The organism is Dysgonomonas sp. (assembly GCF_035323175.1).
Lineage (GTDB): Bacteria > Bacteroidota > Bacteroidia > Bacteroidales > Dysgonomonadaceae > Dysgonomonas.
In genome coordinates this window covers 57672-115342 of sequence record NZ_DAOKYH010000011.1, presented here as the reverse complement: position 1 = coordinate 115342, position 57671 = coordinate 57672, and the positions used below count along the sequence as shown (strand labels likewise).

General features: G+C 35.1%; 42 protein-coding genes and 3 tRNA genes (2 of these 45 cut by a window edge). 20 read left to right on the top strand and 25 right to left on the bottom strand.

Translation table 11 applies throughout. From position 1 onward, the window contains the following. From PKC55_RS13280 to PKC55_RS13245, 8 genes are all read left to right on the top strand, one after another. A protein-coding gene (locus PKC55_RS13280) for a SusC/RagA family TonB-linked outer membrane protein (protein ID WP_291126667.1) crosses the window boundary here: on the top strand, positions 1–1378 show its end. The gene continues 1802 nt to the left of window position 1, outside the view; 1378 of the gene's 3180 nt are visible here — the last part of the coding sequence; its start codon lies beyond the left edge, outside the window; it ends in the stop codon at positions 1376–1378. A 21-nt stretch (positions 1379–1399) separates the two neighbouring features. Beyond that, positions 1400–3178: a RagB/SusD family nutrient uptake outer membrane protein gene (locus tag PKC55_RS13275; protein ID WP_283687096.1), complete on the top strand. Its 1779-nt coding sequence runs from the start codon at positions 1400–1402 to the stop codon at positions 3176–3178. 38 nt (positions 3179–3216) lie between these two features. Next, the gene (locus PKC55_RS13270; protein WP_283687057.1) at positions 3217–6318 is read left to right on the top strand and encodes a SusC/RagA family TonB-linked outer membrane protein; all 3102 of its coding nucleotides are present in this window, start codon (positions 3217–3219) and stop codon (positions 6316–6318) included. A gap of 186 nt (positions 6319–6504) precedes the next feature. Then, positions 6505–8787: a GH92 family glycosyl hydrolase gene (locus tag PKC55_RS13265; RefSeq protein ID WP_291126664.1), complete on the top strand. Its 2283-nt coding sequence runs from the start codon at positions 6505–6507 to the stop codon at positions 8785–8787. Between the two features lie 19 nt (positions 8788–8806). After that, entirely contained in the window at positions 8807–11746 is a 2940-nt protein-coding gene (locus PKC55_RS13260) for a discoidin domain-containing protein (protein WP_291126662.1), read from the top strand. Positions 11747–11751: 5 nt separating this feature from the next. Next, positions 11752–13905: a GH92 family glycosyl hydrolase gene (locus PKC55_RS13255; RefSeq protein ID WP_291126660.1), complete on the top strand. Its 2154-nt coding sequence runs from the start codon at positions 11752–11754 to the stop codon at positions 13903–13905. A gap of 295 nt (positions 13906–14200) precedes the next feature. Next, on the top strand, positions 14201–15346 hold the full coding sequence (locus PKC55_RS13250) for a beta-1,2-mannosidase (protein ID WP_291126658.1): 1146 nt from the start codon (positions 14201–14203) through the stop codon (positions 15344–15346). Between the two features lie 11 nt (positions 15347–15357). Next, positions 15358–18021, top strand: coding sequence for an alpha-L-rhamnosidase (locus PKC55_RS13245; protein WP_414647295.1), 2664 nt, complete (start codon positions 15358–15360; stop codon positions 18019–18021). Positions 18022–18162: 141 nt separating this feature from the next. Here PKC55_RS13245 and PKC55_RS13240 read toward each other — a convergent pair whose 3' ends face one another. Together PKC55_RS13240 and PKC55_RS13235 are read right to left on the bottom strand one after the other, a co-directional pair. Next, a complete protein-coding gene (locus tag PKC55_RS13240; protein ID WP_283687062.1) occupies positions 18163–18651 on the bottom strand; it encodes a DUF4625 domain-containing protein in 489 nt (162 codons plus the stop codon). Next, entirely contained in the window at positions 18648–20807 is a 2160-nt protein-coding gene (locus tag PKC55_RS13235) for a TonB-dependent receptor (protein WP_291126656.1), read from the bottom strand. Before PKC55_RS13235 ends, PKC55_RS13240 begins: the two co-directional genes overlap by 4 nt. A 552-nt stretch (positions 20808–21359) precedes the next feature. On the opposite strand from PKC55_RS13235, the gene PKC55_RS13230 reads away from it, so the two are divergent. After that, a complete protein-coding gene (locus tag PKC55_RS13230; RefSeq protein ID WP_283687064.1) occupies positions 21360–21770 on the top strand; it encodes a Fur family transcriptional regulator in 411 nt (136 codons plus the stop codon). A gap of 34 nt (positions 21771–21804) precedes the next feature. Here the strand turns inward: PKC55_RS13230 and PKC55_RS13225 are convergent, their stop codons facing one another. The 14 genes from PKC55_RS13225 to PKC55_RS13160 all read right to left on the bottom strand — a co-directional run bounded on the left by PKC55_RS13225 (position 21805) and on the right by PKC55_RS13160 (position 38713). Next, positions 21805–23001 (bottom strand): glycosyltransferase family 2 protein, encoded by a 1197-nt coding sequence (locus PKC55_RS13225; RefSeq protein WP_283687065.1) that lies wholly within the window; start codon positions 22999–23001, stop codon positions 21805–21807. Between the two features lie 21 nt (positions 23002–23022). Further along, positions 23023–24144: a glycosyltransferase gene (locus PKC55_RS13220; protein ID WP_283687066.1), complete on the bottom strand. Its 1122-nt coding sequence runs from the start codon at positions 24142–24144 to the stop codon at positions 23023–23025. After that, complete coding sequence (locus PKC55_RS13215) at positions 24141–25586, bottom strand: lipopolysaccharide biosynthesis protein (protein WP_283687098.1); 1446 nt, start codon at positions 25584–25586, stop codon at positions 24141–24143. Before PKC55_RS13215 ends, PKC55_RS13220 begins: the two co-directional genes overlap by 4 nt. 6 nt (positions 25587–25592) lie before the next feature. After that, positions 25593–26549 (bottom strand): glycosyltransferase family 2 protein, encoded by a 957-nt coding sequence (locus tag PKC55_RS13210; protein ID WP_324373362.1) that lies wholly within the window; start codon positions 26547–26549, stop codon positions 25593–25595. Continuing rightward, a complete protein-coding gene (locus PKC55_RS13205) occupies positions 26534–27160 on the bottom strand; it encodes an acyltransferase (protein ID WP_283687068.1) in 627 nt (208 codons plus the stop codon). Before PKC55_RS13205 ends, PKC55_RS13210 begins: the two co-directional genes overlap by 16 nt. A gap of 2 nt (positions 27161–27162) precedes the next feature. Continuing rightward, positions 27163–28272 (bottom strand): glycosyltransferase family 4 protein, encoded by a 1110-nt coding sequence (locus PKC55_RS13200; protein ID WP_303893165.1) that lies wholly within the window; start codon positions 28270–28272, stop codon positions 27163–27165. A 15-nt stretch (positions 28273–28287) separates the two neighbouring features. Continuing rightward, positions 28288–29439, bottom strand: a complete 1152-nt coding sequence (locus PKC55_RS13195) for a glycosyltransferase family 2 protein (RefSeq protein WP_283687070.1) — start codon at positions 29437–29439, stop codon at positions 28288–28290. Further along, positions 29436–30326: a glycosyltransferase family 2 protein gene (locus PKC55_RS13190; RefSeq protein WP_283687071.1), complete on the bottom strand. Its 891-nt coding sequence runs from the start codon at positions 30324–30326 to the stop codon at positions 29436–29438. Before PKC55_RS13190 ends, PKC55_RS13195 begins: the two co-directional genes overlap by 4 nt. A 20-nt stretch (positions 30327–30346) precedes the next feature. Next, positions 30347–31609: an O-antigen ligase family protein gene (locus tag PKC55_RS13185; protein ID WP_324373356.1), complete on the bottom strand. Its 1263-nt coding sequence runs from the start codon at positions 31607–31609 to the stop codon at positions 30347–30349. 236 nt (positions 31610–31845) lie between these two features. Next, on the bottom strand, positions 31846–33753 hold the full coding sequence (locus tag PKC55_RS13180) for a GumC family protein (protein ID WP_324373354.1): 1908 nt from the start codon (positions 33751–33753) through the stop codon (positions 31846–31848). A gap of 222 nt (positions 33754–33975) precedes the next feature. Next, the gene (locus PKC55_RS13175; RefSeq protein ID WP_283687074.1) at positions 33976–34707 is read right to left on the bottom strand and encodes a TolC family protein; all 732 of its coding nucleotides are present in this window, start codon (positions 34705–34707) and stop codon (positions 33976–33978) included. 32 nt (positions 34708–34739) lie between these two features. Then, entirely contained in the window at positions 34740–35891 is a 1152-nt protein-coding gene (locus tag PKC55_RS13170; protein ID WP_283687075.1) for a sugar transferase, read from the bottom strand. Continuing rightward, positions 35888–36253 carry a response regulator gene (locus PKC55_RS13165; protein ID WP_185146729.1) on the bottom strand — a complete coding sequence of 122 codons (366 nt, stop codon included), beginning with the start codon at positions 36251–36253 and terminating at the stop codon, positions 35888–35890. Before PKC55_RS13165 ends, PKC55_RS13170 begins: the two co-directional genes overlap by 4 nt. Positions 36254–36373: 120 nt before the next feature. Next, positions 36374–38713, bottom strand: coding sequence for an LruC domain-containing protein (locus tag PKC55_RS13160; RefSeq protein ID WP_324373350.1), 2340 nt, complete (start codon positions 38711–38713; stop codon positions 36374–36376). Between the two features lie 373 nt (positions 38714–39086). Here PKC55_RS13160 and PKC55_RS13155 point away from each other — a divergent pair, with 373 nt between their 5' ends. Further along, positions 39087–40217, top strand: a complete 1131-nt coding sequence (locus tag PKC55_RS13155) for a hybrid sensor histidine kinase/response regulator (RefSeq protein ID WP_324373348.1) — start codon at positions 39087–39089, stop codon at positions 40215–40217. Here PKC55_RS13155 and PKC55_RS13150 read toward each other — a convergent pair. The 5 genes from PKC55_RS13150 to pepT form a co-directional block, all read right to left on the bottom strand. Further along, positions 40214–41269: an endonuclease/exonuclease/phosphatase family protein gene (locus PKC55_RS13150; protein WP_324373347.1), complete on the bottom strand. Its 1056-nt coding sequence runs from the start codon at positions 41267–41269 to the stop codon at positions 40214–40216. The genes PKC55_RS13155 and PKC55_RS13150 overlap by 4 nt on opposite strands. A gap of 13 nt (positions 41270–41282) precedes the next feature. Continuing rightward, on the bottom strand, positions 41283–44033 hold the full coding sequence (locus PKC55_RS13145; protein ID WP_324373345.1) for an ATP-binding protein: 2751 nt from the start codon (positions 44031–44033) through the stop codon (positions 41283–41285). A 354-nt stretch (positions 44034–44387) separates the two neighbouring features. Further along, positions 44388–45053, bottom strand: coding sequence for a neutral zinc metallopeptidase (locus PKC55_RS13140; protein ID WP_324373342.1), 666 nt, complete (start codon positions 45051–45053; stop codon positions 44388–44390). Between the two features lie 135 nt (positions 45054–45188). Then, positions 45189–46286 carry a glycine cleavage system aminomethyltransferase GcvT gene (gcvT, locus tag PKC55_RS13135; protein WP_324373340.1) on the bottom strand — a complete coding sequence of 366 codons (1098 nt, stop codon included), beginning with the start codon at positions 46284–46286 and terminating at the stop codon, positions 45189–45191. A gap of 174 nt (positions 46287–46460) precedes the next feature. Next, complete coding sequence (gene pepT, locus PKC55_RS13130; protein WP_291130317.1) at positions 46461–47681, bottom strand: peptidase T; 1221 nt, start codon at positions 47679–47681, stop codon at positions 46461–46463. Between the two features lie 273 nt (positions 47682–47954). Between pepT and PKC55_RS13125 the strand changes: the two genes are divergently transcribed. Continuing rightward, positions 47955–48028, top strand: a tRNA-Thr gene (locus tag PKC55_RS13125). A gap of 142 nt (positions 48029–48170) precedes the next feature. Here PKC55_RS13125 and PKC55_RS13120 read toward each other — a convergent pair. Continuing rightward, positions 48171–48974, bottom strand: a complete 804-nt coding sequence (locus PKC55_RS13120) for a methionine ABC transporter substrate-binding lipoprotein MetQ (protein WP_291130315.1) — start codon at positions 48972–48974, stop codon at positions 48171–48173. A 452-nt stretch (positions 48975–49426) separates the two neighbouring features. On the opposite strand from PKC55_RS13120, the gene metN reads away from it, so the two are divergent. The 9 genes from metN (at position 49427) to PKC55_RS13075 (ending at position 56176) form a co-directional block, all read left to right on the top strand. Beyond that, complete coding sequence (metN, locus tag PKC55_RS13115; RefSeq protein WP_324373338.1) at positions 49427–50458, top strand: methionine ABC transporter ATP-binding protein MetN; 1032 nt, start codon at positions 49427–49429, stop codon at positions 50456–50458. Beyond that, complete coding sequence (locus PKC55_RS13110) at positions 50451–51104, top strand: methionine ABC transporter permease (protein WP_283687084.1); 654 nt, start codon at positions 50451–50453, stop codon at positions 51102–51104. Before metN ends, PKC55_RS13110 begins: the two co-directional genes overlap by 8 nt. Positions 51105–51155: 51 nt before the next feature. Next, positions 51156–51524 carry a rhodanese-like domain-containing protein gene (locus PKC55_RS13105; protein ID WP_291130306.1) on the top strand — a complete coding sequence of 123 codons (369 nt, stop codon included), beginning with the start codon at positions 51156–51158 and terminating at the stop codon, positions 51522–51524. A 104-nt stretch (positions 51525–51628) separates the two neighbouring features. Further along, a tRNA-Gly gene (locus PKC55_RS13100) sits at positions 51629–51701 on the top strand. Between the two features lie 9 nt (positions 51702–51710). Then, a tRNA-Leu gene (locus tag PKC55_RS13095) sits at positions 51711–51793 on the top strand. Positions 51794–52399: 606 nt separating this feature from the next. Beyond that, positions 52400–53542: a hypothetical protein gene (locus PKC55_RS13090; RefSeq protein ID WP_291129056.1), complete on the top strand. Its 1143-nt coding sequence runs from the start codon at positions 52400–52402 to the stop codon at positions 53540–53542. A gap of 26 nt (positions 53543–53568) precedes the next feature. Beyond that, positions 53569–54348 (top strand): hypothetical protein, encoded by a 780-nt coding sequence (locus PKC55_RS13085; RefSeq protein ID WP_291129058.1) that lies wholly within the window; start codon positions 53569–53571, stop codon positions 54346–54348. Positions 54349–54859: 511 nt separating this feature from the next. Further along, complete coding sequence (locus PKC55_RS13080) at positions 54860–55681, top strand: hypothetical protein (RefSeq protein ID WP_291129061.1); 822 nt, start codon at positions 54860–54862, stop codon at positions 55679–55681. Between the two features lie 165 nt (positions 55682–55846). Continuing rightward, entirely contained in the window at positions 55847–56176 is a 330-nt protein-coding gene (locus PKC55_RS13075; RefSeq protein ID WP_291027064.1) for a YnfA family protein, read from the top strand. A gap of 82 nt (positions 56177–56258) precedes the next feature. On the opposite strand, the gene PKC55_RS13070 is transcribed toward PKC55_RS13075, so the two are convergent. The 3 genes from PKC55_RS13070 to PKC55_RS13060 form a co-directional block, all read right to left on the bottom strand. After that, on the bottom strand, positions 56259–56567 hold the full coding sequence (locus PKC55_RS13070) for a hypothetical protein (RefSeq protein ID WP_291129067.1): 309 nt from the start codon (positions 56565–56567) through the stop codon (positions 56259–56261). 98 nt (positions 56568–56665) lie between these two features. After that, positions 56666–57061, bottom strand: a complete 396-nt coding sequence (locus PKC55_RS13065; RefSeq protein WP_291129069.1) for a VOC family protein — start codon at positions 57059–57061, stop codon at positions 56666–56668. A 107-nt stretch (positions 57062–57168) separates the two neighbouring features. Further along, a protein-coding gene (locus PKC55_RS13060) for a 2-oxoacid:ferredoxin oxidoreductase subunit beta (RefSeq protein WP_135104343.1) crosses the window boundary here: on the bottom strand, positions 57169–57671 show its 3' end. It continues 532 nt past the right edge of the window; only the last 503 of its 1035 coding nucleotides appear in the window; its start codon lies off the right edge, out of view; it ends in the stop codon at positions 57169–57171.

Here is a 57671-nt window from a genome sequence, read left to right as displayed (position 1 = left end):
TGGTGAATTTAAATATAATTATGGAGATAAATATTTTGCTCAGGCAGCAATATCACAGAGTTACCTCAACAGGTATGCGCCGGGTAAAAGATGGGGTACTTTCTATGCCTTTGGCCTAGGCTGGGATATTAGCAAGGAAACATTTATGGAATCTGTTGAATGGGTTAATAAACTAAAGCTACGTGGAGTATTCGGTGAAACCGGAAACAGTATAGGCCGTAGTAATTATTATACATGGAGGCAACAATATGACACTGACATAAATGCAGTAGCAAGTGCTTCTTATCCTCAAGGATCGAGCTATACTTCATGGTATTCAGATCCGGCACTTGGGCTTATCGAAACCAATAATAGTTTGGCTAATCCGAATCTGACATGGGAAAGAGCCTATAAATTGAATCTGGGGCTGGATGCCAGCTTGTTTAATAACAAATTGCAGATTACGGGTGACTTTTATAGTGATAAGTATTTTGATTTATTGATGACTAGAGGAAAAAGTATTGAGCTGATAGGTTTGAACTATCCTAGCGAAAATATAGGAAAAGTCCGTTATCAGGGTGTCGATTTGTCTGTAACTTATCAGAATAACATCGGTGACTTCAATTATTATGTCACCGGAAATTGGAGTATTACTCAGTCCAAGATCCTATTTATAGACGAACAAAATGTTCCTTACGATTATATGCGCAGAACAGGCAATTCAGTGGGTACACGTTACGGACTTATTTCCGAGGGCTTTTTCCAAACACGTGAGGACGTAGCGAATAGCCCTGTCATATCGGGGTATAAGATCGTTCCCGGCGACTTGAAATATAAAGACATGAATGGAGACGGAGAAATCAATGAATATGATCAGACTGTGATTGGCGGTAATAAACCTTTATCTTTTTTCGGATTGAATCTGGGATTCGAATATAAAGGATTTGAACTATCGGCTTTGTTTCAAGGTGCTTATAATCGCGAGATATATTTCCCGGACGCAGGATGGGAATATGCTACAGGCTTCATTGCTTGGGGTAATACCTATAGTCAGGCATATGAGCATACTCTGAGACGCTGGACTCCCGAAACGGCAGAAACAGCTCTTTTCCCAAGACTTTCTACCAGCCCTAATTATAATGTAGCTCCAAGTGGTATGAGTAATTCATTCTGGCTGAAGTCGGGAAATTATATACGATTAAAAAATCTGAATGTAGCCTACACTTTTCCTGATTCATTTTCGAGAAACTATCTGGGGGGAGTAAAAGTCAAAATCTTTGTCAGTGGACAAAATCTATGGACAAAATCGGCTTTCGGGTTGGTTGATCCTGAAGTTATCGACTTTAGAAGCTACCCTGCATTACGTGGCTTCAATACAGGAATTAATATTAAATTCTAATATTTTCTAAAAATGAAAGACATGAATATACGGATCAAAAACAAATTATATATTGTGCTGATAGGTCTATCGCTCACATTGTGGTCATGTAACGATTATGAGGATGTTCCTGTGGAAAAACTCACTCTCGAATATGTATTTTCTTCTACTGACTCATTGGGTGTAAATGCGAAGAAATACTTAAATGACGTTTATAGTGTTTTACGCTATGGTCACAATGCCATTGAGGGTGACTATCTTGATGCTGCATCCGATGATGCTATTACGTCATCTTTTTCCGAAAATCAGATATACCAGTTGCAAATAGGGCGTTACTCGGCTTTTACTCGTCTTGCTGATATGGGATGGGCTAATTATTACAGAGGTATTCGTCGGGCAAATACATTTATCAACAATATAGATGTAGTACCTTTCCTACAAACGTATAATAACCATGTAGCAACAAATGTACCATTAAACAGAGCACTGAAAGCGGAAGCACGTTTTCTAAAAGCTTATTATTACTTCGAACTTGTAAAACGCTATGGCGGTGTGCCTTTAGTTGGTGATATCCCATACGAATTAGGAGAACCGATGGAGTTGCCGAGAAATACCTTTGATGAGTGCATCGAGTATATTGTGAGCGAACTGGATAATGTTAAGGATAGTCTGCGTTCAGTTCCTATCGCCAATATCGGTGCAGATGGTCATGTGGTAACAGCAGGAGCAGCTATGGCTCTCAAGGCAAGAGTGCTGTTGTATGCGGCTAGTCCATTATTTAATGAATCTCCCGTTCAGGCTGCTAATCCATACGTTGGTTATGATACATATGATCCGGCTCGTTGGGCTAGAGCTGCTGAGGCTGCAGAAGATTTTATTAACGATTGGGGGCCTTCAGGACGTTATGGCGGATATGGGTTGATGGATAATTTTAAAGATGTGTTCCTTAATTATTATGGGCCGGTAACAAACGAAGTCATCTTCCATGTGCAAGGTGCGCTTGATAAGCGAGATGTGGAGCTGAATAACGGACCTGTAGGATTTTCAAGCAATGCTAAAGGAAACGGACGTACCAGTCCTACTCAAAATCTGGTAGATGCTTTCCCAATGAAAGATGGAAAACCAATAGGGCAAAGTACTAAATATGTTTATTCTGAGCAGTGGATGTATGACAATCGTGACCCTCGCCTCGATTATACAGTATTGCATAATGGCTCTCAGTGGCTGAGTACAACATTGCATACATATATCGGAGGGCGAAGTAATCCGACTGGATCTACCGATGCTACAACTAAAACGAGTTATTATCTGCGTAAATTTATGGGAAACTACGAGGATAAAACAGAATATACAGGGCTTCTTCGCAACTGGGTATTATTCCGTTATGCCGAAATACTTCTCAATTATGCTGAAGCTAAGAATGAATATGACCTTGCATCTTCAAAAATAACAGTCGATGCCAAAGTAATCGAATACATAAGGAGTATAAGAAAAAGAGCCGGTATTGATGGCGATGATAGCACTTATGGTATATCCGACAATATAACATGTTTGGAGATGAGAGAAATTATTCGCAACGAAAGAAGAATTGAAATGGCATTTGAAGAACAGCGCTTTTATGACATTCGCCGTTGGAAAATAGCTGAAGATATATTTAATCAACCTCTCAAAGGATTGGCTTTGGTGATGAAGGCAGGAAATATACTGACAGAACATATCGATGTTCTTGATGCTAAATTCGATCCGAAAAGATATTTATATCCGATACCATATAGCGAAGTAAACAAAAACAGTAATATGGTTCAAAACCCGGGCTGGTAACAAAGCCGTGTTTATCAATTCTTAATACATAAATTGATATGAAAAGACTGACTTTATTATTTATAAGTATACAAATCTTTGCTTTTGCTTTTGGTCAACAACAGTTCCAATTGAAAGGTAAAGTATCATCAACAGACGGGGAGCTTTTGACAGGTGTTAGTGTTACTGTTGATGGAACAACAAATGGTACGATGACCGATGTAGACGGTAATTATATATTAACCGTGAAATCAGGTGATCAGGTATCGTTCTCTTTTATCGGATTCGCAAAACGAGTAGTTAAGATAACGAATCAAAAGGTCGTTGATATCGTACTCGAATCAGATCAGAAAACTTTGGACGAAGTAGTGGTCGTTGGTTATGGTAAAGTAAAGAAAATTACGCTCACCGGATCGGTTAGTGCCGTGTCGGCTGACGAAATACGTGCCGTGCCAACATCGAGTGTGCAAAATGCTTTGACGGGTAAGTTACCCGGCTTCTTTTCTCAGCAACGTTCCGGACAGCCGGGGAAAGATGCATCTGACTTTTTTATCAGAGGAGCCAGCTCATTAAACTCGGATGGAAACCGTCCGTTGATTATTGTGGATGATGTGCAATATACATACGATCAGCTACAACAGATCAATGTAAATGAGATAGAGAGTATTTCTGTTCTGAAAGATGCTTCTACTACAGCAATCTACGGTATCAAAGGAGCTAATGGCGTTTTGGTTGTCAAAACCCGTCGGGGCGAAGAAGGACGTCCGCATATAAATGTACGAGCAGAGGGTGGATTAACCATGCCTATTCGTAAACCTAAATTTTTGAACGCATATCAGGCAGCATCATTGACGAATGAAGCTTTCGAAAACGATGGGCTGGGAAATAGTAAGCCTTTTACAGATGCTGATCTTGAACATTTCAGATTGGGAGATGATCCATACGGGCATCCGGATGTAGATTGGTATAAAACAATTTTCAAAGATATTGCAACACAGCAAAATGTGAACATGGATATTTCGGGAGGTTCAAAAAGATTACGATACTTTGTCACAGGAGGTTTCTTTTCTCAAAACGGTTTAACCCGTAATTTTAAAGATCCGAAAGAAGAAGTTAACACTGATTATTTTTATCGTAGGTTTAACTTTCGAAGCAACCTTGACTTCGATGTTACTTCTACAACAAAAGTACGGTTAGATATGTCGTCACGGTTTATGAATATTAACGAGCCGAATAGTTTGAATGCGGTAGGCGAAATCTATAATTTCCGCAAAATGACTCCGTTCTCAGCTCCTTTTATGAATCCGAATGGAACGTATGCTTATCATAATTACTTCTTGACCGACAGTAAAGATCCTACATTGAATGCACGTCTGGCAAATGAAGGTTATACTCGAACAAGACGTTTCGACTCAAATATACTGTTTGATGTTTCACAAAATCTTAATTTCATAACCAAAGGTCTTTCGGCAATGGCACGTGTGGCATATTCGAGTATAGATGAAAATTATAGGGCTATGAGAAGGGATAGTAAGATGTATCCTACCTACCACTATAACAGTGCGACGGACACATATACGATCAATCCGACTGCCAATTCGTATGCTTATGAAAATTATATACTCAATGCCGGAACAAATAAAGCCATCAGGAATTTGAATATACAGGCCTTTCTCAATTATGAGCGTACTTTCAATGAAGATCATACCATTAAAGGAATGTTATTATACAATAGAGAAAGTAGCACTACAGACAAAAATGGGCTTACTGCCGCTGAAGTACCCGCAAAGTTTCAGGGATATACAGGACAGATCAATTATAATTATAAGAATCGGTATATGTTCGACTTTAATACGGCCTATAACGGAACCGACCGTTTTGGACAAAACAATCGTTTCGGCTTTTTCCCTGCTGTTGCTTTGGGGTGGAATATTGGAGAAGAACCTTTTTTCCAGAAAAGATTTAACGATAAAATTGATATGTTGAAGATAAGAACTTCTTACGGACTTGTTGGATCTGATATAACTCCCGGTAACCGTTACTTATACAAGCAAGTATATGAGTCGGGATATGGGTATTCTTTTGGCGAAACTCCGGTTGGAGTCGCCTCATATAGAGAAGGTTCTTTAGGGAATGAATATGTAACATGGGAAAAAGCTCGCAAATTTGATGTAGGTATAGATGCCAGTATGTTCCGTAACAAATTATCATTTACAATAGATTATTTTTACGATTACCGTTACGACCAGTTAGTAGAAAGAAGTGACGTTTCATTGCTTCTAGGTATAGGTTTGCCCCGTACAAATGTAGGTGAAACTACAAATCATGGTTTTGATGGACAAATATCTTACAATGATAAGTTTGGAGATTTTAATTTCTCTACCAACTTTGTGTTCTCTTATGCGAAGAATAAGGTAAAATATAAAGCTGAGGCTCAGCAGAGATATTCATGGCTGTCAGAGACCGGTAAGCCTATCGGACAACCATTCGGCTATACTTGGGTAGGATATTATACACCGGACGATATCTCAGAAATCAATGCAGGCAATCCGAATAAGATTCCGGTACCGAATATACCTGTATCGACCGGAGACCTTAAATATGCAGACTTGAATGATGATGGCATCATCGACGACTTCGACAAGGGGGCTATTGGCAAGCCTAATCTACCTACTACGACATTGGGTTGGACTATAGGCGGATCATACAAAGGTTTTTCACTCAGTTTATTGTTTCAAGGGTCATTCGATTATAGTTTCAGTGTAGTCGGAACGGGTATTGAATCTTTCAAGAGCCAGTTTCAACCAATTCACGATAAACGCTGGACTGCCGAAAAATACGAGAATGAAGGAGATATCCAATTCCCTCGTTTAACAACCAATCTTTCTACTATTAGTAGTAGTGAGGCGTACATGTCTAATTTCTGGTTGGTAAATGCATGGTATATTCGTCTCAAAACAATCGATTTAGGTTATGAATTACCAAAAAGTGTATTACCTAAAGGAATACAAAGCACACGCTTTTATGTGAATGCGTATAATATGTTCACTAAAACAAATTATGATAAATATCAGCAAGACCCCGAAATACAAACAAACTCGGCCGGTGATGCTTATATGAATCAACGTGTTATCAATTTTGGTGTTTTGATGTCCTTTTAGGGATGGGTATAAAAAGAATCGCTTTTAGTATTAGCCGGGCTAAATAGTATCTTGATACTATAAGAAGCGAAGTTCTTGTCTCTCTTATTAATGGTTGGGAGTAGACTAAAAAGAATCTTCGCTTCTCTCGGTGCTAAAGAATAAATATTTAGTATTGATTAGTTTTACTTATAAATACAATATAATATGAAAGTACGAAAAGCCTTATTTGTTGCCGCTGCACTGTTGCAAACAATATATGCCGGAGCGCAATTAAAAGATTTAGTACAGTATGTGAATACACTACAGGGAACCGATTCTCATTTCGGTCTTAGTTATGGCAATACATATGCCACCACTGCTATGCCTTATGCGATGCATACATGGTCGGCGCAGACCGGAGCCAATGGAGAAGGATGGAAGTACCAGTATTCTGTAGATAAAATACGTGGATTCCAACAGGCGCATCAGTGCAGCCCGTGGGTAAGCGATTATGCGGTGTATTCATTTATGCCGATGGAAGGTGCATTGGAGGTGAATCAAGAAAAAAGAGCCTCGAAGTTTAGCCATAGTAATGAAATAGCCAAACCTCACTATTACAAAGTTACGTTGGATAATGGTATTACTACCGAGATGGCGCCAACCACACGAGGTGTACACCTCCGATTCTCATTTCCCGGAAACGGTGATGCTGCTTATCTTGTACTCGATGGTTATACCGATATGAGTGAGGTTAAGATAGATCCGCAAAAAAGACAGATAACCGGCTGGGTAAATAATCAACGTTTTGTAAATCATGCTGAGAATTTCCGTAGTTATTTTGTCGTTCAATTCGATAAGCCTTTCGAAGCTTATGGTACATGGGAAAATCAGAATGATAAGACATTTCCTGCGGAAATTTACCGCCAAGGAAAAGGATCAGGTGCATATCTAAAGTTCAAAAAAGGAGCAAGGGTGCAGGCGAAAGCAGCTTCGTCTTACATTAGTCAACAACAAGCTATACTTACATTAAATAGGGAATTAGGAAGCGATAAGAACCTTGAACAGACAAAAGCTAGAGGAGCGGAAACTTGGAACAAACTATTAAACAGAGTAATTGTTGAAGGAGGAACCGACGAACAGATCAAGACCTTTTATTCCTGTCTTTTCCGTGCAAACCTTTTTTCACGCAAATTTTACGAGCGTAATGAAAATAATGAGCCATACTATTACAGCCCTTACGATGGCAAGATATACAACGGCTATATGTATACCGACAATGGATTTTGGGATACTTTCCGCACACAATTCCCTCTGACCAATATCCTCCATCCTACCATGCAGGGGCAGTATATGAATGCTTTGCTTGATGCTCACGATCAATGTGGTTGGTTACCATCGTGGTCGCAGCCGGGAGAAACAGGAGGTATGATCGGCAATCATGCAATCTCGCTTCTTGCCGATGCATGGGCGAAAGGCATTCGTACTTTTGATCCTGATCGTGCACTAAAAGCTTATGCACATGAGGCAATGAATAAAGGCCCATGGGGAGGAGCTAACGGTCGCATTTTTTGGAAAGAATATTTTCAGTTAGGATATGTGCCTTATCCGGAGTCGTCGGGATCTACTGCACAAACATTGGAGTATGCCTATGATGACTGGTGCGGATATGAATTGGCACGAATGACAGGAAATAAATTCTATATGGATGTTTTTGAAAGGCAAATGTACAACTATCGGAATGTCTTTGACCCTACAGTTGGTTTCATGAGAGGTAAAGATAAAGATGGCAAGTGGCAGGAACCGTTCGATCCTTTTGTGTGGGGCGGCCCTTATTGCGAAGGGAATGCTTGGCATTATACTTGGTCTGTTTTTCACGATGTGCAGGGACTGATCGACTTATTTGGCGGTGCAGAAAATATGGTCTCAAAAATGGATTCGGTATTTACTGTGCCTAATATTATTAAACCCGGTACATACGGTGGCATTATCCACGAAATGAAAGAAATGGAACTTGCAGGCATGGGACAATATGCACAAGGCAATCAGCCTATTCAGCATATGATCTATATGTATTCATATGCAGGACAACCATGGAAAACCCAATACTGGGCTCGCCAAATTATGGATAGACTATATAATTCTACAGAAAAAGGTTATCCGGGCGATGAGGATCAAGGAGGTATGGCTTCGTGGTATGTACTGAGCGCACTTGGAGTCTATTCTGTTTGTCCCGGTACGGATGAATATGTATTGGGTAGTCCGCTATTCAAAAAAACTACAATTACGATGGAAGACGGAAAGAAGTTTGTAATAGAAGCAAATAATAACAGTAAAGATAATATATATGTCCAATCCGTTAAGCTCAATGGTAATCCTTTAAATAAGAATTACATTACTTACAAAGATATCGTAAGTGGAGGAACTATTGAATATACAATGGGAAGCCAGCCAAATAAAGGACGAGGTATTACAAAAGATGCTGCTCCATTTTCCCTGACTAAAAAGTAAACAGATATAAATTCAAATAATGAATAGAAATACGATAATATTAATTTTTGCTTGTTTTTTTATATTCGGTCAGCTTTTAAATGCTCAGGAGATTAAAATATCTCTTAATAGTGATGCGAATATTATTAATTGGAAGATTAAAGCAGAGGCTGAGGTTCAGGATCGCAAGCAAATGATGGTATTGGATTATGATGTCTCAAGTTGGGTCTCAGCAGTTGTTCCCGGAACTGTTTTTGGTTCGTATGTGGAAGCCGGTTTGGAGAAAGATCCGAATTTCGGAGATAATATCTACAAAGTGGATAAATCAAAATATGATAGAAATTTCTGGTATCGAGGCGAATTTGATACGCCCGTTTTGTCGGAAGGAGAACATCTGTGGTTCAATTTTGAAGGTATAAATAGAAAAGGTGAAATTTTTCTGAATGGGCATCGATTAGGTTTTCTCGATGGTTTTATGAACAGAGGAAAATTTGATATTACTGACTATTTGAATAAAAATGGAAAAAATGTGTTGGCCGTATTGGTACATTGGGTGGGTTTGCCTGTTCCTAATTATGCGAGTCCAACTTATATTTCCAGTGCCAGTTGGGATTGGATGCCTTATGTCCCGGGATTGCTCAGTGGTATCACTGATGATGTATTTCTAACAAGTTCGGGTGCAGTTACTATCGTAGATCCTTGGGTTAGATCTAAAGTTCCGAACAATGATAAGGCCTTTTTGAAATTACAGATTGAATTAAGTAATCATACGACAACAGAATGTAAAGGGCTGTTGAAAGCAGTAATTCAGCCGGGCAATATTGAATTTTCGAAAGAAATAGTTCTTGGTGCAGGTCAACAGAAACCATTTATATTCGACGCTAAGGATTTTAAACAATTAGAAATTATTAACCCTAAATTATGGTGGCCTAATGGATATGGGGAACCAAACCTGTATACATGTAATTTGACATATAGCATAAACGGAAGAGTGTCAGACAGCAAAAATATAACGTTCGGAATTAAAGAATACAGCTATGAGAAAGTAGACGATGTTTTTCGTATAAAAATAAATGGAGAACCGGTCTATATAAAAGGAGGAAACTGGGGTATGAGCGAATACATGTTACGTTGTCGTGGAGAAGAGTATGATATGAAAGTAAAACTTCATCAGGAGATGAATTATAATATGATCCGTAATTGGATAGGATCGGTAACCGATGAAGAGTTTTATGACGCATGTGATAAGTACGGCATCATGGTCTGGGATGATTTTTGGCTAAACTCTCATCCCAATCTTCCGGACGATGTACAGACGTTTAATAATAATGCAATAGAGAAAATCAAACGTTTGCGAAACCATCCTTCTATTGCTGTATGGTGTGGCGATAATGAAGGAACACCACTTCCTCCGCTGAATGAATGGTTGGCGGGGAATGTGGAATATTATGATGGTGGTGATCGCTGGTATCAGCCTATTTCCAATAATGATGGATTATCCGGTAGCGGGCCATGGGCAAATGCTCATCCAAGTTGGTATTTTACTAAATATCCTATGATGTTTGGATTTAAAGGAAAACCGAGCTGGGGTTTCCGTACAGAGATAGGTACGGCGGTTTTTACTACATTCGAAAGCTTCAAGAAATTTATCCCTAAAGAATACTGGTGGCCTCGTAACGAAATGTGGGATTTGCACTTCTTTGGACCTAAAGCTGCTAATGCTGCTCCTGATAAGTATTTTAATACTGTAGCTGAAAATTACGGAACGCCTAAGGGTATAGAAGACTTTTGTCGTAAAGCCCAATTACTCAATTTGGAATCTAACAAAGCGATGTATGAAGGATGGCAACATCATATGTGGAATGACGCTACAGGGATAATGACATGGATGAGCCAGTCTGCATATCCGTCTTTTGTCTGGCAAACCTATGACTATTACTACGATCTTACAGGAGCATATTGGGGCATTAAAAAAGCATGTGAATCTATTCATATACAATGGAGCTATGCCGATAATTCGGTAAAGGTTATAAATGCTACATTGAGCGATAAGAATAACCTTACCGCAAAGGCTACTATCTATAATATGGATGGGAAAGAGATGCCTAGATATACTCAAGTAAAGAAAATAGATGCGAAAGCGAATCAGGCTACACCTTCTTTTTATATGGATTTCACGAATGATAATATGGCTTACAATAAGAATGTGGTTGCGTCTTCCGTTTCGTATGATGCCGGAGATGCGAGCTCTGTAGCTGATGGTAGTGACGGTAGCCGTTGGGCGAGTAATTATACAGATAATGAATGGATATATGTTGATTTAGGAGAACCAACAGAAGTGGGGAGTATTACATTGAAATGGGAGAATGCTCATGCAAAATCTTACAAAATTCAGGTATCAGACGATGCTTCTAATTGGAAAGATATATATGAAGACAATAATTCGAAAGGCGGAAATGAGGAGATCAAAATTAAACCTGTAGTGACCCGTTATGTAAAGGTATTGGGGTTAAAGCGTGCCACCGAATGGGGGTATTCTCTTTACGAGATTGAATTGTATGGCAAGAAGAGGGTAAAAACAGATCTTTCTCCGGTTCATTTTCTCAAATTGCAATTGACCGATGATGTTGGAAATATACTTTCTGATAATTTTTATTGGAGATCAAACGTCTTGGGAGATTATACAGCATTAAATAAATTGGGTAAAGCAAAATTGAATGTTGATTCACGCATAGAGACAAGAGGGAATAAAAAGGTTATAAAAGCTACCATAAAAAATATAGGCTCATCTGTCGCTTTTGCTATACATGTGCAACCGTACAGAACTTCTGACGGCGAACGTATTTTGCCTATTATAATGAATGATAATTATTTTACGCTGAGACAAGGGGAAAGTAAGAATCTGGAAATAGAATTTGAAGCTTCAATTCTACCTGAAAACAGCTATAAACTGGAAGTAATTCCATATAATAATAAATAAACTGTATGAAAAATAGATTGTTGCTCTTATCCTTCTTTCTTATTGTACCCTTTATTGTAAACTCTCAAACGACAGAAATAGATTATGCAAGCCGGGTGAACACCCTTATCGGAAACAAAGGTGTGGGGTTGGCATCCGGATATATGTATCCCGGCGCAACTTATCCTTTTGGAATGGTGCAGTTTACCCCAACTTACTTTTCTAAGCAATCTGGTTTTGTTATTAATCAATTAAGCGGTGGTGGATGTGAACATATGGGAAATTTCCCTACTTTTCCGGTGAAAGGAAAGTTACGAATGTCACCTGATGATATTATCAGCTATAGGATAAACCTATCAGAGGAAAAAGGACATGCCGGTTATTATCAAGCTAAGGTGCAGGATGATATTAAGGCCGAACTTTCTGTGACCGAGAGAACAGGAATGGCTCGTTATGAATACCCGACGAATGAAAGCTTCGGTACTGTTATAATCGGGGCAGGAGTGGCTGCTACAAATACAGAAAACGCAACAGTTGTAATTACGAGTGCCAATACTTGTGAAGGATATGCTGAAGGAGGTACTTTCTGTGGGTACCCTACACCTTATAAAGTTTATTTTGTTGCAGAATTCGATACGAATGCTATTGAGGTAGGAACATGGAAAGATGATAAAATAAGAGAAAAGTCTGTTTTTGCAGAAGGTAAGAACTCCGGAGTATTCTTCACTTTCGATGTGAGTAAGAATAAAGTAATACAATATAAAATAGGCGTTTCGTATGTATCGGTTGAGAATGCAAGAGGAAATCTGAGAGCTGAGAATTCAGCATGGAATTTTGATGTCATTAAAAATCAGGCCGAAATAAAATGGAATAAATATTTAGGTAAGATAGAGGTTGAGGGCACAAATCCCGAACGCATAACTCAGTTTTACACGCATCTATATAGAGCTCTTATTCATCCCAATGTATGTAGTGATACGAATGGAGAATATATGGGTGCTGATTTTAAGGTACATAAAAGTAAATCGAAGCATTATACATCTTTTAGCAACTGGGATACATACCGTACTCAGATACAGTTGCTTGCTATGCTTGACCCCGATGTGGCATCCGATGTTGTGATTTCTCACCAGTTGTTTGCCGAACAAACAGGTGGCGAAGGCTTTCCCCGTTGGGTGATGGCAAATGTGGAAACCGGTATCATGCAAGGAGACCCTACTCCTATACTAATTTCGAATGCTTGGGCTTTTGGTGCAAGGAATTATAACCCGAAGCCTATTTTTAAAATAATGCAGCATGGAGCAGAGGTTTCGCGCTCTATGTCTCAGAAGGTAGAAGTGCGTCCCGGGTTGAAACAATATCTTGATAAAGGATACTATAATGCTTCTGAACAACTGGAGTATACTTCTGCTGATTTTGCTATAGCCCGATTTGCTTTATATGCCTGTGGTGATGAATTTGCCAGTTGGCGGTATTTCCATTTTGCCCGTTCGTGGAAAAATCTATATAATCCTGCAACAGGGTGGTTGCAATCACGTAATGCAGATGGTTCGTGGAAATCACTAGGGGATGATTTCCGTGAGTCTACATATAAAAACTATTTTTGGATGGTTCCGTATAATCTTGGAGGATTAATAGAGCTGGTAGGAGGGAAAACGAATGCTGTAGTTCGTCTCGACGATTTGTTTAGACGATTGGATGCAGGCTATAATGACGATTGGTTTGCTTCGGGCAACGAACCGAGTTTTCATATTCCTTGGATATATAACTGGGCCGGACGCCCGGATAAAACACAGAAAGTAGTAAACCGTATTTTGAATGAACAATACTTCAATCAGGTAGATGGACTTCCCGGTAATGATGATTTGGGTACGATGGGGGCATGGTACGTTTTTGCATGTATAGGATTGTATCCTGAAATCCCAGGTGTTGGAGGCTTTTCAATTAATACACCCATTTTTAAATCGATAAGAGTACACCTTAAAAAAGGAGATTTATTGATAAAAGGAGGTTCAGAAAAAGAGATTTATATCCGTTCTTTGAACTTCGATGGTAAACCTTATGATAATACATGGATAAATTGGGATGATATATCTAACGGAGCCACACTTGAATATTCTACTTCGGATAAGCCCAATTTGCAATGGGGAACTAAGGTCGACGCTCCTTCGTTTCCATAGAGATTTGAGTAGTATATGGTGAAAAATAAGGTGACAGATAGTTTCCTGTTGAATAGATACGATCGTAACTTTATTTGTTTTTGTTTATCTATATAATACAGATAATAAGAGCTTTATATTTAAATAAAGTAACATTTAAAAATATGCTTTAAATCTGTCACTTTTGTCACCTTTTTTGGGATATCTATTTGATTATGATGCTTATATGTGATTTTTGATAGTGTCACTTTTTAAGCGTATGTAACTCTCATATTTTTGAATCATGCAAATAGAAAAATAATTAAAATATAAATCAATGAAAAACAGTATTTTTAAAGTAATTCTCTTTGTAACAGTGGTTACATTGATCTCTTGTAAAGAGAAAAAAGTTTCGGAAAAGGTTTCGGAGTTTCCAGATTGGGCATGGACTGATTTTCAGCGTCCTGAAGGTATTAATCCGATTATTTCACCTGATAGCACAACCCGTTTTTATTGTCCGATAACAAAAGACTCTGTTGATTGGGAATCGAATGATACCTTCAATCCCGCAGCAACTATCTACGATGGTAAAATAGTAGTACTTTACCGTGCAGAAGATAAGTCGGGGCAGGGTATAGGTGGACGTACATCCCGCTTAGGATATGCTTGGTCGGAAGATGGGCTTCATTTTCAACGAAAATCTATACCAGCATTCTACCCTGACAATGATAATCAAAAAGAGCTAGAGTGGCCCGGTGGTTGTGAAGATCCACGTTTGGCAATGACTGAAGATGGTATGTATGTTATGTTTTATACGCAATGGAATAGAAAACAAGCTCGTTTGGCGGTAGCTACTACCCGAGATTTACATACATGGGAGAAACATGGACCAGTATTTACAAAAGCTTATAATGGGAGATTTAAAGATGATTTTTCGAAATCAGCATCAGTTGTTACCAGACTAGTAGACGGAAAACAGGTCATCGCTAAAATTGATGGGAAATATTGGATGTACTGGGGTGAGAAATTTGTAAATGTAGCAACGTCAGAAGACCTGATAAACTGGACTCCTTTATTAACTGAAAGCGGAGATTTTCTGAAAGTAATAGAGCCTCGTAAAGGAAAGTTTGATAGCTCGCTTACCGAATGTGGCCCTCCGGCCGTAATGACAGACAAGGGAATCTTATTGCTATATAATGGTAAGAATGCAGACGGAATTGAAGGTGATACTTTGTATACTGCAAATTCTTATTGTGCAGGGCAAGCTTTATTTGATTCGAAAGATCCGACTAAGCTACTCGGGCAACTTGATAAGCCTTTCTATACTCCCCAAGCTGATTTTGAAAAAAGCGGACAGTATCCTGCCGGAACGGTGTTTATTGAAGGGTTAGTGTTTTATGGTAAAAAATGGTATTTATACTATGGATGTGCCGATTCGCGGGTGGCTGTAGCTGTATATGATCCCGAAAAGAAAAAAGAATAAATACTTAAATCATGGGAAAACCATACTATTATATTTTTTTGATAATTATATCGATGCTTATACACCCGATCTGTAATGCCCGCTCCTTGATCGGTATTACAGACCTAAGGTGTGAGAATCTGATAAATCCGAATGCTATAGATAATGTAAATCCTCATTTTAGTTGGAAGATAGTATATTCCAAAGGACAAATGCAACAACGGTTTTATGAAATACAAGTAGCATCGGACAGTATTGCTCTTTTGAATAATAAAGCTGATTTGTGGAATCAGGGAAAAGTGCGTTCTTCCTCGTCGGTAATGGTCTCTTATAATGGAAGTCCTTTATCATCTAGGTTGTTATGTTATTGGCGAGTTCGTATATGGAATGATAAAGGTGAAGCTTCAGATTGGAGCGATATTGCACGGTTTGGAATCGGAATAGTGGGTAATGATAAAATGCAAGGCAGCTATATCGGCTTGCCTGTGGGTGCAGGAAACACACACACACCTTTGTTAAGGAAAAAGTTTAGGATTGAGAATACAGGAACTTCATTTTTACATATCAACTCATTAGGCTATCACGAGCTATATATCAATGGCAAGAAAGTGAGTGATGATGTTCTTTCTCCCGCAGTTTCGCAATTGAACAAGAGATCATTAATTGTAACATACGATGTAAGTAGTTATCTGAAGAATGGAGAGAACGAATTAGTTATCTGGCTTGGTAGTGGCTGGTATAAGAAAACAACATTCGGTACCGATCATGATGGTCCACTTGTAAAGGCTCAATTGGATATTTTACACAACAAAAATTGGAATACTATATTAACTACAGATTCTTCGTGGCTAGGGTCTGAGAGTGGATATATGGATACAGGCACATGGCAAGCCTTACAATTCAAAGGTGAACGTCTTGATCGTAAGCACACTCCGATTGATTTATCGTCAAGTACTCTTAATCGTATGACATGGTCTCGGGTAGAGGAAGTTGATCTGCCCCGACACAAGGCCTCGCCCGAAATGACTCAACCAAATAAGATACAAGAAATATTTATACCTAAAAATATAAAGCAATTGAGTGATAGTACATGGCTTGTGTATATGGGAAAACCTTTGAATGGTTGGTTTGAAATTCATTTTCCAAAATTACCTGAAGGACATGAAATTCTACTCGAATATACTGATTTTTTGGATAAGGATGGCAATTTTCTAGATCAGGGACAAAGTGATATTTATATCGCTGCCGGTGAGGGTAAAGAAGTGTTCAAAAATAAATTTAATCATCATGCTTTTCAGTATGTAAGAGTTTCGCATTTGAAGGAAAAACCTGTAAAAGAAGATATAAAGGCATATCTTATACATACCGACTATCGTGATAGGTCATCTTTTGAATGCTCCGATCCCGACCTGAATGCGATTCATAATATGATTAAATACACGATGCGTTGCCTTACTTTCTCTGGTTATATGGTGGATTGTCCCCATTTAGAGCGAGCCGGATATGGCGGGGACGGTAATTCGTCGTTGGAGACACTTCAAACAATGTATGATGTATCGCCTCTGTTTATGAACTGGCTGCAAGCTTGGGATGACTCTATGCGCGAAGGTGGAAGTCTGCCCCATGTTGCCCCTAATCCCGGAGCGGGTGGAGGTGGCCCGTATTGGTGTGGATTTTTTATCGTTGCACCGTGGAGAATTTACGTCAACTATAATGATTCCAGACTGATAGAGCAATATTACCCTGCGATGAAGGAATGGTTGAAATATGTAGAAAAATATACAGTCGATGGCCTACTGAAGCGTTGGCCGGATACACCTTACCGCGATTGGTTTTTAGGCGATTGGCTAGCTCCGATAGGTGTCGATTCGGGGTCGGAATTATCTATAAATCTCGTGAACAATTGTTTTGTAAGTGATTGCTTCGGTATAATGGAAAAAATAGCCACAGTGCTCAATAAACCTGATGAAGCAAAAGATTTTGCTCAGCGAAAAGTCATTTTAGATCAGCTACTGCATAAAACGTTTTTTGATGCTAATAAGAACATGTACTCTACAGGCTCACAGCTTGATATGTCGTATCCAATGCTTGTAGGAGTAACGCCTTCGGACGTTTATGATAAAGTGAAAGATCAACTATTCAGAGAAACAAAAGAGAAATACAATGATCATATAGCAGTCGGATTGGTGGGTGTTTCTATTCTTACCAGATGGGCTATAGAAAACAAATCGGCAGACTTTATGTATTCCATGTTGAAAAAGCGTGACTATCCGGGCTATCTGCAGATGATAGATAATGGAGCTTCTACTACATGGGAATACTGGAGCGGTGAGAGAAGCCGTATTCATAATTGCTATAACGCTATAGGTTCTTGGTTCTATCAGGCATTGGGGGGTATTCGTACTGATGAGAAAAATCCGGGCTATAAGCATGTATATATCGAACCTCAGATCCCTGAAGGTGTTACGTGGGCAAAAACATCCGTAAACTCACCGTATGGAAAAGTGTCGGTTGATTGGTCGCTGGAAGGTGTTGTGTTGAAAATGAATGTTACACTTCCGGTGGGATGCCGTGGAACAGTTATCGTACCAGCTAATGCTCATAAGAGTAAAGTAAATGGGCTTGCTTTGGAAAAATCAAAATCTTCTATTGAGATTGGAAATGGCGTGTCTGAACTAACCTTTTCTTTGATTTAGAATCTGAATTACAAATAAAATACTTGTTAAGTTATTGTATAAGAGTTTTCTTTGCTGTAAATAAAATTGTTGAGTTCAAAAGAAAACCTCAGTATAGTTTATTGATTTATACTGAGGTTTTACTTATAAAGGGGCTTTTATCTAGTGATCATGATCATGGTCACCATCTTCTCCGTCGTGACTTAATACAATATTACGTGCAACATACGATTCGTTCCCAGCGGCATCAGTACAATATACCATTAAGTGATAATTACCAGGGGTTGCATTTTCCGGTATGATTATTTCATGATGATGTATCTTGGCTGTTTTTTGTCCAGTTACACTCCATGTTTTCTGAAAAGCAAATGCGGTAGTACTGTCTTCGGCTTTTAATGATTTTGTATGGTTATGACCATCGAAGTTGTTATGTATCTCTACTTTATAAGAAGATAACATTTCATTGTCGGATAATTCCATGTCGAAATGAATATCTGATCCAATCTTTAATACAGCGCCTTCTGTCGGAGCCGTTAGATTGATCACAGGTGGAGTTGTATCTCCATCGTTATCATTACTACAAGATGTAAATGATATAGATGTTATTATACTAATAATTGATAGGAATAGGATTTTAATAATTGTTCTCATTTTAATTTACTTTTAAAAGGTATTTTAATTGATAATTGAAAGTTGCGTCCCGGTTCTGGAATCTCAACTTTTCTGTAAAAACTTAAGTGGTTATAATATTTAGTATTCAATAGATTTCGCATTGATAAACTGATATCTACCATTTTGTTATATATCGGAATGCTTATATTTCCTCCGAGATTAATTAAATTGGTTCCTGATGTTGGCCTTTCGTTCTTTGACACTCTATTCTGATTGGCAATGCTATACAGTTCGGCATGTATTTGGAATTGATTCTTTTTCCATGTTATTGTATTTCGCATAGATGCCGGTGGCGAGAAACTTAAAGGAGTATTCTCATCAAGGTTGTAAGTATATACGTACTCACCTGTGAAAGAATAATTCAGATGTGGGAACAAGTCTATACTGAAAGATATTTCCGTTCCTGCAAAAATAGCTTCAGCACCCGTATATCGATATATCTGTCCCGCATGAGGAAGTACAGACCACTCGCCTGTTGGTTTCAGAAAAATGTAATTGCTAAACCAGCTAAAGAACGGAGTGATGGAAAAAGCAATGCTCTTGTTTTCATATAAGTAAGATGCATCCAGCTGCCATCCTCTTTCTGAATTAAGCGATGGGTCTCCTTGCTCGTGTCTGAACGTACCATGATGTACTCCATTTGCTGCTAACTCATTTGTACCGGGAAGCCGAAAGCTGTGTCCTATATTCGCTTTTACAAGATGATAAATATTTGGATTCCATATAATACCGAGCGATCCAGAAAAGTCTCCAAAGTTGCGATTTACTGGATAGCTACGCCACTTATATTGCTTTATCAGTTCGTCCTCATATCCCATTTCTTGCAGATATGTTTCTAGGTAAGGATCATTATAAGCCGATATGTCAATATTCCCATGATCGTAGCGAATACCTCCACTAAAGCTAAGCTGCTGTGATGGTCGCCATGTAGCAAGACCAAATACTCCACTTGTAAATCTATTGTACTTGGGTAAGAGAAACGAATATCCAGATATACGGTTTTGTTGATATTGAATATCAAGCCCGACATTATATTCCCATGTGGCTGAGGCTATTGTTTTCAACTTGATAGAAGAACTATATGTATCCAGGGTGAAAACCAATTCCTGATCCGGATTTTTATCCGGAGGTGCTTGTGTTCCATAATGTGTATGAAATTTACTCCACTCTTCCCTGTGATTCTTCTGATATCCAACATCCCAATATCCAATGAGTTTATCCCATATATATTGCTGTCGCGATGTTATTTTCAAATGATTTACTTTGCTATATGGTAATTCAATATTACGATCATCCCCATCGTCCTGTACACGGGATATATCAGGTATGCCATGTGCTCCGGGAAAAAATCCTATTTTTTGATAGGCATTACTGATTGAATAATTCGAATAATACTTTCCGCTACGGTATTCGGTGTATGAACTTATATTACGCTCAATACCGGCTGTATTCTTCAACTTCCGATTATATATTGGTACTTTCTGAGTAAGATAAACAATGGTATCTGTCGGTATGCGATAATCTCCAAAACGCTGTTCGGAATATCGAAACTTTGTATACCATGCATTTTTTTTCAGACCTAATAATACAGAACCCCCGAATGTTTCATTTACACTTTTGCCTAGTACCATAGCTGCACCAAAAATCTGATTATCAAAGGGTGGGGGACCTTGTGTTATTTCTACAACGCCTCCCATTGCATCGCTCCCATAAAGGAGTGAGGATGGCCCTTTGCGGACAGTGACTCGTTCGATATTAAACGCGTCAATCTCTAAGCCGTGATCGCTTCCCCATTGTTGGCCTTCCTGTTTAATTCCATTTTCGGTTACAGAAATGCGATTGAATCCCATTCCCCTTATCATGGGTTTCGAAAATCCGGAACCAATATCCATAGAACGGACTCCCGGTATATGCTCTAGTGCTTGCATAAGATTGCCTGTAAAGTGACTTCTTAAAAAATCCTTTTCTGCTACTTCTATCGACAGAGCTGAATTAAGTTTACTCGATGTCTTATAAGATGTTGCAGTTATAGTAATACTTTCTAACTCTACCTGTTTGATAGAATCTGATTCTTGACTATACAAAGGCAATACAAATAGCAGCAAGAGCATAACCCGAATAATTCGGATATGCATATAGGTATTTGTTTTTATTTTATTAAAATAATTTACGAATAAAGTTGGGATAGAATTATCCCGGAGGAAAATATGTTTTTAATAGAGGGTGGTGCTCGTAGATAATTGAGTTGGGTTATCGAGTTATATCCATTTTCCAGATATAAGGAATATATCCGGCTAGTATATATTATTTGTATTGTATCCGAAATGCGAAAACTAGCTTCAGTAAATAAAGATAACGTGAGTTTACAAACCTGACATGTATTACTATTATGTTGAGGTTTATGTTTATGTTTATCGTTAGCATGTGAACAATGTTCTTCGTAGCACTCATATTTATAAATATGAATACCCTTAACTATAAGCGGGGTTATGAAGATAGCCGCTAATAGCCACGCCAAGATAATTTTATTTACTTTATATTGCCTCACACCGAATATGAATTTTGACTAGGAGACAGCAAAGATATAAATTTTATTTAAATGCAACATTGTTTCAATATTAATATATAATCAATTTGTGTGGTCTGTGATTTTGTGGTACTTTTGTTTACCTATAAATATTGATATTATGAATGCAATAGATATACTCAGAAATAAGGGTTTAAAGAAAACAGCTCAGCGAGTTATGCTGATTAATATTTTGCAAAAGAGGAGTATTTCTTTAACCGAGGGTGATATAAAGATGGAGATGGGAGATCTTTACGATCGTATAACTTTTTATCGCACTGTTCAAACATTATTGGAAACTGAAATCATACATAAAATTACAGTTGATAACATAACAAAATATGTACTGAATGATATTCATCTTTCAGGCAATAAAAAAGATCATGCTCATTTTTATTGTAAAAGTTGTCATTCAATAACTTGTCTCGATAATATATCTTTAAAAAAGTATAACTTACTGGAAGGATTTAAATCTGACGAATGTGAGATATTAATAAAAGGTAGTTGTAATAAATGTAGTGAGCCTCTATAATTCGGTTCTTTCTTGGTATCTTGATTTTTCCAATTTAACTATTTTGAGTAGATTTTCTTTTAACTTTCTCCCATATTCCGCTATTACTTCTTTTCTTTAAATAAGAATATGCCTTTATGACATTTAAGTTCATAAAAAGAAAATAATATGGAATAAACAGCACTTTATTTTTTATCTCCTTTTTAGCAAGTGTATATCCTACAAAACCTAATAAGTAGAAAATAACTTGTAATATTAATAATATAGCAGGCAATGTACAAGTAGGGTAGGTTTGTATACAAAGTAATACATTAAGAGGTAATAGAGCAAAAAGAGCCAAAGGTGTTATGGTCCATCTCAACACGCGATGGGATATATACTGAAAGCTTAGTAGCCCGTATCTGAAAATATTAAGTAATGGACATAATCTCCATACAGCTTGTAGTCCTCCTGCTGCAATTCTTACTTTTCTTTTTTCTTCTTCTATCATCGAATCGGAGCTATATTCCATAGCATATGCTTCGGAACAATATGCTATGCGATAACCTTTTTGTGCTATTCTTAGAGACAAGACGAAATCATCAAGAATTGTATCTTTTGGAATATATTCAAACAAATCACGTCTTATGGCAAATAACTCACCCGCAGCACCAACTACAGAGTATAAACGAGAGTCTAAGCTTTTTAATACAGATTCGTAGCGCCAATAAAATCCTTCGCCACTAGACGATGCGTTATCCTTTGATTCTATATTTACCCTTTTTTCTCCTGTTACACAACCGACTTTACTGTCTGCAAATAGTGATACTATCTCATTTATACTTTGAGTGTTTAGTATAGCATTTGCATCTGTAAATATAACAATAGGAGTATCTATGTAAGACATGCTTCTGTTTAAGGCTGCAGTTTTGCCTTCACGTTCAGATTCATGTAAGATTTTTATATTAGGATACGACTTTAGCATTTCTACTGTACTGTCTGTACTACCATCAGTAACCCAGACAACATGGAGCTTTTCCTCTGGATAATTTAAAGACTCTATATTGGCCATTTTTTCGACCACAACGTTTTCTTCATTATAAGCTGCGATCAGTAAGGTAACATCGAGTAACTCTACTTCTTGCAACTTATTTTTGCTTCGGGGTTTAAAAATTTCTTTGATTTTTACCAGAAACCAAATTAAGATGCCATACCCTAAGTAAGTATAGAAAATAATGAATGCAAATAGGCAGAATACAATAATTAAAATCATAGAAACAACAATTCAAATCGTTTATTTACAAGCTAAAATAACCTTTTCCATCTGATTCTTCCATGAAAGATTATTGATAGAGTTGCGTATTTCTATAGCAGGTATTGTTTTTACTTTTTCATAAAATGCAATCACGTCAAGGATATTTATTGGTGATTCGTCAGCACTTACTTTCATAATATAAGGTTTTTCTTCAAAATCATTGTCTACTTCGGAGTAGATAAATGGAATGCCTCTTGCTGCGTATTCTCGGTTTTTTAGAGTCTTTATATTGGTGATTCCACTTCGATGACGTCCCAGGCTGGCAATTCCTATTGATGCTTGATTAAACAAGCTATCTAAGCTATCTCCATATTGTGGACCGTGAAAGGTGACATAGTTCTCCAATTTATTCTGGATTATGTAATTTTTCAATTTCGAGATTTCTCGTTCATCTCCGTACCCAACAATTTCATACCGAACTTCGACATCTTGTTTCACTTTATAATATTCGGTTAATCCTTTTAGTAAACGGTCGAATCCATGCCAAACATGAATTTCAGCTACGCTTATCAGAGTAATTATATTCGGATTACTATTTGTCGGCTCTTTTATTTTTATAGCATCGAAGTCTATACCATTCGATATATTAATTGTTTTTGCTCCAAATATATTTGTTTCGTTTGAAAATGTCACAATTCTGAATATATTATGAGCTAGTTTGCGGCGAAAGAGTTTATCTGTAAGTAGCTGTAGGCGAGTCGGCAAAGAACTGTTGATGTATTCGTTGTCGTATGGATAGGTAGGGATTTCGAGTAATGTTTTCACCCCTACTTTAGCCGCTTGCTTAACAAAGGAAATTAAAAACGGATTTGCATTGTGATATGATCTAATATAAATCAAGTTGATGTTGTTCTTTTCTATATAATTTAATATCGCAGAATAGTCAACTCTTTTCTTTATTTTGGCTTTAATTCCATGCCCAATATTTTCAAGAACCTGATCATCTATCATTCGTCTCTGATAACCATCATTCTCAATATGAATATAGCATAGACGTGTCTCTACATCACACTTTTTCAAAGCACTAACCTGATAGTGTATTTTTTTACTGATGCCGTTATATGCCTCAAACCCATGAAAAATCAGGTATAATAGTTTCATCTCATTTTATTTTTTAATTTACCACAAATATCAATTTCTTTTGTTAGCTGTATATAAAGGCTGTATATAAGCATAAATATTAAACTTTTAAACAAAGCACTTATAAATATGTTTGATATTGTTATTAACTGAGATATAAATAGTAGAATTGAAAATAGAATGATACTAAGAATTATTGGAGATATGAATTGTTTCACAAAATTAATAATACTTGTCTTTAAAGTGTATCGGTACATGATATAGTAACATTGAATAAAATTCATAGTAAATGTAATTGTGATGCACCATGCAACTGCAATAAGCGAATTAAATATAAATATTCCGATTAATATTCCTGAAACATTTAATATAGAAGATAACAGTCCACTTATGAATAATAATTTTGTTGCATTAGCTGCTTGAAAAATAGCACCGGATGTAGATAATATAATTTGTATTCCGACAGATAAGGATAGAATCTGAAATACAGGTATAGAGTTTATCCATTGATCGCCAAATACTATTAATACAGCCTCTCTTGCTGTGAACCAAAGTAGTATAGACAAAGGAAACCCAATGAAAGCTAAAAGACGGACAACTTTGAGATAAGAGAATGATAATTTTTTAAGGTCATTCTGAAAGTCTGAAAAAATAGGATGCATAACAGGTGTTATGGCATAGGTTATATTTTGTAATGGTAACATCATTAGACGATATGATTTTTCATAATATCCGAGCAAAGACATTCCCATATATTTCCCGATAAGTAATTTGTCAAGATTCCTACTAAAGTAATTTATTAGATTGAACAGAAACTGATAAGAGGAGTAAGAAAGTATAATCTTCAATGAAGAAATATTAAATATAATCTTCATCTTTTGAGGATAACGCAATATGTTAACAATAAATAGAGTTGCACTTGAAAAGATCGGATTAATAAGCAAAGCATATAATCCAGCTCCATTTAAGGCCGCAATTATAGATATAAATCCACCTAGAAATTGAACTACAAATGTTCGAAAGGCAATGAATTTAAATTCCTTATTTCTGTACAGTAATGCGCTCGGAACAATATTAACTGTAACAAAGAATAAATTTACAGACAATATCTGACATATGTTGATAAGATCGTTTTTTTCATAATAAGACGCTATAGCCCACGATGAAAAAAAGAACCCAAGAGAAATAATTATCCCCAACCAAACAGTAAAGGAGAAGATATCGGATAAATTTTCTTTAGTTAAACTTTTATTCTGGATTATTGCAGGCGCTAATCCTAAATCGCTAAAAACACTAAAAAAAGTAATGATAACCATAGCTATCGCTATTAGACCAAAATCTTGAGGGGTAATAAGTCTAGCTAATACAGCAGAAACAATTAATGATACAATAATACCACTGTATTTAGATATTGCATTATATGTGACACCTGTAAATAAATCTTTTTTTAATGACACTTGGATTAATTATTATTTTGTATATGATTTTAATTTTATTAGCCAAGGAAAAAGAAGGACGAGCCATGACTTAACTGATATATATTTACGATAGTGAAGAAAGCAAGTCTTGGCAATACTAAAGCGTTCGTACCATCTAAATATATTGGCCATATATATAGCAGGATCAAAAAAGGACCGAATAGTTTTATTTATTGTTTTTTTTATAATTTCATTTTGCCCGGATGCAAATTTTATAAGTTCATCTACGACTATAAAATAGTTCCTAACATTAAAGATCGTATATTGTTTAGTCATAATTGAATCGGGGCGAAATCGTCTGTGAAAGAATGCTTCAGGGATATACGCTACTCTTTGTGCCTGAGTGTATAACTTTGCTGTAAATAGTTGATCCTCATGTATTATTCCTGGTAGGAAATTTAAGGATAAAGAAGTTATATAATTATGCTTTATAAATAGAAGACAGACCGAAGATCTATAGCCTGAAGTCTCGAGCAATGTGTTTAAACTTTGTAATCCCGTTTTAATTTCACTTGTAATCTTCTCTTTTCTATTATAAGATATTGGTGCTTGTATATTGCTATCTGTAAATGTTATTGCATCAAAAAAAACGAAATCAAGTTGTTCTGATACACATCTTTCATAACAGACTTTTAATGCGTTTGTATCCAGTATATCATCACTATCCATAAAATAGATGTATTCTCCATTGGCATAATTTAGTCCTTGATTTCGAGCAGATGACAGCCCTTGATTCTCTTGAGAATGAATAAATATACGCTTGTCAATGTCTTGCAATAGAGTTATTACTTGCAAACTGTTATCCGTAGATCCATCATTAATAATTATAATTTCTAATTCAGGTAGCGTCTGATTTATAATTGAACGAACCGATTCTTCTACATATTTTCCTGTATTATAAACAGGTATGATAACACTTACTTTTGGCTTAATTACATCCTTACCCATTCTTTTTTTTGAAAATCAAATTTTTTTATAACTCGTGCGGGATTTCCTACGGCTACACAGTATGACGGTATATCTTTTGTTACAACGCTTCCTGCTCCGATTTGTGCACGTGTACCAATATGAACTCCAGCTAATATTACAGAATTTGAACCGATATGAGATTCGTCTTCGATAATTACTGTACTCTTAACTAAATCTTGTTCATTAGAGTCTATAGAGGCATCGGCATATCCATGATTAAATCCGGCAATAAAAACATGTTGTCCCAATCCGACTTTATTTCCAAGAGTTACAGGTCCAATGATTACAGAACCAATTCCTATACGCGAGTTATTACCTATTATTACATCTCCAGCTCCATTATTAATCGTTGTGAAGTCTTCGATTAACACATTGTCGCCTAGATTGAATTTATTCCAAGGGAATACATCTATTCTAGACCTCCTTTGTCTTATTTTACACCCCTTACCTTTTTTGTGAACCCAAGGGTTTACTAATAAACGAACCCATAATCGAGGTCTGGGATTCAATGATGGAGATATTAATTTTATAATAAAACTCTTGATCGTTCTATTTTTTTTTAATTTTTCTTTTAAAAGAGATATATTCATTTTTATGATTTATATTCATTTAATAATTCTCTAGCTGTATTTTCCCACGAAAACGAATTAACTCTTACTCTTCCGTATTCAACTAATTTTTGATACATTTCTTTATCATTTTCTATAAGTAGCAGCTTATTAGCAATATCTTGTTCGTTATATGGATCTGTGTATAAAGCTCCCTCACCTGCTACTTCGGGGATAGCCGATGTATTGGATACAATAACAGGGGTTCCGCAGCCCATCGACTCGAGTATTGGTAGTCCAAAACTTTCTCTCAATGATGGGTAAATGAAAACAAATGCTCCATTGTATATATATGGTAGATCTGAATTATTTATATACCCTGGACAGTGTACAAAAGGTTTTATGTGCTCTATATTTTCCTTCTTGAGAATTTCTTCAATAATAGATTTATTAATATCTAAAATCAATAAAGGTCTTTTATAATCGGATTTCTCGAGATATAGAGCATAAGCTTTTATTGTTCGCGAAGTGTTTTTTTTAGGATCTGTGTTCCCAAAGAATAAAATATAGTTGTCATCTTCTATATATTTGTTTGTAACATTATGATAGTTTGGTATATAATGAAATCGCTTATTATATCCATTGTGAATAGTGACTACCTTAGATGATGGCGTATTTGTTTTTTTACAAATGTTTTCGCGTTCAAAATCTGATACGGTGATGATTTTCTTGCTTTTAGATAATATTCGAGGTACAACAAGTTTTCTATATATGCGTCCTAAATTTTGGTATAGAGACTTATTCGAACTTTGTTTCTTTTCTAAAAATATTATATCATGTAATGTTACTATCAACGGTACATTTACAAACAGAGGTGCAGTATTACTTGTACAGTGCAGCACATCGGGTTTTATTTTAGATATAGCACGAGGCAGTCCTATTTGCTCCCATAATATATAGGACGGACATTTTACTTCTATTATATGAAAATTTGAGGTTTTTTCTAAACACTTGTCTGGTCCCGGTGCAACGAATATATAATACTCATTAGAGGTATCTTGTCTTTGTATTTCCTTCAAAGCTTCTAGAATGACAATATCCATTCCATGTTTCTTCTTTCGAAATATACGTTGTGCTTCAATCGCAATCTTCATTTACTATTCTTAATGTCAATGTTCTGTGTGTATAAATTTCTTTTTTGCGCCTTTCATTCTGAATAGATTAATAACCATTAAAATAAAAAGCTTAGGCAATTTTCTGAGTATTTTAATCAAACGCTCATTAACCATTTCATCCGGGATAGCAATGGCTAGAGATAAGCACATAAACATTAGCAATATCCACCATTTTATAGACCAAAATATATTAATAAACAAAAATAGAACTGCAAGAACGAATATTAATCCCAATAAAATCAATCGAGGGAGCATAGCCCATTGTATAAGTTTATTAAATAAATCGATATTTCCTGTACTCAATGCTTCTGAAATATATTTTATTCCTTTTGCCAAATTTTCGTATTGAGAAGCCATCCATCGTCGTCGTTGATTATAAAAGACTTGTTGATTCTGTACTTTCTGATCATATACAAATACATCTTCCAGATAATCAATATATATACCCTGTCGTAATAATTGTAGCTCCAATTCTTTGTCTTCTCCTACAGAAGATATGTTTTTAATATTCTTTTTAAACCATTTGTATTCGAATGCCATTCCTGATCCACTAAGAGCAGACGATAAGCCTAACCGTATATGCCCGCTCCTGAAAAAAGAATTGTTTATCTCTTCGCTCGCGGCATCTAAGATAGCCATGTCTGTCTCCGGATTTTTTGCTATGCGGTGAACCTGTAGGGCTCTTATACCAAAGAAAAATACTTTATTTATTTCATTCAAAAAATTAGCACTTACCGTATTGTCCGCATCTATTATTGCTACAACATCATAATTATCTTTACTTAAATTGTCAAGAGCAAAAATTAAAGCTTTTGCTTTTGTACTGTCTTCGTAATTTGCAATAAGCAGCTTAATAGGTAATTGTGAAAGTTCTTCGTTTGTTTCATCTTTTAGCTGATCCGAAATAACAACAACATCGAAATAACTTTTAGGATAATCTTGCGCAAGGAAGGATTTTACGGATGATACTATAACCTTATCTTCTTTGTACGCCGGAAAAAGAATAACATATTTGAGTTTATTGTCTGTTTCAGGGTATTGTATCTTTTTCTTATTTAGCGAAGCTATTGCAAAAATAAGAAGATACAAAACAGAAAATAACATCAATACAAATAATATTGAATCAACTATATTAATGAGGATCATAAAGTTTTTTTCATATTAGTAAAATTAATCATTCCCCTTATAGAAGCTCTAACTAGATCGAGACGTCCATTCAATGTGTAGGTAAATATACCTTTAGGATTAGCGATAAGAAATTGATATAGTATAGCCACTAATCGAATTATTCCTCTTCTGTTCCTCCATGCATACAGTAATCTGTTGCGTGTCATATAATAACATCGCAAAGGACTATTTTGTCCTACGCTCCGACTTTCTTTATGAAATACTACAGCTTGAGGATTATACCACAATTCAAATCCATTTTTTTTTATTTGTTCGCACCAGTCTAACTCTTCGTAATACAAAAAATATATTTCCGGCATTAGACCTACTTTTTTTATAATATCTCGCCTAAGCATCATCGCAGCTCCATGCAGGAATGGAGATTTGGCTGGTGTATCGTATTGCCCAAGATCAGGCTCACCAAAACCTATAAGGCTATTTCTCAATGTGACTTGAGATAAATCTGTATAGCCTGCAAACTGAATAGTATTGGAGTCTGCAAATTTTATTTTAGGAGAAACTGCTCCTACTGTTGCGTTTGAATCTAAAAATTCTGCGAGACTTAATAATGAATCATCTTTAATATATGTATCATTATTCAATAATAAGACATATTTTCCTTTAGCCTCGATTATACCTAAATTATTGCCTCCTGCAAAACCTAAGTTTGAATTACTGCTTATACAATGTATGTTCCTATATTTTGCTTGTATCTCAGTAATTTCATCTTTTAGAGAAGCATTATCCACTATAATGATTTCATAGGATACGTCTGACAAATTTTGCATTAAGCTATCTATCATATGGCATGTATCATTCATCCCATTGTAGTTAACGCTTACTATAGATATATATACATCATTCATATCCTTATGCTAAACCTTAATTAGATAGAGGTATATTCATTCTTAGAGGACAACTTGTTATTTTCGGCTTCTTTATTTTCGATCTCTTTATCAAAATACCGTCCCATCATGATGAATGCCATACACATATATAAAATCGGTCCGGTAGGAAACTGTTGTAGAACCTCATTTCCATAAGATGCAATTAAAATCCCTGATAGACCTGCTATTAGAGCACTCATTATGCCTTTAAGTTCTTTATTCTTGATACGAAACAATATATCATATATTCCTCTTGCTAGTACAAATAGAAAAATAGAAATAAAAAGAATGAGGCCAACAATACCTGTTTCTATCCATACATAAATAAGGGAAGAATCTGTAGCTAATCCATACATGTGATCGTTTGAATCCGTGTGTTTCGCTTTTCCTATACCAATTCCAAAAGGATGGTTAGGCATGAACTCCCGCATCTTTTTCTGATTTTCAATCCTTACATTGAAAGACGCATCTTCGGCTCCATGAAAAGCAGTTCTCATACGACGTATATCTGCGTTACTTTGCCCAATATTGGTGAAATTTAGGAAAATAAATAAGGATAATATAAGAAATGTGCCTCCAATAATAACTTTTTCGAGCTTTGATATTAGAATAAAGGTTGCATATCCCACAAATAATATCGCTAAAACTGTTCTAGTTCCCGATATAAGCATACCATAACCAGCCAAAATAGCTACAATAAAGAAAAACACTTTAACCTTTTTACTTTTGATATATAATGCACTTATCGAGAATACAACCATGGATAAAGCCATGCTACAACCAAAGTTAGCAGCATCAGTGAAAAATGAAAAATATCGAATACCCGAATAAATAACATGTGTTCTAGCTCCGTCTTCAACATACAGCCAATGGTTTTCAGCCGAATCAAATCCTATAAATTTTTGAATGATAGCTTTTAATACAGCAAAAATTGTAAGTATTCCCCATAGAAGGAGCACCTTTTTCAGATCTTTATAGCGTTTGAATAAAGCCGTGGTAACAACTATAAATAAGAATAAATAAAATCCCAGTCCCCTGACAGAAGTCATCCAAAGCTCAATCGTTGTATATGGATTCAAGATTTCCATAATACAATAAATAAGCCAAAAAAGAGAGATATATGTCAATGGATTATTAAATCTTTTCCAATAATCGACAGAAAAGAATACCGTACGGAAAAATAGAATAAATAATATGAATGCCAATAAAGCATCTATTACCATTCCTCCGGGAATACTTGGTCCGTACCGGCTGATACCCATAATTATGTAATTAACTATGAATAGAATCATCAGAAGCGATTGAGGAAATTTGAAAAAACAGAATAAGATAAGGCATGTTGTTGGTATACAGGCGAATAATATCCCGCTAATAAAGTTCCGTGTATATATAGTTGTTCCTAATATAATCAGTAGTCCAAGAAAGAGCCCTAGATAAAAATATTTATCATAAAATTTGGAATATATGTCTGAGGGTTTGCTCATTTCTGGCTAATGTATTAATTATTGGCTTCGATATCCTTTTTTAGCGGTTTTATTCCTGTTATATTTTCTACTACAGCATGGCTTACATTTGTTAATAGAATCATAATCGGAACATCTTTTGAAAGTCTTGTTATCTCATCAAAAATTAACTGATCGCTACCTTTCCATTGTTTTTTTGCGTCGAGTAATATCAAATTAAAAGAAGCGGTTTGTAATAAGTTTTTAGGTATTGGATTCTCTTTTATTGAAGGATATTCAACAATCACAACATCATTGTTAATTATATCTATATTGATATCTGATAATTTGTTGATCAACAGATAGCTTTTTGAAGAGTTCGAGAAATCTTTCGTCCAATCAATATTTTTTACAGATAAACCTATGCTTTTCCAATAATCCGATAAAGCATTTGCTATATATGTTTTTTGAACTCCATTTGAAATACTGAAGAAGTTTATTATACTAGGTTTTTCAGATGCAAAGTAATTTAATAAGTTATTGCCTAATAGTAGTATACAGGTTTCTTCATAAGATTTTCTAAAAATTCTTTTACCCAATTTACCTTCTTCTGGAAATACTCCTAAAACTTTACCTAAAGTAATGTGTTCAGTTCGCATTTTATCTAATAACCTTCTATCAAATAATTCTTTTAATAAGAATAAACTGATTATAAATATAACACTAGCTACATAAGAACCTAAAACTATAGCTTTTCTTTTTGTAGGTTTTGATAATAGTGGAAATGTAGGCTCATTGAGTACTTTCAATGAAGCGGAGTTCATTTCTAAGCTTTTTAATCTTAATCGGGCCGTATTAAGGCTTGATAAAATTGATAAATAAGAACGTTCAAGAAAGTCAATACTTCTTTCTTTCCGTTTTATTGTAGAACCTATTGGCGAGAAGTGAAGGTATTCCTGATCCAATTCGGCTCGTCTTCTATCTAAAACAGCAAGTTCTGCGGAAGCTTTTTCATTTTTTAATACTTCATCAAGCCATTGGGATACGAAATTGGATGTCGGGTAACCATCCTTGGTATATTTTTGATTACTCAATGTATTCATAATTACATGAAGATCACCCTCTGCAGTCTTAAGATCGGCTTTGTACCTATTAATTTGTCTTTGATTTGCGGGACTAACTAGAGAGTCTTTGTAGAATGGTTCTATCTCGGCAATTTTACTGCGTAATTGAGATATAGTATTGAGTTTGGAAATAAACTCAGAGTTGTTTTTTATTGATGCTAAGTTTTCCGATATCTTACTTTCTAGATGAGTAATTAATGCCTTAGAACTACTATATCTAAGCAATGCATCCTGATATATCAATTGGACATCCTTATCGTATGCTGCTACCTGTTTTGTTTGTTCGTCGTAGTTGATAACGCGATTTTCAATATTATAGTTTGTTAAAGAATCTTCTCCATTTCTAAGCTCTGAACTCACTTGAGCTAGCTCTTTCTCAAGGTGATGAATGACATTATTGGTTGTTCCGAACTGGATATCTTGATACTTTTTTTCATATGATTGATTGAGTATTACCAAAGTATTGTATGCTATGCCCGGATCATTAGCTGTATATGTTATTTCTAGCATATCACTATTGCCTAGTTTCTTTACAGAGATTTTGCTTAAGGCCTCATAGCTATAGTGTGGATGATGCCAATTTAATAATCCATATATAAAATTCTTAGGATCGGACTTTTCATAAGCCAGAATATTCTCGAGTGTTTTCTCCTCTGATTTCTTATCTATAAGAGCCTGAACTTCTTTCGGTGTTATATTTAAGAGTTTCCTGTAATTGGATGCTTTGATGTAAATATTATCTTTTTCCGAATCACCATATATCATATCTTGCACATATAGCCGGAGTGCAACATCTTTCAATGTCTCTTTAGAGGTTACAATATTTATAATATTTTCCAAAGTGTTATTTAATATATTCCAGTTTTGGGACGTCGGCTGTTCGGGATCTAATCCATAGCTGGAGACAACACCAGTGAAAACTGTAGTTTCTACAGTATATTCGAGGTTAAGATGTCTTGTAGATAAGATAACTAAACCTGATATTAGCAACGGTACAATCAATAACCACCATTTTATTTTATTGATAAACGTATATATACACCTTATTTGTTGCATATTATTTTATTTAGATATAATTTGAGTTTTTGCCAATATCTCAAGCTGAAGTAGAGAGGAGTTTAAACTTGCTTTAGTCTCTTCATAGTCGGATACAGCTGTTGTATACACAGATTTTTGTTTCCCCAGTTCTTGGATAGTGATATTACCATTAATAAAGTCTGTTTCGCTTAGATTTAACTGAGCCTCTGCAAAGAGTAAGGCTTCTGATTTAATTTTTATTAATGCTAAGTCTTTCATTGCGAGACTATACATTGCTGCTATACGGATTTTTTGTTCATCATACCATTTCTCTTGTTCAAACTCAGTCGCTTCCATATCCAACCTTTGTTTTTTTACCCTATTCTTTCTATCAAAAATGTCATCTAATGGTATAGATACTGAAGCTCCAAAGTTGTACCAACTCTGTTTATTTCCTGAATATTGATAAAATATTGGGGTGTTTGTATCTGAAAAAGTTGTATTGTTACCTACTACCCCATATTGATAGTTGGTAACTAATTTGATGAAACTCAACCATCTTTTTTTCTCGGAATCTATCAAACTTTTATATCCCTGCTTTTTTTTCTCATAATAGCTGAGAATAGGGCTAGCTTTAGCGTTTTCGTATAGAACAGATATCGGAGGTAACTGAAAGTCTAGATAATCTTTAGGTTTTAACTCTGTTATATCTTGAGCTAGCAGAGAGATACTACAAGAGAATAGGAAAAATGTAATGATGACTAGTTTTAGTTTCATAAATGTAAAAACTTGCAAATACTTAATAGATGTTAAGCATCTTCTTTTTGTATAAATGAGAAAAATGTTTTAAAAATAATTTTGCAATCAAGCCATATGGAGTAATTGTGAGCATAATATATATCCAGCTGTTTTCTTTCTTCTGCTGACATCTTGCCCTCTCCTCCGCGCCTTTCTACTTGCCATAGCCCGGTTAATCCTGCCGGAGCTATAAAGCGTTCAATATATTCATCTCCGGTCAATAGTTCTGCTTCATAAAGAGGTAAAGGTCTATTACCTACTATTGACATATCTCCTTTTAATATATTTATCAATTGGGGGATTTCATCGATACTATATTTTCTCATAAATCTACCCATTTTTGTGACTCTGGGGTCGTGTGCTATTTTAAAAAAGGTTGTATCTTTTTTCTCTTTTTTCTTATTTAGATATTCATGTTCTGATATTTCGTAATCGTCTGAAACTAGTACCGTATCATCATTGATAATATCAGAGTTTGTTGTGCTTACTTCCAATGTTTTTTCTTTCGATTCTTTGGTGTACTGATTCATTGATAGATAACTAGAGAGGCGCTCCTCTGCATCTATATACATAGATCGGAATTTCAAGAAATTGAAAATGTAGAAGTTGCTCCCAACTCTTTTAGACTTATATAAAATAGGTCCTCTACTTTCAAGCTTGATTAAGACCATTATTAAAATCAAGAATGGAGATAGAACGATAAGAGCTGATAGTGAAATAATTATATCAAATATACGTTTACCTTTAGGTATTGTAAATACTTCATCAACCTTATTCTTTTCTTTTCTTTCTTTTTTATTTAGAATTTCATTTTTAGATATAAAATTAGTGATTGCTTTAAATACATCTGAATCAGCATACGGAGAAATAGTATTATTTGCTCCTGCCTCTATATATATACTAGTTTCTTCTTTTCCTATTTTTTTGGTAACGAGAATTATATATAGATTTTTGAATTTCTTTTTCAGGTATGCAATATTAACCTTATCTACATCAGGATTAATTTTTTCATATAAAAGAGGCTGGATTTTATTTGAGGGTAATTCTTTCAATATAATACCAGCCTCTTCTTTATTTTTGACTATAACTATATTTTCTTGTAATAACTCTTGAAAATGATTGATATATTCTTTATTACTACCTATATATATAATAAAAGTCATTTAAGGATTTTTTTTAGTCTAACTTTTAACTCCATCGGGTTAAAGGGTTTCAATATAAAATCTTCCGCTCCATTTTCTAATAATCGAATTCGATTGATACTGTTATCTTCACTAGAAAGGATAACCACGGGGATAGATTTAAAGAGCTCATTTTTTTTGATATATGCCAAAAACTCTTCACCAGTCATGAAAGGCATTCTCAAATCCAGGATAATCAAATCCGGTATCGAATTTTGCTCTAACCATTGAATTGCTTTTAATGGATTCTCAAAATAAATACATTCATAGTCCTCTCTAAAATAGTTCGCTATAACTTTGGCTATAGCTTCTTTATCATCAATAATTAATATTCTTTGCATTATTTCCTTTTTTTATCAGGGATTCTTCGGATAAACAAATAAATATGAAAATAGAAATAGATTGTTCCAAAATTCACGAATATCTCAATTTAATAAAATAATTTGAGATATTCGTATTATTTTCTATTGTTCTAATAAATATACTTTATTTGTTTCGTAAGTTTCATACCAATTAGGATAATTTTGCCCATTTGAAGATACCCATGATTTAAATTGAGGATATGCATCGATAATTCGAACCCACTCTAATGGATATTTCAAAGATTGTGGAACTCTTATGCCATATACTAAGTCAGATGTACTATAGTTTCTTCCAGAAGATACATCTGTCGATTTTTTTGTTGCTGCATAATTCCTTAAGTGAATTTCCTTCCTATTAGATGTATTATAACCACCGTTGACAATGAATACGTTTAGTATATCTATCAAAGAAACATTAGAAATATCTATAGGCTCGTTGAATGATATACTGATTGTGATAGCTTTAGCCGGGAAATGAGTTTCTCCTGCTTTAGTATTTATTATCTGAGAAGTGTTAGCCCCAAACAATGCATGAGCATTATCTGTAAGCGGAATAACTGCATAATCTTGATCGTTTTCCAAACCATTACTCATAGAGAAAACGTCGCCACTGAAGCTAGTGTTTGAGTTTGTTATACTTTTAATATTACCTTTCAATACACCGTCTAGTTGAATAGCTGCAGCAAGTCTTTTTGTAGCACCAACAGCTCTTACTTTACTTTGAATGTCTATTTTTGAAACTTTATTAGCGGCCGATAATGTATATCCTAAATTTATATCTAGAACAAAGTCATTCATGTCATAATCACCAATACTTGGGTAATTATCTTCAAAAGCATAAGTATAAGTTGTTCCTAATGTAGTACTTAGTGGATATGTTATAATAACGGGACCTCCTCTTTGAATAATATTTCCACCCTCGTTGCAGCTTGTTGCTTCAATGTCAACAGTAGACTCTCCTTTTCTTACAAAGTTAACATATTTAGTGTCTGAAGGAACGTCATACCCTGTTGAGCCTGAATTTGCAGGATAGTTTGATGACTCTATCTCTAAATAACCGGTAAATGCCGGGTGTCTCCATTCTGTGATTGAAAATTTCTCTAATTTTACTAAGGCTTTATTGCCAGAAGTAGGACCATTGATACTAGTTCCTGAGTTACTGAATTTAAGTTCATTGGTAACGTTCATTATAGCATAAGATCCAAGATTTATTTTATTATTACCCTGAAGGTCTAAAATGTTACATTTTAACAATGTTTCAGCAGCTGTATTTAATGTTGTGCCCTGGAAAGTTCCTTTATCATTAATGATAAATTTACATCCATTTTCAATTGTAGCATCATTAACAGTTATATTCTGAGTTGTAAATGCAGCATTGTTGTTGATGATTGAGTTCTGTAAGAATGTATTGCCATTAACTGTAAATTGACCTTTATTGATAAAATTCGCATTGTTGTTAATAGACAAGTTCTGAGCAGTCAAGGAACTTTCATTTATAACCTGTACATTACTCGTATTTGCTGATAATGTACCGGATGCAGACATTGTACCATAATTAAACAAACTTCTTATATTCGAAATGTTATTGATGTTGAATACAGTACTGTTGTTTACTATTTGTCCATTTTCATTATTCATATCCACATTAACCTCTTTCTTATCCGGATTGAATTGCCCTGTAGTAGCTACAACAATTTTAGCCGAACCATTTGCTTTTATGTTTGAAGAAGTCTGTGTTGGAATATATTTTCCTCCATCTTGAATAATTATTTTTAAATTATTCAATTCTGTATTAGTTGAAGTGTTTTTCCATGTTCCTTCCACATATACGTATGCATCGTACCAAGAACTATTGTTTATTTGCCCTTCAAATGTTTGCCCTGCCGGTATCACATATTGATTGCTTGAATAGCTGATGCTATATGATGATCCGGATATAACGGTTGCATTAGATGGTGTTGTATATGTTCTTGTTGGCGCAGTATAATTTATGTCTAAACTTTTAGTTGATCCTGATTTTAGTGTTGCTACGCTAGCTGACTTTAATGCGTTAGAGGTATAGATCGCTCTTACTGATCTTTTTCCTGTTGGGTCAGTTTCTTGGACATACAAGATACTATCAGACTTAGCATATGTAACCTTAGCTTTAAATGGTTCATTTTTCTTAGCTAGGCCTTCTGCCAAAAGTGATGCATTTGGTGAAATGATAGGGTTTTGATTAAAAACTTGTAATTTGTAATAATATGAACCATTGAATTGGTCGTCCACATCCAAATTGAGACTAATATTGGAACTTGTAGTCCAGTCAAAACCGGAAGGAACGGTTAAGTCTGATAATTCATCAGGTATTACCTGAGAATTAGGGTCATAATAATCTTGTTCACTGCAACTAGTTAGTAAAGCTATGAACAGCAATGCTGTATACGCAAATTTGATTTTCATAATTAAATAAAAATGGGGTTTTCTGATTGTCCTCAATATAAACTATATATAGTATAAATGGTTTTATAAAAAACTGAGTAAAAGTATATATATTTTCTTTATTATTAGTCATTTATTTCCAAAAAATATTATTGAAATATCTTAAGGTCATAGCTATAACAAAAATAAATACGCTCAAGTTCATTAATAGAAAAAATTAACACATTATGATTTTCTTGAATAATTCAGTTTGTAATGTCTTCAATGTCTATCTTATGTGAACATGCCTTTTTCTTTTAAAAATGTCCCGTTTCGTGAACTTCATAGGCACTTGTTTGTTGTATCTAATATCCAATAAAAAATTTTTATTAAAACTAACACCTAATTATTTAAAATGAAAATAAATCATTCCGATTATACAATATTAGTGGTAGATGATGTGATGACGAATGTATTACTCCTTCAAGTGTTATTGGATAAGGAGGGATTCAACGTTGTTACAGCAAATGAGGGACAAGCAGCCATTGAAATAATTCGGAATGATGCGCCAGATCTTATCCTTTTGGATATCAATATGCCTAATATGGATGGTTTTGAAGTGATAAGAGAGGTGAAAAAATACTCATTATATAGAGAGATTCCTGTCATATTTTTAACTGCGATGAATGATGTTGACAGTATTGTCAAGGGATTTAGATTAGGTGGGAGTGATTATATAACAAAGCCTTTTAATAAGGAAGAATTAATGGCCCGTATAATTCATCAACTCTCATTACTTGCCGCGAAACGTATAATTGTAAAACGAACCCATGTGCTTAAGAAGACGATTCTGGATAGGGACAAAATGTATTCGGTAATAGCACATGACCTACGTTCGCCAATGGCATCGATGATGATGATAATGAATTCAATAATGCATGACGTTGATAAAGATAAAGTCGATCCGGCAATATATGAGCTTTTGAAGCTTGCAAATAAAACAACCGAAGATATATTTTCCCTCCTAGATAACTTGTTGAAATGGACTAAGTTGCAGATCGGTAAGCAATTGGCTATTCCTCAAAGTGTAGATCTTGTCCCTATTGTGAAAGGTACTACGGACGTTTTTATGAATGTTGCCAGTATCAAGAATATTAAAATAGAATTTAATACAGAGGTTAAATCTGCGAATATTTTTTCAGATATAGATATGTTGAAAAGTTGTACGCGGAACTTAATCAGCAATGCCATTAAGTTTAGTTATGAGGGAGGAATAATTAAAGTACAAATAAAAGAAACTAATGATGAGTATATTGTATCTGTATCTGATAACGGATGTGGTATAAGTGAGGCAAATCAGCAAAAACTACTCAATGTAGGCACTCATTATACAAGCTATGGAACAGCTCAGGAAGAAGGTTCCGGGTTAGGACTGTTATTGACATTGGAATTTGTTCAGAAGAATAATGGCAGACTATGGTTTGAATCGAAAGAAGGAGTGGGGTCTACATTTTTCTTTTCTCTTCCCAAAGAAATAAACAATTAATAGTTTAATACTAAATCCATGATAACGGGATTATGATCGCTATAAACTTTTTTCGGTGAATCATATTTTATTCCTGTAATTTCTTTTGAATATAAGATGTAATCAATCCGTAGCATATTTAATAAACCTTTATAAGTATGCCCAATGCCGTTTCCACATTCTTTAAATCCATCTTGTAGATCTTTTTTGATGGTCTTGTATGCATATGAGGTTGGGGTATCATTCATATCTCCACAAAATATAATAGGCATGGTACTCGAGCAAATTTCTTCTCTGATAAGATTAGCCTGAGATGCCCGTATTCTTTGGTTTACATTCATTTTACTTATCGTCTTATGCAATGAGTTTGGAGTGTTCCATATCGAACCTATTCTTTTCTGATTGAAGTTTGTCGTCTGTAGATGGGCACTGATTAATCGTATCGTTTTGTCTTCAACCAGCAAGTCTGTTGCAATGGCGCTGTTATTGCTATTGTTGAATAATATAGGCTTTATGTTTTGTATTGGATAGCGTGAAAAAATCGCTACTTTTAAATAATCACTTCCATTTTCGGAGAAGGTATAATATGGTAAAAAGCTAAGACATTTTCTCAGAGAGTCTCCTATTTCCTTATTATTAGGATATTCTTGAATACAAAAAATGTCTACGTTTTCTGTTTTTACAAACTCTACTATTTCGTGTAAATTGCCATAACTATCATTTTTGGCCTTATTTTCACTTATATTAAAGGTCATTACCCGTATATTCTTTCCTCCTAGATCTACTTTTGGGGAAGAGTTAGGAAGTTTGTAGCCGGCTCCTAGAAAGCCTATACAGAAGGTGATGGCAATAATAGATGCGATGATAAATCTTTTAGTAATAAGTAGGTATAAGCAGCTTAGTATATTGAGGATTAAGATTACAGGTAATATTAGTCCTATAAAAGGAATAATACTATAATCTCTAGGGTCAAAGAATGGGGAGAGGACACCTACAATTGTAGTGCCTGCAATGAGTATACTAAAAATAACAATATAAAAGTTTACTAATTTTATTGCAGCAACTTTTCCCATTAAATTCAGATTTTTAAATAATATATTTATGAATAGTTTCTATTAATTTATCTTTGCAGATTGGCTTTGCTAAGAACTCATTACAACCTGAATCAATTGCTTTTTTTATGTCTTTTTCATAAGCTTTAGCACTAATTGCAATAATGATAATGTCAGGAGAAACTTGACGGATAATTTTTGTTGCTTCAAATCCATTAAGCGTTGGCATATTCAAGTCCATCAGGATCATATCAGGATTATATTCTTCAAACATTCTCACAGCCTCCACTCCATCTAGCCCTTGTAGCAAAGCATACTCTTCTCCTATCATTGCATCTATCAGTTGATAACTATTGTCATCATCGTCGGCAACTAAGATCGTGCAATTCTGATCGAAAGAATAGTTCTTGACCGAATTATCGGTATTATTTTTTTCTGCTTCCCCGTTTTTTGTAGGTTCATATGGCAATGTAAAAGTGAAGCAAGATCCTTTTTCTAATTCTGATTTAACCGATATTTCTCCACCAAGACGTTCTACTATAGAACGACAAATCGCTAAGCCCAATCCGGTTCCAATAGCATTGCTGTCAACTTGCATAAATCGTTCGAATATTTTATCTAATTGATCCTCTATTATTCCGATTCCGGTATCATTTACATAAACTTTGATCTTATTGTCTATTACCTCAAATCCATACTTTATATATCCTTTCTTCGTGAATTTTTGAGCATTAATAATAAGGTTTGATAGAACTTGGTGTATTCTGTTTCTATCGGATCGTATCCATAACTCTGTTCCTATATTATTATAGATAAGTTCTGTTTCGGGATGGCATTGAGATGCGTATGTTTCATATATCTCCAGACATAACATGCCAAAATCAAAGTCTTCGGGTTCAAATTCTACAATGCCGGATTCTATTTTCGAGAAGTCTAAAATTTCATTCACTAAGGCTAATAACCGACCACTATTGGACTCGACGAAATTAAAATAATAGTTTCGTTTTTCCTGATCATCGGTTTCTGCTATAATGCGAGAGAATCCTAATATTGCATTCAAAGGTGTGCGTATTTCATGACTCATATTAGATAGGAATGCCGATTTGAGTTTGTCTAACTGCTCTGCCTTCAACTTTGCTGTTGTAAGCTCTTTTTCTATTTTTTTGAGTTCTGTAATATCCCAACCTAAACCTATTACCAAAGAAGAATTATCCGTTTCGCTGTTTAATCGTATTTTGAGTATATCAACATATCGGATATTTCCATCATTATCTACAAATTCTTGAAATACTCTTTGAGGAACTCCGGTTTCAAATACCCCTATGTCTTCAGTCCGATATTTTTCAGCTACTTCTTTGGGGAAAATATCAAAGTCCGTTTTATCGGAAAAATCATCATTTTGAACGAGGTAAAATTGTGTTGATATCTTATTCCAATATATATATCTATAGTCGTTCAAAGGGTTTTTAATAAATACAGAAATAGGCATATTATCTAAAACCATATTCATGAGATTACGTGTGTTTTTACTTTCAATCTCAGCGTATTTCTGTTTCGTGGTATTTGACCAGTAACTCCATATAAATTTTGTGCCGAAAGTATCTCTCGTCAAATACGAGATACAGTCAAAGTAAGAAGTCTTTTCAGTCTCACTATCTGTGTAAATTATATTATACTTATAGCTTTCATTCGATTCCAGATTTTTTAGAATAATCTCCCATTGCTCTGTGCTAAGTTGTTTGAGATCTGATATTTTATAATCGGAAATATCTCTATCTTTTGATATATTATTGTGAAGTAAAAATTGTTGATTGGCAAATATTAGTTGGCCATCTTCCATATAAACTCCAAAAACATGATCGCTTGTCACATTATTCATGAAGTTTACTGTTTCATATTCCCAACGATTTTTTATAACATCGTCTATATTTTGTACGTACCCTTCTATGATTGTTTCGCCTTTATATTCGTATACGCTGGTTATTTGTGTTCTTATATAGGATACAATCGAGTAATTGTCTTTCGTATAAACTCGTCTATAGTCCAGGTATTTACCGTTGTAAATCCTGCCGTTCAAATAATCTATAAATGCTTCTTTGTCAGCCGGATGTATTTTAGAAGAATATTCATCAATAGATATAATCGCTTCCTCTTCAACTATAGAGAATATATTTCCAAATCCGGAATAATACAACATTCCTACTTGAGGATTATATTTCCAATGTCCTATTTTTGCTATTTTTTGCGTTTCTTTTAGCTTTCGGTTGGCGTTATCCAACCTCTTTTTCATCTGGCTACGCTGAGTTATATCACGATATTGACAAAGTACAAACTCCTTTTCATAAAGTTGTATGATACATTTGAAATATATGGTGTTTCTTTTTAAAGGAAGATCATAGTTGAGGCTTGACGTTCCTCCATTTGTTACAACATCATCAAAATGAGCTTTAAAATTTAAAGCCGTTTCTTCAGGGAGTATATCAAAAATATTCTGACCTACAATTTGTTCTGATTTTAGAAACCAGTGATTTGATTTTATAATACAATCTACACAGGTTCCGTCGTAGCGGAATAAAAAAAGTGAATCACAGGTTTTTAGTAATATTTCAAAGGCTCTTTCTCTATCATGCAACAGATTAACATTGGTCTCCTCCGTATTACTATAGGATACATTCCCTACATATTTGTTTATTAATTCTTTCTGTAATGCAAAATTGTCATATTCCAGATCTTTTATGCGCTGTATCAATTCATCCTTGGAATATTGTCTATACTTTATATCCATTGTATATAGTGTATTAAAAAGAGGAAACTATATTTATAAATACTATCAAAAAAAGATGATTATAACAACACCAATAAGGGTATAATGGTTTAGTGGTCTCAACTGTTTTGCCACTATATATTTTATCCAAAATTGGTTTTGTAAATTTAAAATATCAATCAAATAACGTGGAATATAGTATGATCAAAACTTTATTTAGCTTTTCTCATGTGTTACTGATTTATATTTGTTTTTTGTAAAAGTATAACAATGAAGTATAAAACTTTCTGTCTATTTAGGGCAAATTTTAGGCTTACTTCATGTTTATAATTATAAAAAAGAAACTAATTACTACGCTTAATCCTCGTTTCTATGTTATAACTGTTTATAGGGGATATCAAAGGTGTTTCCTTCTTTTATATTCCCTGTTTGGAGTCCTTTCTTCAACCAACGTATACGTTGAGCAGAGGCTCCGTGATTGGAGGTGTCGGGAACCGTGTATCCTTGCGATTGCATTTGCAAGCGGTCGTCTCCAATCTGCGAAGCTGCATTCAGTCCTTCTTCTATATCACCGTCTTCAAGCGAATTGAAGTTTTCATTATCGTGACAGGCCCATACTCCGGCATAAAAGTCAGCTTGTAGTTCAAGCCTAACGTTAAGCTCGTTACTTTCTTTTTCGGTCAACAGTTGTCCTTTTTGCAACGTACCCATCACGTATTGTACGTGATGACCTACTTCGGGAACTATATATATTAGTCTATTCTGAGCAAATATGTCAGCCCATACATCTTCTGTACCGGCCAATATTGTTTTTGCAAAAGTAGCAGCGGATTCCTCTTGGGGAGATGACGCATAGATTTTCTCCGGCGATATTATATCGGCTGCTTGCTGAGGCATAAACCCCATAGGGCTACCTCCTGCAAGCCCAATAATGAGAACAATTATGATTGTTCCGCCAATACCTAAAGAAATTTTACCCGAAGACCTTTTTTCTCGACGATCATCTACATTCTCACTAGTCCTTCTGCCATCCAATTTCATATTTTGTATTCTTAGATGTTGCTCGAGTATACATTATAAATACAAACATATAAAACAAAGAGATTGTTTAAATCTTCCTTTGCCTCTGTCTTTATCTCTTGCTGCTGCATCATGCGAAGAAAAAGTGTTATTGGATTAATCCAATTTCCTGAATGGCGGTTTTACTACCTCTGCTTTCAAATTCTTTTCTCGTACTTTAATAAAAACAGGAGTTCCCAGCTTAGCATATTCCGGTTTTACATAACCTAATCCTACCCCTATTTTTGAAGTTGGCGACATTGTACCCGAAGTGACTGTTCCTATTTTTTCATCATTTTCGTTTACTATATCGTAGCCGTGACGTGGAATTCCTTTTTCAAGCATCTTGAATCCACACAATTTCCGATTTACGCCTTCCTGCTTTTGTTTTTCAAGTATTTCGCGAGCAGTGAAATTCTTTCCTTCTGTAAATTTGGTAATCCAACCTAATCCGGCCTCGATAGGAGTAGTTGTATCATCCAGATCGTTTCCATAGAGGCAAAATCCCATCTCGAGACGAAGTGTATCGCGAGCACCCAGTCCTATCGGTTTAATGCCAAACTCTTCTCCTGCCTCAAAAATAGCATTCCATACATCTTCTCCGTATTCAGGGTAAAAGTATAACTCAAAACCTCCTGCTCCGGTATATCCTGTATTGGATATAATTACGCTCTCCAACCCCGATCCCTTAAGACTACCAATAACAAAAGAATAATAAGGGATCATTGTTAGATCTATCTTGGTTAGCTTTTGAAGTGTCGCCAAAGCTTTAGGTCCCTGTATGGCTAATTGGGCTATCGTGTCTGATGAGTTTTCAAGATCAGCCAATTCTTCATTATGATCTGTCAACCATTTCCAGTCTTTCTCTATGTTCGATGCATTTACTACTAACATGTATTTCTCGGGTTCGTAATGATATATGATTATATCATCTACTATTCCACCCTGATCGTTAATGATGGCAGTATACTGGGCTTTACCTATTTCAAGAGTGGCAACATCATTGCTTAACATTCTCTGTAAAAAAGGAAGAGCTCTGGATCCTTTTACCCATATCTCGCCCATATGAGATACATCAAATACTCCCACGCCTTTGCAGACGGTCATATGTTCATCTATAATACCTGAATATTCGATCGGCATGTTATAGCCCGCAAATTCATGCATCTTAGCGCCAAGAGCAATGTGGATGTCTGTAAATGGAGTTTTTTTCATTACTTATTATATATTTCGTTATTAGTGTTCAATATTACTAAAAAGTAACAAAAGTAACACATAATAATATAGGTTTTACTTGTTACTTTTTATTATTTATAGTGTATTTCCATATAATATAGATAATTTTATTCACATTAGAAAATGAATGAACCTATCTATATAAACAGCAATTTATTTACTCGTTACCAATTCTGCAATTTTAACGATCACCTGTACAGCTTTTTCCATCGATTGGATAGGTACAAATTCGTAACGTCCGTGGAAGTTATGCCCACCAGCAAAGATATTCGGACAAGGCAACCCCATAAATGATAGACGGGCACCATCTGTTCCTCCTCTGATAGGTTTTACAATAGGGGTAACGCCTACAGCAGTCATTGCTTCAAAAGCCAAATCAACCACATGCTTTACAGGCTCAACCTTCTCGCGCATATTATAATATTGGTCTTTTATTTCTACAGAAGTACTATCGGGGTATAGTTTATTGATGAAAGCTATAGTGTCTAACATTACCTGTTTGCGCTTTTCGAATATTTCACGATCGTGGTCACGTATTATATAACCTACGGTTGCAGCATCTACGGTTCCCGATATATTAGTCAAGTGGTAGAACCCTTCATATCCGGTAGTATGCTCGGGACGTTCATTTGAGGGTAGGAGAGAGACTAGTTTGTTGGCTACTACCAATGCATTAACCATCTTGTCTTTCGCATATCCGGGATGTACGCTTCGTCCCTGTATATTAATTTTTACGCCGGCAGCATTAAAATTTTCATACTCTAATTCGCCAATAGGTCCACCATCCATCGTATAAGCCCATTCGCAGCCAAATTTTTCAACATCAAAATAGTCAGCTCCTGCACCAATTTCTTCATCTGGAGTAAATCCTATTCGGATTTTTCCATGCTTGATTTCCGGATGATCTTTCAAGTACTTGATTGCAGTCAATATTTCTGCTATGCCTGCTTTGTCATCCGCACCTAATAGTGTTTTACCATCAGTTACTATCAAATCCTGATCTACATAGTCTTGCATCTCAGGAAAATCGTTAGGAGATAAAACTATATTAAGGTCTTTATTCAATATAATATCTTTTCCGTCATAATTTTTTACAATCTGTGGATTTACATCTTTACCCGTTAAATCGGGGCTGGTATCCATGTGCGCAACGAACCCTATGGTTGGCACTTCTTTATCTGTATTAGCCGGAAGAGTTGCCATAATATACCCCTTCTCATCCAAAGATATATCTTCTAAACCTATTTCATGCAACTCTTTTTCGAGTTCACGGGCTAGAACCATTTGTCCGGGAGTACTTGGTGTTGTACCTGTTTCAGTGCTTGATTCTGTGTCAAATTTTACATACTTCAAGAAACGATCTACTACTGTCATATTCTCTATTTATTTTTTATAATATTTTTATTGAAAAATCAAATTTGTTAACGCTTTGATATCTAGTATTTTCTTTCTACAAAAGAGTTTCATACAAATGTAGTAAAAGGAAATCAAAGGAAAAAATTGAAATCATATTTTGTGAATATGAAAAATTTATCTACTTTTGTCGCGGGTAAGTCCTATACGGTCAGCTCCCGATTAATCCCCCAGGGTTTGATCGCAGCAAGGGCCGTCGGTTGTAGCGACGCGATATAGTAAGCTTACCCATCTGCCTCTTTAGCTCAGTTGGCCAGAGCACGTGATTTGTAATCTCGGGGTCGTTGGTTCGAATCCGACAAGAGGCTCAAAAAGACTATCCAATTTGGATAGTCTTTTTTGTTTATAGCTATTTTTTATCTTCAATATAATAATAAAACAGGGTTAGAATTTCTAACCCTGTTTTATTATTATTGGAAGTACGTAAATTCTGCTTTTTGATATACTGAATTACCAACCTTTTACGGCTCCGCCTTTAAACACATCAGTAGCAACTTTTTCTACCTCTTCTGATTGATACGATTCTACAAACTTTTTGATTTTGTCATTATCTTTATTTTCTTCTCGGGTCACAATCAGATTGACATAAGGAGACTCCTTATCTTCTGCAAAGACAGCGTCTTTAAGTAAGAGCCCTGCTTGTCCTGCAAAATTATTGTTGATTATAGATAAAGATACTTTTGCGTCATCTAAGACTCTAGGTAGTTGTGGTGCTTCTAGTTCTAATATCTCCAGATTTTTAGGATTTTCTATTATATCAACTAGTCGTGGAGAGGTTGCTCCATCTTTCAGTTTTATCAATCCCGCCTTTTGTAATAATAGCAATGCTCTGCTATTGTTTGATGCATCATTCGGGATCACTACTACACTTCCATCTTTCAACTCATCCAAACTTTTTATTTTTTTTGAATATGCTGCCATTGGATATACAAACGTATTACCTACGATGGCAAATTTATACCCACGGTTCGTAGTTTGTTCTTCTAAAAAAGGCTTGGTTTGGAATACATTGGCTTCTATATCTCCTTGATCTAATGCTGTGTTTGGCATTATATAATCACTGAATTGTACTAATTCTACTTCTAGTCCGTATTTTTCTTTCGCTACTTTTTTAGCCGCTTCGGCTATTACGTATTCAGGGCCTGAAGATACCCCTACCTTAATATGATTTGGGTCGTTATTTTTTTTGTTTCCGCAAGATGTGAGTAGTATAAAGGATGCACATATAGTAATCAATCCATTTATTTTCTTCATACTGATATTATATTTTCTAAATTATTAAATAATGAGTAGGTTAGTATTATTTGTCTTCAATGATAAAATAATAACCTGCAAATTTTATCTAAGTTATAAAAAGGAATTATTGTAGCATTTACTCTTATCCATTTCTTTTAACACAGAGTAAAAAGAGTAACGCCGAGTTTTTTGCAATACAACAAATGCATCATTATTTTTTACCAATTGCTTAATACAAAAGTAAAGAATCTAATTATAATAAAAAACTTATGACCTGTATAGTCTCTGCAAAAGTATAAGGCTTCCATTTAATCATAAATACCATAAATGAGGTATTTATTGTATAAGCGATATCGTTAATTTTGTGGTTTGTAAAGAACAAAGGAGAATATTGAAAATATAATTTTATAAAATAGCCTGGATTGTGTACTTTTGGCAAAATAATTAAAAGAAACAATCTATATATTTAGATGATTGAAATAAAGAATGTAACAAAGGTTTTTCAGGGAAAGAATACGTCTTCTACTGCTCTGTCGAATATATCCCTTACTGTCCCTAAAGGCAAGATATTTGGTATAATAGGAGAGTCGGGTGCAGGCAAAAGTACGTTAATCCGCTGTGTAAACTTATTAGAACGTCCCACTTCAGGTGAAATATATATTGATGGACAGGATATGCTGACTTTGTCTTCTTCGGAGCTTATTGCTACCCGAAGGAAGATCGGTATGATATTTCAACACTTCAATTTGCTATCCTCCGCCACAGTATTTGAAAATATAGCATTTCCCCTAAAGCTGAATAAAACACCTAAGGAATTAATTAGACAACGGGTTTTGGAGTTGTTGGCTCTTGTGGGCCTAGAAAACAAAGCTAATGATTATCCTGCAAAACTTTCGGGTGGACAGAAACAGCGTGTTGCTATTGCGCGCGCTTTGGCTAATAATCCTCAAATACTTTTGTGTGACGAAGCAACCAGTGCATTAGATCCGGCAACTACTTATTCGATTCTTTCGTTGTTGAAAGATATTAATAAGAAGATGAATATTACAATATTGTTGATCACACATGAAATGGAAGTTGTAAAAACGATTTGTGATGAAGTCGCTGTCCTCAACAAGGGAGAGTTGATAGAGCAAGGGCTGATCACTGAGATCTTTTCACATCCTAAAAATGAATTGACCAAATACTTTATTGATTCTTCTATAAGACTGCATATTCCTTCTAATTATTCAGATCGGTTGACAGAACAATTTATGAATAATAAACATATGCTCATTCGATTGGAGATATCGGGACAGTCTGAAGCAAATGCAGTGCTATCGGATATTGCGAAGTTGTATGAGGTCAATAGTAATATTGTATGTGCTCAAATAGATCATATAAAAGGTGTTAAGTTTGGGGTTATGTTGATAGAATTACACGGCTTGCCCGAAAATGAAATATTAGCTGTTGGGTATTTAAAGAGTAAGAATATAAATGTAAGTACTTTAGGATATGTCTAGTGAGATGATCGATTTATTGTTAAAAGGTACAGGTGAAACAATCGTCATGACCCTTGTGTCAGGCTTTTTTAGTTTTTTGCTGGGGTTACCGCTTGGGGTTTGGCTGTATATAACACGTAAAGGGCAGATAAAAGAAAATATGATATTGCATAATATCCTATCAACATTCATAAATATTTTTAGAGCCATTCCTTTTATTATTCTTATTGTATGGATGATTCCTTTCACTCGTGCATTGGTAGGTACATCAATAGGGGTTTTAGCCGCACTTGTTCCATTGAGTATTGGTGCTGCTCCTTTTGTTGCCCGAATGATAGAAAATAGCCTTATCGATGTGCCGAGTGGTTTGATAGAGGCTTCTCGATCGATGGGTGCAACTCCACTTCAGATTGTGAAAAAGGTTTTATTGCCAGAAGCATTACCGTCAATTGTTAATTGTGTATCTATCACGTTAATAATGCTTGTCGGTTATTCTGCTATGGGTGGTGCTGTGGGAGCCAGAGGATTGGGGCAAATTGGTTACCAATATGGCTATGTTGGCTATAATCTGGAAATAATGAATATAGTTTTAGCGTTGCTCGTAATATTAGTGTTTATAATCCAATATACAGGTAATTATATTTCTAAGAAGTTTGACCATAGATAATCACTTTGCTCTTTTGGGAATATAAATAATATTCACAATTTAAATTAGAAAATGAAACTATCTTATTTTTTATTTACAATTATTCTTAGTCTGATATCTCTTTTTATTGATGCGCAGATAGCCGATACAGATACATTAAGATCATTGGCTGCACGTAAAGGTACTGTGATTGTTGATGTGCGTACGGTAGAAGAGTACGATGAAGGGCATATCGAATCGTCTATAAATATTCCCTTACAGATACTCGGTGATTCTATCGAGAGTTTAAAACATTATGAGAAAGTAATTGTGATCTGCCGAAGTGGCAGACGAAGTGCTAAAGCCAAAGCTGAGTTGGAAGAGGCTGGATTTACGAATGTATATAATGGTGGTGGATGGGAACATCTAAAGACTATTTTAGAAGCACGAGAAGAAGAGTAGCACGGGGCGTTTTCGTCCTGATAAAAAATAAGAATGAAGGTGTAAAATAGTATTCTTATTTTTGGTCAGAGTTCAGAAAATATACTAATTTTACAACACCGATTGCGAAAGTAGCTCAGTTGGTAGAGCACAACCTTCCCAAGGTTGGGGTCGCGGGTTCGAGCCCCGTTTTTCGCTCGGATAAAGGCGCATGTGGCGTAATTGGTAGCCGCGCTGTCTTCAGGTGGCAGTGACCTACGGTCGTGGGGGTTCGAGTCCCTTCATGCGCACAGATTAATTTTAAACCCTTTGATTATCTACAAATAGTCAAAGGGTTTTTCTTTCATTTCTTTTATATATAGTTTTTAACCACATCTTTTATTTCATTGGTATATATCATCTAAAGAAGATACATTGTGCCTTGTTTCCTTTTTTTCTTTATCAAAAGTTATGATGTATTTTATTAGCACTACTGCAACATCCTTTATTTTTGGGAAAAAGTAATTCGATATATATAGGTGAATGTGTGTTGCAAAAATTGTGTATAAATTTTTCAGTATTTTATTAATAGTAACTCAAAAACAGAGGCAAGTAATAAGTGTGCGTTATAAGCACTCCATCATCTGTTAGTAAAATTCAATACATGGATAAGTGGATGTTTATAAGTGAGATCGGTGTGTGTTGGGATGGTCAGTTTGGGTTACTCTTTCATTTTCTTAGCCCATGATTCTTTTTCCAACAATTACCCTTCGTCTTTCCAGCTTGCAATCCCAATTAATTATGAAAGAGAAGATCATCTTTCATCATAAATAGGTATTTTAACTTAATTTACTATAAACTAATTTTGTCTTGTTAGCTAACAGAATTAAGGGATTCATAAATTTAAAATAACATATATGAAAAATACTTGTTTATCAAGTTTATTCTTGATATTATTTTGCTTATTTACCACTTCCTGTACGGATGATTTAGATGGATACCAGTCTGCTAATGAAATTAATAAAAGCCGTAATATCAATGATCTTATAGAATATGCCAAGTCTCAGTATAGTAACAAGAACCTTAAATCAGCTACTCACCATGAGCCGGATTGGGAAGATTATAACATTATAAAGGAATCGCAGGACACCTTATCGTTAAGTATTCCTATCTCTCTTGACTCGGACGGTAGGCAAAGTCTACTCATTATAAACCAGATTGAGGCTAACAAGCAATTGTTTCTGATAAATCTTCCTGATCATTCAAATGATACTCTTCCTTTAAATATACGCAGAAGAATCGTTGTGTATCAGGATGGAACTCCGACATTATGCAGACCCGTTTATGATGAAAACGGACAACTCAGGATTGCTAAACTTCGGACATCACCTGCTTTAAAACAGGGCGGATTTGACGGTGGCGCATTACCCGAAGTCATCGTCTACGGTTCGAACTATGATATTTTTTGGTGGTGGTGGGATTACATTGCCGGAATTATGCAACTTCCGCCCCCTCCCGGAGTGCCTGGTGGCAATCCGAGTAATTCATCCGATAACATAGCTGATTATTACAAGGTAGAAAATATTAAAAAAGATGATGGAGTAAAAAAGGTTATAGAAGATATGAAAACGAAGCTGAAAACCGATACATCTCCCGAAAAAGGACGAAGGGAATTAGGCGTTTGGGTGTTTTATGATGAAGAAACAAAAAAATATTATGTAGGTAATATCAAGGAAGGGCAATATACCAAAGGGGGTGAAGGTACAAATGCCAGTATAGCACCCGGCAATGCTACTCCCGCCAAGAATGGAAACCATATACCGTCTACGGCAAAGCCCGTAACATTTATTCATATTCATACTCCTTTGACAAATGAAAAGGACTGTCAAAGACAAGTCGGATTTTCACAATCTGATATAACCTATGCGAATAAGAATAATATAGAAATAATTGTAGTCGATTATGTAGGCACATTAGCTCCGGATGGCATATATTATATTTATGGAGGTCACGACATAAACGACCCTATGCAAGACTATTATTATATACCTAAAAAGTAATTATAAATTAAAAGTATATTTGCGTTATGAAATTAAAAGTAAACATTCTGTTTTTGTCATTTATGATATTAAATACAATGACAAGTTATATAGGAGCACAAGACCTATCGACCTTGACGGAAGCCCAAAGAAACAATAAACTAATTGAAATAGCTAAAAATGTTTATAAAGCTCCCCGACTCAAGAACTTTTACCGGGAATATGGAACACCTACCATTACTGCTCAAAAAACGATAGAGGCAACAGGAGACGCTTATAATAAGCTGTACAATGACCCTAAGACAAGTTGGTATGGTTCGAAGCCCAATCAGAAGTTTTATGTTGTTTATTTCCCTTATGATAAAAACAAAGAGTCTTTTACGGCAGATTATGCGGCAAAAGTCTATATTTGGGAAAAAACAGGAGAAGCCTTCATGATCGGTCTTGGAAATATGCTAATGTATACAGTTAAAGATGGCAACATCCCGAACTACGACAAACAACCTGAACCTGATAAATATTATACTATCACCTATTCTAAAGATATGCCTTTATATTATAATAAATCATTACCACAAAAAGGCAAATTTGGTGATATTGTAACCATCGTTCTAAAAACCGTTACAACCGAAGCGTGGGATGGCTGGACTACTGAACAGGGATTTAATTTTAACCCTGATAAGGACTTGAAAAACGGGCAGGTAATTTCTGACGAGATTAGCTCTGAAGCACGAAGTATTGATGTCAGGACTATTAAAATCATGGTTACGGGAGATATGACCGTTAATGTGACTGCCTATAAGGAAGAATACGATGCTCTATTCTAATACAAACTTATATAATTTAAAAGCATAATTATCAATCGAGGTTTTTGTAAAAAGGAAATATCTAAACTGATATTTCCTTTTTATTTATTCTTGCTTCCAAAAATGTGGATACTGCCCGGATTCACACGCCGTATCATAATGAATGTTCCTTTATCAGGTTTTGATGGCAAATATCGGTTAATACACTAAAAAACAACTTTAATGTAATGAGATTCAATCCCTTTTCCCTTTAAATAAATTATTTAAGATGCAATAAACTAGAAAGGCAAGGTAGGATACCACCACTACACTCAGCATAACCCAATTAACAGCATTAATATCCATAGCATAAATTGTTTTTGTTTACTCAAATGTATTATATGATTATTTCATTTCGATTAAAATTTTATTAAGTATTTGCTAAATAATTATTTATGAGGGAGCTGTGAATTTTACTTTTGCATGCAACTTTTTATAGAAGACAATCATCTATGTATTATAAAGAGAAGTAGTAACCCTTATATATATTATAATGAAAAACATAAGTTCGTATTTTAAATTATGTCTTGTGCTGGTCTGTTTATTATTTGTAGCATGCTCGGATGATAACAGCATACAGAATTTTCCGGGTGGAACTTCTGCTCAATTATTGCCGGTAAAAATCTCCGGAGAAAAGAATGGTGGTCAGAAAGTGTTCGTATACGACGATTACAATCGCCTTATAAGTTGTAGTTATTTTTCTAAATCAGATAAGAATCTATCTAAGATCAGCGAACTTAAAATACAATACGATGCATTGGGGCGTGTAGATAAAGCTACACAGGAATCCTCAGAAGGCGAAAGTTATACTTATACAATAACTTATGACGGATCACATATCGTAGTGCAAGATAAATACTATACACGATACATTGACATTGATACAAAAGGCAGGGTGTTGAAAATGAAGCAATATTATGCAAATAACAGAGATGCATCGATAGAATATAATTACCAATACGATCAGAAGGGTAATTTGATAAAGAACGACTTTAACAACAATTATTATTCATACACCTATGATGTTCATAATGGTATATATAGCTCTGTGAATACACCTCAGTGGTTTTTGGTGACTATGCTGGACGCTACTCTTATTTATAATAATTATACTCAAATACAAGTATCTTTTTTAGATGAGAATGGAAAAGAGCAAACACCTACCACCTTTAAAATAACCCACACTTACAATGAAAATGGATATACGGTTAAATATCATGTTCCTAATATGACGTTTTGTGGAACGCCACCCTTACCGGAAAGTGATTTTAGAGTGGAATACCAAGAAGCCAAGGTTATGGGGGTATATTTTTGATTTTAATTTATTCTTTAATTATACAAGGACAACATTTGTTGTCCTTTTTTATTATAGGAATATCTTATATTGTTATAGAAAATGTTGTTTTAGTACTCCAGATGAATCTGATTACTGTTTCTCTTAAATAAATTGATACTTTTGTCTTGTTTAAATGAAAACTCTATGGATATTTTAAGGTCTGTTTTTATATTTATTCTTGCCGGTATATGCGAAATTGGCGGTGGATATCTCATTTGGTTATCTATAAGAGAAGATAAGCCTCTATGGTATGGAATTCTTGGCGGAGCTATTATGATTGCATACGGTATAGTTGCTACTTTTCAGGAGTCTAATTTCGCAAAAGTTTATGCAACGTATGGCGGCTTTTTCATCGTTTTGTCTCTTCTTTGGGCATTTGTGTTTGATAAATATATTCCTACTAAATATGATATTATCGGAGCACTGGTTGCATTGATCGGTGTTTGTATTATCTATTATTCTCCTCGCGAATAATAAATGCTAGTCGATTATTGTATTCTTTTTGTTGTTGGCTAAAAGAATACACGCTATTTAGATATAAAAGTAAAAATGATAACTATTCCGGGTCAGTATTAAACTTCCATTCTTTGTTTACAAAATCAAACACAATTGATAATTCCGATACAGAGGGGAGTTTTAGAAACTTATATTGAGTAATTATAGCTATTCTTGCTCCTTGTAATTTTGATACATTCTCATTCCATTCCGAAATTTTATTGAAGTAGGTATTTACACTTTCAATATCGGAAGAAGATATCGCTTTGTTAATATCATTTACTAAACCTGCGATATTAAGATTATTATAAGACTCGTTAAGTTTCTTATAATTTTCCATATAACTATCTTGAATTTCTTTTACGTCCATAGCATTGAGAGTTTTGTATATTAAACCTGTTATATGATATAAAGTTAAGTAAAATAAATACAAATAGATAAGATAGAAGGTGGATATTTTACCTTGTTTTAAATGATTCTTTCAGCAAATGCTATTACATGCCCATCGGGATCTGCGAAATAACATGCTCTGTCTCCCCAATTTCGTTCAATAATGGGACTTATTAGTTTTGCTCCACTATTAATTGCATTCTCAAACTCCAATTTAATATCCTCAACATACAGATACAGTTCACATCTGGGGATTCCATTGCCATCCTGAGGGTGGGGGATTTGATTTGCTAATATTCTGGCGATTCCGTTGTTAGGCATTAAGCCTAATTTGCAATGGTCGGATAAATTAAATTCTGTCATTCCGGGGACATTAAGATCCGGAGCTTGGCGAAATATCTTTTGATAAAATAAACTGCTTCTTTCTTGATTATCTACAAACAGAATTGTTTGAGCGAGTTTAATGTGCTTCATGATTTTGACTTTATATTGTCATTTTTTTCTGGACGAGACAAATAATTAAAAAACCTCTGAAACTTTATAAGAGATCAGAGGCTTTTAAGTTTAATATCTATATTGTATTATTTCACTTCCCATACATCCTGTTTCATCAGGTAATCTGTAAGCTTACGAACCGGATTTTTAGCTTGTACTTCTTTTACTTGCTCTTCTATACCTTGATCGTACGTAGGCTCTTCCACATCACGAATAACACCTAGTGCTAAAGGTAAGCCATTTTGAGGAGACATCAATCCTAGTTTTAGGTGTAATGTATCATCCTTCGTAGTAGCGTCATGTACCAAAACATCATCGATTGTATAACCATTCTGACCGATAATTACATCCTTGATTTGCCAGCCGTCAATTACTAATCCTTTATCTTTGTTTGCACCGAACAGCATCTTTTCTCCATGTTTCAACAAGATGGTACGTTCGGCTCTCCATGCTCTGTCTACAACATTATCGTGGATAGCATCGTTGAATATTACACAATTTTGCAATATTTCTACAACAGAAGTGCCTTTATGCTTTGCCGATAAAGTCAAAACTTCAGTCGTGTTAGCTAAATCGACATCTATACAAC

Coding starts and splice junctions, on each gene's coding strand:
- PKC55_RS13250 (WP_291126658.1), top strand. CDS start 14,201: ATGAAAAACAGTATTTTTAAAGTAATTCTCTTTGTAACAGTGGTTACA.
- PKC55_RS13275 (WP_283687096.1), top strand. CDS start 1,400: ATGAATATACGGATCAAAAACAAATTATATATTGTGCTGATAGGTCTA.
- PKC55_RS13235 (WP_291126656.1), bottom strand. CDS start 20,807: ATGCATATCCGAATTATTCGGGTTATGCTCTTGCTGCTATTTGTATTG.
- PKC55_RS13230 (WP_283687064.1), top strand. CDS start 21,360: ATGAATGCAATAGATATACTCAGAAATAAGGGTTTAAAGAAAACAGCT.
- PKC55_RS13260 (WP_291126662.1), top strand. CDS start 8,807: ATGAATAGAAATACGATAATATTAATTTTTGCTTGTTTTTTTATATTC.
- PKC55_RS13225 (WP_283687065.1), bottom strand. CDS start 23,001: ATGATTTTAATTATTGTATTCTGCCTATTTGCATTCATTATTTTCTAT.
- gcvT (WP_324373340.1), bottom strand. CDS start 46,286: ATGAAAAAAACTCCATTTACAGACATCCACATTGCTCTTGGCGCTAAG.
- PKC55_RS13245 (WP_414647295.1), top strand. CDS start 15,358: ATGGGAAAACCATACTATTATATTTTTTTGATAATTATATCGATGCTT.
- PKC55_RS13210 (WP_324373362.1), bottom strand. CDS start 26,549: ATGGGTAAGGATGTAATTAAGCCAAAAGTAAGTGTTATCATACCTGTT.
- PKC55_RS13270 (WP_283687057.1), top strand. CDS start 3,217: ATGAAAAGACTGACTTTATTATTTATAAGTATACAAATCTTTGCTTTT.
- PKC55_RS13085 (WP_291129058.1), top strand. CDS start 53,569: ATGAAATTAAAAGTAAACATTCTGTTTTTGTCATTTATGATATTAAAT.
- PKC55_RS13120 (WP_291130315.1), bottom strand. CDS start 48,974: ATGAAGAAAATAAATGGATTGATTACTATATGTGCATCCTTTATACTA.
- PKC55_RS13080 (WP_291129061.1), top strand. CDS start 54,860: ATGAAAAACATAAGTTCGTATTTTAAATTATGTCTTGTGCTGGTCTGT.
- PKC55_RS13220 (WP_283687066.1), bottom strand. CDS start 24,144: ATGAAACTATTATACCTGATTTTTCATGGGTTTGAGGCATATAACGGC.
- PKC55_RS13075 (WP_291027064.1), top strand. CDS start 55,847: ATGGATATTTTAAGGTCTGTTTTTATATTTATTCTTGCCGGTATATGC.
- PKC55_RS13205 (WP_283687068.1), bottom strand. CDS start 27,160: ATGAATATATCTCTTTTAAAAGAAAAATTAAAAAAAAATAGAACGATC.
- PKC55_RS13150 (WP_324373347.1), bottom strand. CDS start 41,269: ATGGGAAAAGTTGCTGCAATAAAATTAGTAAACTTTTATATTGTTATT.
- PKC55_RS13105 (WP_291130306.1), top strand. CDS start 51,156: ATGAAACTATCTTATTTTTTATTTACAATTATTCTTAGTCTGATATCT.
- PKC55_RS13240 (WP_283687062.1), bottom strand. CDS start 18,651: ATGAGAACAATTATTAAAATCCTATTCCTATCAATTATTAGTATAATA.
- PKC55_RS13200 (WP_303893165.1), bottom strand. CDS start 28,272: ATGAAGATTGCGATTGAAGCACAACGTATATTTCGAAAGAAGAAACAT.
- PKC55_RS13110 (WP_283687084.1), top strand. CDS start 50,451: ATGTCTAGTGAGATGATCGATTTATTGTTAAAAGGTACAGGTGAAACA.
- PKC55_RS13090 (WP_291129056.1), top strand. CDS start 52,400: ATGAAAAATACTTGTTTATCAAGTTTATTCTTGATATTATTTTGCTTA.
- PKC55_RS13195 (WP_283687070.1), bottom strand. CDS start 29,439: ATGATCCTCATTAATATAGTTGATTCAATATTATTTGTATTGATGTTA.
- PKC55_RS13265 (WP_291126664.1), top strand. CDS start 6,505: ATGAAAGTACGAAAAGCCTTATTTGTTGCCGCTGCACTGTTGCAAACA.
- PKC55_RS13145 (WP_324373345.1), bottom strand. CDS start 44,033: ATGGATATAAAGTATAGACAATATTCCAAGGATGAATTGATACAGCGC.
- PKC55_RS13155 (WP_324373348.1), top strand. CDS start 39,087: ATGAAAATAAATCATTCCGATTATACAATATTAGTGGTAGATGATGTG.
- PKC55_RS13070 (WP_291129067.1), bottom strand. CDS start 56,567: ATGGACGTAAAAGAAATTCAAGATAGTTATATGGAAAATTATAAGAAA.
- PKC55_RS13185 (WP_324373356.1), bottom strand. CDS start 31,609: ATGGGTATCAGCCGGTACGGACCAAGTATTCCCGGAGGAATGGTAATA.
- PKC55_RS13175 (WP_283687074.1), bottom strand. CDS start 34,707: ATGAAACTAAAACTAGTCATCATTACATTTTTCCTATTCTCTTGTAGT.
- PKC55_RS13190 (WP_283687071.1), bottom strand. CDS start 30,326: ATGAATGATGTATATATATCTATAGTAAGCGTTAACTACAATGGGATG.
- PKC55_RS13065 (WP_291129069.1), bottom strand. CDS start 57,061: ATGAAGCACATTAAACTCGCTCAAACAATTCTGTTTGTAGATAATCAA.
- PKC55_RS13160 (WP_324373350.1), bottom strand. CDS start 38,713: ATGAAAATCAAATTTGCGTATACAGCATTGCTGTTCATAGCTTTACTA.
- PKC55_RS13170 (WP_283687075.1), bottom strand. CDS start 35,891: ATGACTTTTATTATATATATAGGTAGTAATAAAGAATATATCAATCAT.
- pepT (WP_291130317.1), bottom strand. CDS start 47,681: ATGACAGTAGTAGATCGTTTCTTGAAGTATGTAAAATTTGACACAGAA.
- metN (WP_324373338.1), top strand. CDS start 49,427: ATGATTGAAATAAAGAATGTAACAAAGGTTTTTCAGGGAAAGAATACG.
- PKC55_RS13140 (WP_324373342.1), bottom strand. CDS start 45,053: ATGAAATTGGATGGCAGAAGGACTAGTGAGAATGTAGATGATCGTCGA.
- PKC55_RS13255 (WP_291126660.1), top strand. CDS start 11,752: ATGAAAAATAGATTGTTGCTCTTATCCTTCTTTCTTATTGTACCCTTT.